Here is a 48,636-nt window from a genome sequence, read left to right as displayed (position 1 = left end):
CGCAACCGAGACGGTGGGTGTCACCACCGTTCTCCCTGATCCGGTGACCATTGCGGCTGCCACGGTCAGCGAGGCCATCGTGACGAACACCTACACCTTCAACCCGGGCACGTTGGTGGTCACCAAGGAGATTGCAGGGGCGGCTGCGGGGCAACAGGGTGAGGTCGTCCTGAATGTGGTCTGCACTGTGGATGGTGAAACCGTGCTGGATGAGACCGTGACGATCCAGGCCGGTGCCACAGGCGAAGTCATGAACACCTACGGCGGCCTCGTCCAGGGATCCGAGTGCGCGGTTACGGAGACAGCCACCGGTGCAACCACCGGGCTGGAAGTCAGCACGACGCTTCCTGACCCGGTGGTCATCACAGCTGCAGCCGCGTCCGAGCTGCGGGTGGTGAACACCTACACCGCCACGGCCGGACCGACCCCTCGGCCGACTCCGGCCCCGTACCAGCCAGCCAAGAAGCGCCTTCCTTCCACAGGCGCCGAAATGGCAGGCGGGTTCCTGGCACTGGGTGCAGGACTGGTCGCCATGGGCGGTATCGGGGTAGCAGCAGCTAACCGCCGCCGCGGCAGCAGGCACTAACAGCAGTTAGGAAGGAGATTGAGCGGCCGGCAAACCCGGCCGCTCAATCTCTTTAATCCTTGCCCGGCTCTTCCGGGTCCTTGTCCTCGGCGCCCGGCACGGCGCCGAATCTGCGGTTCACCCCGGAGCCGTGACCCATGGAATCGGGGTTGGGTTTGCCGGCGATGATCATCAGCAGGAACGTTGCCAGGCACACGATGAACGCGATGCAGCCAGCTGCGAGGCCCAGCTGCCACCGGGATTCGTTGGTTGCGCCGCCCGTGGAGACCACCGCCGTCGTAATGGCCACAAAGCCGGCGATGATTCCGGATGCTATGACGGGGACGTTGCCGTAGTCCGGTCCGCTGTCAGGGGTTCCCTGGGATCCAGCCATGTTGTCAGCTCCTGGACGCGTCGTGCCGCTCTTCCGTCCTGCAGATTCTGCCACCGGGACCAGACACCCAAAAGGGACGCAGGCTGTTTGCCTGCGTCCCTTTTCGCTTTACCGGAAGTTTGTTGCCGTCAGATGCGTGCTGCGGCAGAAACTGCCGACGCGGAGGCCAGTGATGGAGCGGAATCAAAGCTCATCTCAACAGCGGATGCGCCACCTGCCACGAGGGCAGACACGATGGCGACACCCGCCAGGAGGGCAGTTGTCCGGTTACTGGTTCCACGAGTGGACCGTGTCTGGAACATGGGTCCTCCTTTCTATGGCCGTGGTGGAGGATTAGCGCCCAGCACGAACTGCCGGGGTATTTTTCACTCCACTTAAAGGGTAGGAACCTGCACGGGGCCGGTGGCATAACGCGTCTCACAGATGCGGTGATTAGCGCCGTGTTGTTGGCCACGGAGGTGTGTGGCGCTGCGTAAGCCGGATTGCCGGATTGCCGGATTAGCGGCGGCTCCGCAGCGCCTGCCACGCGCCGGTGGACCAGAGGGCCCAGATGACCAGCAGGGGCTGGAAGAACGGCCGGATGAAACGCTTCTGGTCAGTGTCCAGGCCGAAGCCGTCGGTCTGCGTTACGTATTGCGAGATGTTGCCCGGGAAAATCGCGATGAAGAAGGCCGCCGCAGCCAGACCCACGGGTATCCGGCGGCAGGGCAGCGCGGCCAGCGCAGCGCCAAGACCGATCTCTGCGACGCCTGAAAGCAGCACCACCAGGTCCTTGTCCAGCGGAACCCAGCCGGGGACCTGTGCCTGGAACTCGTCCCGGGCAAAGGTGAGATGGCTGGTTCCGGCAAACACCAGGAACACGCCCAGCACGACGGCGGCCACGCGGCGCGGGCGGGTGGACTTCGCTGCGGGCTGGGTGAGGGTTCGCATAAGGGGGCGTCGAGACATGCCCTGACGCTAGCAGTGTGCCCGGTAGGTGGAAAGCGGGCCGCAGGCCGACCTAGTGTCCGAAGGCGTTCGAATCCAGGATTCCGGCTTCACCGGTGTCCAGCGCGGACAGCGCGGCGATCTCCGAATCCTCCAGCACGAAGTCGAAGACGGCCAGGTTCTCCTCCAGATGTGCGCGGGAAGACGCCTTCGGGATCGGCACCAGCCCCTGCTGGACATGCCAGCGCAGCACGATCTGTGCGGGATTCTTCCCATACTTCCGGGCCAGGTCTGTGACGGAAGGATCATGGAGCAGCCCTTCACCGCGTCCCAGGGGACTCCACGATTCCGTGACGATGCCCAGCCGGTTGTTGGCCTGCCGGGAAGCTTCACGGATATGCCGGGGATCCACCTGGATCTGGTTCAGGTCCGGAACCAGGCCCGCTTCGGCGAGGCGCTGCAGATGCTCCGGCTTGAAGTTGGAGACCCCGACGCCGCGCACCATGCCTTCTTCAAGAAGGTCCGCGATGCCCTGGACGGCTTCAACGAACTGGTCCTGGCCGGGGTTGGGCCAGTGCACCAGGAACAGGTCGATGTACTCGGTACCCAGCCGCTGGGCCGACGCGGAAAAGGCTTTCCGGACTCCCTCCCGTGAGTGCCACTGCTTGTTGAACTTGGTGGTGATGACCACCTCGCTGCGGGCAATGCCGCTGCGGCGGATGCCTTCTCCTACACCGGTTTCGTTGCCGTAGTTCTCAGCGGTGTCGAACAGGCGGTATCCAACCTCTACAGCTGTGGCGACGGCGTCGGCCGCCTGCGAGTCATCGAGCGGCCAGGTGCCCATTCCCAGGGCGGGCAGCTCAAGTCCGTTACGGAGGGTGATGGCGGGGGCGGTGGAGATCGGCATGCTGCTTCTTTTCACTGCGGGTTTTGTACGAGCCTAGCCAACCCAGCTCTCCGTGGCGGAAACGTCCAGGACCCGGTTGGCTCCTCCGCGGCTCTTAGTTGGCTTCCGTACGCTCCGGACGCAGCATTCGTGGCGGCTGGAATGCAGAGAAGGAGCCCCCTCTGCCGAGGTTGTCTTCCTCCGAAATCCGGTCAGCCAGACGGTTGAGCGCGGCAGGGTGCGCCAGATTGGACCATCGCCCGGAGTCCAGCCGCTGCTGAAGGCTGGTTACCATCGCGGCGATTTCCGCATCCGCGAAATTGCAATGCCCCGGCCTGTCTACGAAAGCCTGCCGGAGGAGTGCGTTGTCCCCGTTTCGACGCACCCGCTCGGCATATGTCCCGGCCTGCGACACTGTTGGCGCGGTGTCGCCGGTCTCGTGGAGAGAAAGTACAGGTCCGTCGATATCGCCAAGGGGCGTGGCGTAGGCCTGCATGTAGGCAACGGCAGCAGGATTGCCCGTAATCCGCTCTGCGGAGTTGACTGTCCTGAGGTCATCCTCCAGAGAAATCCCTGCCTCCGCGTAGAGGGAACGGACCATTTTTTCCTGACCGGATTGAGTCAGCGAGCGGGCATAATCGACTCCCGTGTTCCAGGAGAAGTTTCCACCGGCGCGCTCTTCCAGCGGCTGCCGCGGCGAGATCACTCCGAACATGAAGGCTGCGTACAGCTGTTCCTGCTGGGCCGCATAGTCACGCGGTGAAGGCTCCGGCGCATTCTGCTGGGTCCAGACTGGAAGCTGGGCAATGGTTGCGGCCAAGGCAATTCGTGCCCGCCCGGCCGGCGTTGCCTGTGCCTCATCCAGCACTTCGCGGAAGGCCGCCTGGCGGGTTGGTTCGTCCTGGATATTGACCAGTTCCAGGCGCTCGTCACCGGGTGCCAGGAGCATCTTCAGCACGAAAGCTCCGTCCAGGCTCCCGTTCAACATGGGAACGGCACCGGCCACGGATCCGCACAGTGGCAGGGCGGCGTCGAACAGCCGGGGGTGAGCCTCCATGTTCGCGACTGCGGTCAGCCCGCCCATGGAGGAGCCCCAGGCGACCACTGAGCTGGGTTCGCCGAGCTCAGACCTGACCACCTCAAGGAGGGCGGGCTGGTTGGCGATCAGCCCTTCGACTCCCCATCCTCCCGCCGCCGCCGCCGTGCTCCCGGCGAGTGCGTATCCCTTCGACAGCAGCCAGCTGCGGAGCGTGGAACTAGGCGCCGCAGCGGCTTCCGGCGAGCCGCCGTACCCCGGATTCCACACCAGCACCGTTCCATTCCAGCGTGTGGGTTCGTGCAGGACGTATTGTCCTCCACCGGGCAGGGTTCCCCGCAGCTCCGTAAGCGGTTGGTCGAGCACCGCGGCCGCCGGACTCTCTGAAACAGGAGCAGCATTGGCCGGGGAAACCGTTAATGGTGACACCGTGAAACAGGCGGCGACAACGGCGGCGGACAAAGCGGCCAGCCGGGCTTGGGTTGCGATTCTCAATGATGAACTGATGTATGGCATGGAAAATCCTTCCCGCGGCGCACCCTTGCGCCTAACGGAGGTGCATGGCGTGGAACTGGAGGGGCACGGCCACCGGTCAGTCCTTGGACCGAAGCAGCGAAGCCGATGCCGCGAAGGTGTGGTGCGTGGCCAAGTCGGCCAATGACTCCTCATGCGCACGCAGGATCCTGCGGAATCCTGATTCGGCTGCCGGGCCCAGGCTGTCATAGAGGGCCGAGCAAACCGCCACTGCGCGGTGCATGGGAAAGTCCGGGCCGAGCAGCTCATGGGGGAGACAGGGATCCTGCCGCCGCAGGGTGCGCCATTCAGCCATAATCGACGTTCGAAGCTGGAGGACTGCGTCCCCCGGGCGGAGCCCGGTGCCGGGCGCAGCGCTCACGACGCTGTCCGTTCCGTGCTTGAGGGCAGAGGCCGCTGGTTCCCACCGATCGATGAACTCCGAATAGCCCGTTGCCAGGGCCTGTAAATCGAAAGCGGACTGGACTGCCTCCAGGCCCGCCGCCGCCGGCAGCCGGGCATCCGTGAACACGGTTAACTGGTCTGGGCCCAGGAGTCCGTCCATGCTCGTCTTCAAGCTGCTCACCGAGCCCAAATGGTTGCCCGGCCGCACCCAGAGAGCATCGTACAGATTCCCGAATCCCAGCTGCCGGAGCTGATCGCGCAGAATCCTCCGCGTCCCCTTCGCGTTCTCCGGGAGGGAATATCCCACCAGGGTCCAGGACCCGTCCCAAACCTGCTGGAGGTGGCTCATAAACAGCGAACGGACGTGCGTGTTGATGCGCTCCCGGCTCATCGGGGACACCGCGTAGGCAGTTTGCCGGCCGGCCTTTGTGCCGACCAGGAAGCCCCGCTGTGCCAGTCTTTGAATCGCGGCGCGCGCCCCGCTGGGAGTCACCTCGAAGACCTGGAGCAAATCCACCAGTGCGGCAGAGGGGATGGGTTCGCTCCGTGCATGCCAGTAGTCGCCCAGCAGAACTGTCAACAACTGCTGGGGACGTGCGCCGTTCTGGAACCGCGGCAGGGTTGGCGTAGGCATGGGTCGATTCTGTCATTGGCTGACAGTGCGCGGTTTGGGCACACGGGCCGCACCTGCTGCTGTCTTCCCGATCAGGCGAAGCGGGACGGCGCGCGGACCATATTCGAGCCAGTTCATCATCACGACGTCGCCGGCGAGATCAAAGCGGTCGGTGTTCTCCAGCAGCACTTCGAGGGCTATGAGCAGCTCCATCCTCCCCAACGTGGCCGCCGGGCACTTGTGGGACCCCCTGCCGAAGGCAAGGTGAGAGTTGTTGGGCCTGCGCAGCACGAACTCGTCCGGATCGGGAAACACCGTTTCATCCCTGTTGCCCGAAGGGAATATCAGGGCAATCGGATCTCCCTCCCGAACCATGCGTCCGTGCACGAGGGCGTCCTGTTTCGCTGTCCGCGCGAAAACCCGGTACGGCGCGTGCAGCCGCAGGAACTCTTCGATGGCGGCCGGAAGGTTCTCGGGATTCGAACGCAGGTGCTGCTGCAGGTCCTGATCCTGGGCCAGATGCACCAGACAGCTGCCAAGGACCGCCTGTGGAGCGCCCATCCCTGCCACGATCATTTGCCGAATAGTGGCAATCGCGGTTTTCTCGGTGATGTGGTTCTCCGGGTTGAGTGCGGCCTCATGCAGGCTGGAGACGAGGTCCTGCGCTGAATCGGCGCCGGCAGCCAGGCGTTCCCGGTAGACCTCTTCGGCTATCCGGTAGAGCTCTGCGCTGCATTCGCCAATGACATCCTCATCCATGTCCTGGATGGCAAAGGAATAGCGCACGCCGATCTCCCTGATATGCCGGGTCAGCGAGGATGGGACGCCCAGGAAGGAAGCGAAGCAGTCCATGACAAAGGGGGCGGCGAAATCGCGCACGCCGTCGGCGTCGTCGTTCTTGGCCAGCAGCCCCTGTACCAGTTCCCCGGCACTCTCGCGGAAGGCTGACTCATGCGCGCGGACAGTCGAGCGGCGCAGCACGGGATCGATGGCCTCACGGTAGGCCGTGTGCTCCGGCGGATCAAAATGCAGCGGAGGGCGGCGCGAGGAGCGGGGCACGTGGGGCACAACGTTCTGGACCGAGGTGATAAAAAGCTCGTCATCCTGAGTAATGCGGACTATGTCCTCGTAGCTTGTTGCAGCCCAAAAACCACCGAAGTCTTCGCTCCAGGGAAAGGGGTTGGTGCGCCGCAGTTCGGCGTAGTCCCGGTGGGCGCTCCCGAAGGTCTCATTGAGCGCGGGAGACCACTCGGAGGGCCGGGGGCCATCCACCGCGCTTTCGAGCCCGGGGTTCTCGTCGGAAGAAGCAAAGCCATAGGGGCACTGGCCCATTTCAGATAACCTTTCTGCGGGCCCAGCGGGCCACGGATTCTAGCGCCACGACCACAACGATCAGGCCGATCAGGATGCCTGCCGTCTGCTGGTAGTTGAGTGTTGCCACTGATTCGTCCAGCAGGAATCCGATCCCGCCGGCTCCCACGATGCCCAGCACTGCTGATTCCCGCAGCGCCAGGTCCGAGGTGAACAGGCTGTTGCCGATGAAGCTCGGCACAAACTGGGGCCAGACGCCGCTGACGAAGACCTGAACGCGGCCGGCTCCGGTGGCCTCCAGGGCCCGGAGTGGAGCGGGGTCCACGTTCTGGAGGGAGTCCGTAAAGAATTTGGAGGCCAGGGCAGTGCACGAAATGGACAACGCCAAAAAACCTGCAAACGGTCCCAGCCCCAGTGCGGCAACAAAAATCAGCGCGTAGACGATGTCCGGGATGCCGCGCATAAAGACCACCACCGCGCGCAGTGTGAGGGAGAGCGGCTCGAAACGGATGAGATGGCGGGTGGAGAGTACAGCGATGATCAGACCCAGAAGAACCCCGAAGAAGGTCGCCGTAAAGGCCATGATGACGCTTTCGAATATCCCGAGCAGGATCTGTTCCGTAAACACCGGCGGCACGAATCCCGAGAGGAGTGCCGCCGCGTTATCCCAGGCCTGGCCGAGACGGGCCGGGTTGAGGGAAAGCTGGCTCAGTGAAAAGAGGAACAGCATCAGTGCCGAAACAGCAGCAGCGGTACGCAGCACCCTGGACCGGTTCCAGCCGGGATCAGCCTGGGCCGCGCCGGCAACATGGAGTTGGGATTGGGTATGTTCATCGGCGTGTTCGGCGACCGCCCGCTGCACCAGATAAGCCACGAGCTCCAGGATGAGGAGCAGGCAGACGATCACCAGGATGATGCCCGCGGCACGGCGGTAGTTGAGTGAGCCGATTGCAGTCTGCAGGGCAACACCAATACCTCCCGCGCCCACCAGCCCGAGGATGGCAGAGGCACGGACATTGATATCCAGCCGGTAGATCACCAGTGACGTGACCGCCGGAAGGGCACGAGTCAGGGTAGTGGACACGAAATTTTGCAGCCGGTTCGCTCCGACCGAGGCAATCGCTTCGCGCGGGGAGGGTGCCTGCTCCTCGAATACGTCCGCCATCATCTTTCCGACCATGCCGATCGAGTGGAAGGCGATTGCGAGTCCGCCGGCAAGAGGGCCAAGGCCGAAAATACGCACGAAAAGGATGGCGAAGATCAGCGACGGGACGGCCCGTGTCACGATGATGATGCCCTGGGCAAGCCACCGGACCACCCGGGGGCCGGTGAAGTGACGGGATGCCGCTGCGGCGAGGAACACCGACGCAATGGTCGCCAAACCGGTACCCGCAACCGCGATCCACAGAGTTTCCAGGGTCAGGGCCAGCAGATCGGGAAACGGCCCCGTGGTGGGCGGAACCATCCGCTCCAGCAGCCGGGCAATGTCTCCGAAACCGGCCGCGACGGCGGCCGGACGAATGTCAATCCACCAGACACCGAAGACGGTTACGGCCAGGTAGGCAAGCGGAATGCCCAGGGTTGCCGCGGAAACACGAGGGCGTTTGGGTACTGCCTGCGTGGCCCCTGGCGGCAGCTGCCCGCTGTTGGAACGCCGGCGTTTCGTGCCGACGCCGTCTGGCCGGGTGTCCGCGGCAGTTTCCTTCATTGTGCCGCTCATGGGCGGGCGCCCTTCGCCTTTTCGTAGATGGCCCGGAGCGCCTCCTCCGAGGTATCTGACGTCCGTGTGTCGAGGATGAGCGAGCCGTTCCGCACCGCCACCACCCTGTCGGAGACCTGCAGGGCCAGGTCAACCTGGTGCAGGGAACAGACCACCGTGAATCCGTCCTCCGCACTTAGTCTCTTCAGGGTGTTCAGTACGGACATGCTCGCGCTGGGATCCAGCGACGCGACGGGCTCGTCGGCCAGGACAATCTCGGCGTCCTGCATCAGGGTCCTTGCGATCGCGACGCGCTGCTGCTGGCCGCCGGACAGAGTGTCACAACGCTGGAACCGCTGATCGACCAGCCCTACCCGCTCCAAATTCGCCACGGCTTTTTCCCGCAGTTGCCTGGGGTAGGTGGAAATCCCGTAGCGCGGCATCCTGAGCGACCCCAGCGTCCCCATGAGTACGTTTTCCATCGCGCTGAGCCGTCCGACCAGCCCGAACTGCTGAAATACGAATCCCACGCGGGTGCGCAGTTTTTGCAGGCTCCTTCGTCCGCAGGTTCCCGGGTTCACACCCAGAACCGAAACCGTCCCGGTGGTGGGGCGGTGGCTGCCGTTGATCAGGCGCAGCAGCGTCGATTTGCCGGCACCGGACGGGCCGACCAGGGCCACAAATTGTCCCGGCTGCACCTGAAGGTTCACATCCCGGAGGACCTCTTTCGAGCCGAAGCTGATGCCAAGATCCCGCAGGACGAGGCTGGGTTGCGTGCTGGCGGCACTGACGCCGCCAGCGGTGGACTGATGAGCCAAAGGATGGGGTCCTGAGTCTTTTAGGCGTTCGGGGATGGTCATTCGGTGCTCCTGGGAATTACTCGTTCCGGCATACTTCGGCCTGCGTGGTCTCGCAGATCTCGCGGATCGATGCAAAGTCCTCCTCAGTGGCCGGTTCAAATGCGAAGGCTCCGGTCCCGCCCCACTGGCAGGCCATCTTGCCTGCATATTCGTTGCCCCACGGGGCGAGTGACTCACGCTGGTTTTCCGGGCAGAGGCCCGCTTCAGCTGCGGTCACAGCGTTGTATTTGAGCACGGCATCAGTGATCTGGGTGCGAAGATCCTCCGGCAGCCAGTTTCCAATCACCATCGGGGTGCCTGGAATATCCGGGGAGGTCCAGATGGTGTCCACATCGCCGTCCTTGATGACCCCGCGTGCCGGGAGCAGATCGGTAATGAAGGTTCCGGCCACGAACGCGACGTCGCAGTCGCCGGCCAGCATCTGGGTGACAGCTACATCATGCGAACCCGCGAAAATCGGATTGATGTCGTTCTTGGGATCGAGGCCGATCGCAATCAAACCAGCTGCCGCGGCCAGATATCCGGTGCTTGAAGCGGGATCCGTGAAGCAGACATCCTTGCCTTCCACGTCCGCCAGTTCTTTGATATCCGCACCTGCGGCCACCACCCCCAGCGACTGGACTGCACCGGAGCCGGCGGCAGGGGTCCGCTGGTCCATTGCAATCGGGGTGACGTCCGCGACGTTCTGGGCAAGGTAATAGGAGAACGCGCCGTAGGTTGCCACATCAACGCGCTCGGCTGCCTGCGCTTCGATTACGCCCGCGTTGCTGCTGACTGCCTCAATCGTGGTGGGGAGGCCCGTTTCCTTTTCGATTGCGGCCACGATGGGCTTGAAGCTTTCCTCGAGTTCCTTGCTGTTGTCAGTGGGCACAACGGCAAAAACCAGCGACTGCGGTGCATCGCTCGAACCGCCTGTCGACGCAGGGCGGGCATTGGGGCTGGCGCCGCAGGCGGTGAGAAGGAGACTGGCAGCGGCCAGCGCGGTGACGGTCTTGAAGCTCTTGTGCATGATCGACTCTGATCCTCTGGTTGCCGGAACGGTGCATGGCCGCCATTGCCCAATCCCCGGGACCTTGAGCAACACTTACGGGGTCGAAAGTCACATGAACTGTGGCCTATTGAGCCGAAGTGAATACGGATCAGGATATGGCGTAGATCACACTGAATCACCAATTGTTGAATTCGTCAACGAAATTTGTGCTGCAAGCAGAGGCTCCTCGAAAGTTACGTTCCGGCCCCGGCAACGTGCACCACACGAGCCTCCCAAGGGCGCAGTCTTCCAGCCTCGCCGGGCTCGGCATAGTTACCCAGGACCAGAGCACCCTCCTCCGCCAAAACAGCGGGCAGTTCCAGCTCCTGATCCGAGACGTTCGCGAGGATGAGCCATTCTGCCTCGTCCAGCCGGCGCCGGTAGGCGAACAGGTGAGGGTGTTCAGGCGCTTCCAAGTGGAAGTCGCCAAGAACAACCACATCGTGGGTGTGCCGCAGCCGGATGAGGTCCTGGTAATACCGGAAGACCGATTTCTCCGCGGAACGGTCGGTATCGGCATTGATGCGCACGTGGTTCGGGTTGACGTCGATCCAGGGCCGGCCCTCAGTGAAGCCCGCGTTCGGGCCCGCAGTCCACTGCATCGGGGTGCGGGGATTGTCCCGGCTCATGGCACGCAGTGCTTCGAGGGCCTCTTCGGCGGGCATGCCCTGCGCCGTGGACTCCGCGTAGAAGTTCAGTGACTCAACATCGCGGTACTGGTCAATCGAGGTGAAGCCGGCATTGGTCATCCCGATTTCTTCACCCTGGTACACATACGGAGTGCCGCGCTGCAGATGCAGCAGCGTGGCCCAGAGCGTGGCTGATTCGTAGCGGAATTCGTCATCCTTCCCGAACCGGGACAGATGACGCGGCTGGTCATGGTTGCTCAGGTAGAGGCTGTTCCAGCCGCGGTCCGCGAGTCCGCGCTGCCACCGGTTCCACGAAGTCTTCAGGTCCGGCAGACTGAGCGGCCGGTAATCCCACTTCCGCCCGCCGATCTGGTCCAGGCTCACATGCTCAAACTGGAACACCATGTCCAGTTCTCCCCGGTACGGGTCGGTATAGAGCAGTGCCTGGTCCACCGTGGCCCCGGGTGTTTCACCGACGGTGAGAAAGTCCCCGTCGCGCCCTGAGAACACCTCCCGGCGCATCTCCTGCAGGAACTCGTGGATCCGCGGGCCGTTGGTGAAGTGCGGGGAACCGTCACCCCAGACACTGCCCGCTCCCACCAAGCCGTCAGGAAGGGCGAGGTCCTTGGAGATGAAGTTGATGACGTCCATCCGGAAACCGTCCACGCCGCGGTCCAGCCACCAGCGCATCGTCTCATAAACGTCATGCCGGACCTTGGGGTTTTCCCAGTTCAGGTCCGGCTGATGCGGCGTGAACAGGTGCAGGTAGTACTGCCCGGTTTCGGGTTCGAAGGTCCACGCCGGACCTCCGAAGTGCGAGCCCCAGTTGTTCGGCTCCGCGCCGGGCTCCCCGGGTTCAAAGCCCGGCCGCGCATCCCGCCACCAGAAATAGTCACGGTACGGATTCTCCCGTGACTTCCGGGCCTCCTTGAACACAGGGTGCTCGCTGGAGGTGTGGTTGACCACCAGATCCATCACCAGCTTCATGCCCCGCACATGAAGCTGTCCCAGCAGCTCGTCGAAGTCCTCTTCGGTGCCGAACAACCGGTCGATCCGGCGGTAGTTGGAGATGTCGTACCCGTTGTCCCGCTGCGGTGACTCGTGCACCGGGGACAACCAGACGACGTCGACCCCCAGGTCCTGCAGGTAGTCCACGTGGGCGAGGATTCCGCGCAGGTCCCCAATTCCGTCCCCGTTGCCGTCCGCGAAACTGCGCGGATAGATCTGATAGACGACGGCGCTGGTCCACCAGGCGGGCTGGTGCGGATCGCTCATGGCTCGCTTCCTCTCGCAGGCAGTGCCTGGGAGTCTACGCGCGGCGGCGGCGCGCCAGAAGGGATCCGGCGCTGCTCCGGGCTAGTCCTCCACCGAATCTCCGCGCACCAGCCGCCGCGCCACCTCGGCAAGGAGTTCGACGCCGCGAACGGCGTCTTCATCACGGGTGAATTCAGCTTCGTTGTGCGAGATGCCCTCCACGCTGGGTACAAACAGCATCACGGTGGGCACATGGTCCTTGAGGTTGGTGGAGTCATGCCCTGCCACGGTCATGATGTCCCTGTGGCTGAAACCAAGCGCAGCTGCCGCGGCCCGGCCCAGCTGGACGCCGGCGGGCTGGTACGGGTTCAGTCCCCACTGGTGCGTGAGCGCCAGGGAGATCTCCGTGCGGGACCGGGCTTCGGCGTCGGCAATCCGCTTGTCCAGCAGGTCCATCGCGCGGGACAGGACGGATTCATCAGGTGAGCGAAGGTCCAGGTTCATGACCACCTGGCGGGCGATCGTCACCGGAGAGTTGGGCAGCACCTGCAGCTGGGAGACCGAGCTGTGCAGCAGGCCTGGTTCGAATTCATCGGTGAGGTCCCGGGCAGCGGCGATGACCAGCGCTGATCCATAGAGGGCATCCCGACGGTCAACCATCCGCGTGGACCCGGTGTGGGACTGGTCTCCGTCAACCGTGACCCGGTACTTCGCGGCCGCCCAGGTCTTGTCCACAATGCCTACCTGGGTCCCGGTCTCCTCCAGGATCCGGCCCTGTTCAATATGGATTTCCGCGTAGCGGGCAACCGAGTCCAAGGTTGGGGCAGTGCCCGGCGCGGACGGGCTGCCCAGCGCCTGGGCCACGGTGGTGCCGGCCAGGTCAGAGGTGGCGTGAGCCGTTTCGAGGGGCAGCTTGCCGGTAAAGACACCGCTGCCCATCATGCTGGGGGTGAAGCGGCTGCCTTCCTCGTTGAACCAGTTCACCACGGCCAGGTTGAAGGCGGGGACCAGCTCGCCTGCTTCCGCAGCGGCAGCTGCACGGACCACTGCATGGGCGGCTGCCAGAACTCCGTAGGCGCCGTCGTACCGTCCAGCCAGCGGCTGCGAGTCCAGGTGCGAGCCGAGCAGGACCCAGGGGGCGCCGGGAACGAGCTCGGCCAGCCCGAACTGGTTGCCCGCCGGGTCCACGGCCTCGGTGAGCCCGTGGTCCGCCAGCCAGGTGCTGAACCAGGCGCGGGTGGCGTGGTCTTCGGCTGTTCCTGCCTGGCGGTCAACACCGCCGCCCTCCGTGGCGCCGAAGCTGGACATGACGGCGAAGTCCGACAGGAAACTGGAGTTGCTGGTGCTCATCGGGAGTCCTCTGCTGTGTTGGGAAAGGAGGGGAAGTCTGGGTGCGCGTAGCGGAGCTCGCCGCCCACCATGGTGCCCAGGACCTGCGTGGCGCCGATCCGGGAGGGGTGAACCGTGGTTGGATCCTGGTCCAGGAAAACCAGGTCCGCGAGGAGGCCGGGGGAGAGGCTTCCCTTCTCACCGGAGGTGCCGGTGGCTGCGGCGGACCCGGTGGTGTAGGCCGCCAGTGCCTGCTCGGCGGTGATCCGCTCTTCCGGACCGTACGTCCTGCCGGAGGGGGTTAGCCGTTCGACGAAGGACTGCATCACATCCAGCGGCCGCCCGTTTGAGACGGGACGGTCGGAGCTGCCCGGCAGGACGGCGCCGCGGCGCAGCAGCCCGGCGGCCGAGTAGGAGAGTTCGGTGCGGGCGGGGCCGAGCAACTCCGCCATGCCGTCGCCGAATTCGGTGATGAAGTGCGGCTGCGGGACCAGGACAATCCCCGCCTCCGCGATCCGGTCCAGCTGCTCGGGCTGCACCACGCCGCCGTGCTCGATGCGGTTGGGGAAGCAGTTCAGGCCGTAAGTCTCCTGCGCCTCGGTGATGATGCTGATGGCATGCTCCACCGCGGCGTCTCCAATGGCATGCATGGCAATCGGCCACCCTGCGCGGTAAGCCGCGAGGGCCTGCTCGCGTAGCTCCCCGGCATCCATCTGCAGGTAGCCGTGGTTATGCGTGCAGCCCACATAGTCCTCGGACATGTATGCCGTGCTGCCCAGCAGCGACCCGTCGCTGAAAATCTTCACCGGACCGATCCGGAGCCATTCATCGCCCAGCCCGGAACGGATGCCGGCGTCCAGCCCCAGGCCGCCGCCGTCGTCCGAGTGCCCGGAAAGCGGGCGAAGGGCATCAAGCACCAGCATGGGCTGCATCCGCACCGAGAGGAGGCCCTTGTCCCGGGCGGACTGGTAGGCGCCGAACTCCCGGGGGGAGTGGCCAATCCAGCCGCCGGCAATTCCGGCGTCGGTGACGCTCGTGATGCCTTCGGTGAGGTAGTGCGCCGTTGCCAGTTCCAGGGCTTTCTCTATGGTCTCCAGCGGATACGGCAGCATGAGTTCCTGGATCAGCCGCATGGCGTTTTCTTCGAGGAGGCCGGTGGGCCGGCCGTCGGCTCCGCGGACCACCACGCCGCCGTCAATCACGGCGGTGAGGTCCTGCGTCGCGGCTACCAGGTCCAGTGCGGCGCTGTTCAGGGTGCAGGCGTGGCCGGAGGAGTGCTTGATCCACACCGGCCGGCCGCCCGAAGCCTCGTCCAGCCGGTCCCGGTCCGGCTGGGCGCCGCCGAGCAGCAGGGGACTGAAACCCGAGGCAACCACCCAGTCATCGGGTGCAAGCTCTGCGGCCGCAGCACCAATTGCGGCATATACGTCCTCCAGCGAACGGGCATCCCCCAGCGCTGCTTCCATCAGGCCAAGGCCGAACCACACACTGTGGCTGTGCACATCGTTGAAGCCGGGCACCACCGTCAGCCCCGCGGCGTCGAACACCGTGCGGGCGGGGATGTCGATGTCCGGATCCACAGCCAGGATCCTGCCGCCGTGAATTACCAGGGTGCCGGCCCGCGGATGTGCGGGATCCTGGGTGAGCACATGGGCATTGGTAATCAACAGGTCTGCAAGCATGGGTTCCTAGCTGTCGTGTTCCGTCCCCGGGCGAGCACGGAAATGCACAGCCTGCTGGGTGTTATTCCCATTGAACTATGGCTAAATGTCTCACTCAATGGACATAAGCCGCCACAATTGGCGGCTAAATTATGCACATCCATAAAGTTGCAGAATGACCGAAATCCCCGTCCCCAACCTGGTGCCTTCCGTCCGGACCTTTCCGCTCGAAGCCTCCGCCGGACACCAGTGGGAAGACCTGATCCGGAGGTTGTGGACCCAGCGTGATTCGCTGGTTTCGGATTTCCTCTCCCGGTTCGAAGCCGTCTCGTATGACGACGCGAAGGTGCCCGCGGAGGACGTCTACCAAACGGCCGTGGACACCATGGACATGTTCCTCTACCAGATGGCCGGATTGGAGCTTCCTCCGGATCTGCGCAACCTGCCCCGCGAAGTGGCTACGCGCCGTGCGTCGCAGGGGGTGCCGCTGCACTCCTTCCTAGAAGCCGTGCGCAACGATTTTCGGGTCCTCTGGAAGGGCCTGGAGCGCGTGGCGCACGGGGACGGCGTCAACGTCCTGGTGTCCAACATGGACCGGGTCATGGACGTGGTGGAGGGCTACGTTTCAAGCATCCAGCAGTCCTTCGTGGAAGCCGAAGCACTGCTGGCGCGGGACAAGCAGCTGTACCGCCAGCGCCTGCTCTCCCGGCTGTTCAGCGCAGAACCAAAGGCCCAGCAGGATGTTGAGGACATAGCAGCAGGGCTTGGGGTCCGGGCTGCGGATACCTTCGAACTGCTGGCGGTAATCGGAGATGCCGTAGCCGAGGCACAGCGTACGTTCCTGAATGACCGCCGGCTGCATTCCTATGAACGGGCCGGAGTCCTGTACATCTTCCGGCAGCAGCGCGCCGGCTCCTGGCAGCAGGAGCCGCCCGGGTTCGCAGCCGGCTACATCCCGGACATTGCGGGACTGTCGGCGGTTCCGGCTGCCGCCTCATCAGCCCTGGTGCTGGCGCGCAGCGGCGGCCCCGGCCTGCAGACCGTCCAGGAAGCCTGGCAGCGGATCGCAGCAGAGCTGCTGGAGCAGACACTGCCCGGATTCTGCTCCGGCGTGCAGGAAGCGCTGCGCAAATGCACGGACCACGAACGTGCCCGGCTGCTCCAGGTGGCCGAAAGCTATGCCCGCACGGGGTCCATCAAGGAAACGTCGGAGGAGCTTTACTGCCACCGCAACACCGTGGTCAACCGGCTGCATTCACTGCAGCAGGTCATTGGACTGGACCTGGCCGTCCCGGGGGAGGCCTCGTGGGCCCTAATTGCCCTCAGCACCCTCCCGGAATATCCCCGCACTGTATAAATGCCCAATCTTTGCGTAAAAGGTGGGTGAAATTTGTCATTGTTTGGTCAATTGCCGCCTGACTACGCTCAGGGAGATACCTCCCACACCGGCCCGCATGCCTCCCACTTATCGCGGTGCGGCCAGCTCGAAAGGCAACATCACTCGTGACTAACACCACCACTCGACCGGGGGAACGCGGTGCGCCCGCGACCATCTCCGGAAAGGACGCAGGCACCATTGCCCGCGCCTCCTTCGTCGGCACCGCGCTGGAATGGTACGACTACTACCTCTTTGGCACTGCCGCAGCCCTGGTCTTCAACCGCCTGTACTTCACCACCATGGATCCCACGGCGGCGCTGCTTGCTTCCTTCGCCACCTTCGGCGTCGGCTTCGCTGCCCGCCCCATCGGTGCCATCCTCTTTGGCTACATCGGTGACAAGTTCGGCCGCCGGCCGGCACTGCTGGCCACCATCGTCATGATTGGCATCGCCACCGGGCTGATCGGCCTGCTGCCCGACTTCGGTTCCATTGGACTCGCTGCGCCGATCCTCCTGGCGGTCCTGCGCCTGGTCCAGGGCCTGGCCGTCGGCGGCGAATGGGGCGGTGCGGTCACCATGGCCATCGAGCACGCGCCGGTCGAGAAGCGCGGCCGGTTCGCGGCCCTGGTCCAGGTCGGCTCTCCCGTCGGTACCCTGCTCTCCTCCGCCGCCTTCTCCCTAGTGCTGCTCTTCCCGTCGGAGACCTTCGACGCCTGGGGCTGGCGCATCCCGTTCCTGATGGCCTTCCCGCTGCTGCTCATTGCACTGTGGATCCGCATCAAGGTTGAGGAATCCCCCATCTTCAAGGACCTCCTGGCCCAGGAGGAAACCTCCAAGGTTCCTGCCCTGGACGTCTTCCGCAACGCCGGCGGACGCCTGGCTGTCGCCGTGATGGCTGCACTGCTGGGTGTGGGCGGCTTCTACATGATCACCACCTTCATTGTCAGCTACGGTTCCAACACCCTCGGCGTGGACCGGCAGATCATGGTCAATGCCACGCTGATCGCGGCCGTTGCCCAGATATTCGTCACCATTGCGATGGGCCGGCTGTCCGAAAAGATCGGCCCGGGCAAGGTCACCATGTGGGGCGGCATCCTCACCGCTGCCGCAGCATTCCCGATCTTTGCCATGGTGGACACCAAGTCCACGCCGATGATCATGCTGGCCATCACCCTGGGCATCGTGCTGATTGCCGTGGCCTACGCCGTCAACGGTGCTCTGCTGACCGAACTGTTCCCGCCGAAGCTGCGGTACTCCGGCGTTGCCCTGGGCTACAACATTGCCGGCGCCACCAGTGGTTTCATGCCGCTGCTGGCCACTGCGATGCTCGGGTTCTCCGGCAACCAGTCCTGGGGCGGCGCGCTCATCCTGGCCATCATTGCCGTGATCACCGCCGTCGGCGGTTTCCTCGGCGAGCGGCTGCGGGTGCAGGACAAGAGGATTGTCTCCGCGGACTGACCCAACCGCCGCCGCCTCATGCGCGGCAGCCACCATAATCCGGCCGGCAGGAAGGACCCGTTCCCCCATGGACTTCCTGCCGGCCTTTCAGGCAAGGCCCCGCCGGTCCCCGCGGCGGGGCCTTTTGCCGCTACCGGGCAGTTGCCTGGTGGCCTACAGCGGGAGCCGCATCAGCACCCGGGGAAAACCGTTAAGGACAGAATCGGTATCCGCGGCCTTGACGAACCCGGCTGCCTCAAACAGGCTACGGGTACCGACATACGCCATGGTCAGATCCACCTTCGCGCCCTGGTTGTCCACCGGATAGGCTTCCACGGCGGGCGCCCCGTGCCCTCGCGCGAAGTCGACGGCGCCGGACACCAGTGCGTGGGAGATTCCCCTGCCGCGGTGGCCGGGACGGACCCGGACGCACCACAGGGACCACACCGGCAGGTCATCGAGAGTGGGAATCTTCCGGTTCTTCGCAAATGAGGTGTCCGCCCGCGGATGAATCGCTGCCCACCCGGCCGGCTCGCCGTCGTCGTACGCCAGGACGCCGGGAGGCGGCACTTCGCCCAGCAGGCCCCGCATCTTCTCTCCACGTGCCTGGCGCTGCAGCGCCTGGTTCTCCTTGGAGCTCAGCAGCCGGTAGCTCAGGCACCAGCAGGCGTTGGATTCAGGATTCTTGGGACCCAGGACGGCGGCAGTATCTGCGAACACCGTTGCGGGCCGGACCTCGACTGGCATGCGCACACCCTACCGCCGAACCGGGCCAAAGCTGAGAACCGCGCGGAAACGGGCTAGACTAGCCGGTTCATCCCGGCGGATCCTCCGCCGGAAGACATAAGCAGCAGGAAAAAAGAAAAGAGAGCGCAATGTTCGCCGCTGGTGCGTCCATTACCGAGATTGAGCAGGACGTCGAGGACATGATCGTGCAGCTGGTGCACCGGCTGGGAGACCTGGCCGATGCGGACCCGGATCCGGTGGGAGCCCAGGAACGGGCCTACATCAAGGCCTTCTCCGACGTCCGGGCCAACAGCTCCATGGACCAGGCCGCACTGCTGGAAACAGCCATCAGCCGCCCCAACCTCGCAGAGTCGCTGCTGTACCTGAACCGCCGGCTGGATGCAGCGAACCTGGGCCCGCGGGACCCGGCGGGAATCATCGGCGTCGTCATCCGCCTGGCCATGGACGGGCTGTGGGTCAGCGACATCCTGGACTCCAGCCGGTTCACCAGGGCGGAGCGCGAGCGGATCACCACGCTGCTCACGGCCTTGTCCCGGCTGAGTGATGAGCGGATGGCGGAGCTGCTCCCGGAGTGCGCCGCCACCCGCTGACCGGTTACTTCTTGTCATCCCCGGTGAGCCGCTGGGACAGGTAGACCGGGATCATCGACGCCACGATCAGCACGGCGGCAATGACGTTCACCACGGGCGCCTGGTTGGGGCGGGCCATGTTGTTGAAGATCCAGATCGGGAGCGTTTCGGTGCCGGGCGGGGCGGTGAAGGTGGTGACCACCACCTCATCGAAGCTCAGCGCAAAGGCGAGCAGCCCGCCCGCAACGAACGCCGAGCGGAACCCGGGGAACGTGACCTGGAAGAAGGTCTTCACCACGTTGGCGCCCATGTCCATGGCCGCTTCCTCCAGCCCGCGGTTCATCCGGCCCAGCCGTGCCTGGACGTTGTTGAAGACCATCACGATGCAGAACGTCGCATGGCCAACAATCACGGAGAACAGCCCCAGGCCGATCCCCAGCGGTTCCAGCACGGTCTTGAACGTGTTGTTCAGGGCGACGCCGGTGACGATGCCGGGCAGCGCGATGGGCAGCACCACCAGCAGGTTGATGGTGTTCTTGCCGAAGAAGTCGTACCGGGACAGGGCAAAGGCCACCATTGAGCCCAGCAGCAGGGCGATCACGGTAGCGACGGACGCAACCTTGAGCGAGGTCCACAGGGCCTCCCGCACGCCCTCGTTGTGCCAGGCGGCGACCCACCAGCGGGTGGTGAATTCCTGAATCGGGAACGCACCCGATGTGGTGGCGTTGAACGAGTTCGCGATGACCAGCAGCAGGGGCAGGTAAATCGCGGCCATAACCAGGCCGGCGAAGACCCGAAGGGTGATTTTGGCAGAAGCCGATAGCCTCATGGGTCTCTCCTACAGTTGCTTCAGGGCGCCGGACTTGCGGGCCAGGAACAGGTAAAGCACGACGACGATGATCGGCACGGTTCCGAAGGCCGCGGCGAGCGGCGGGTTGAGGTTGATGTTCGAGGCGATCACGGTGCCGATCACCTGGGTCTTGCCGCCAACGAACTGCGCGGCAATGTAGTCGCCCAGGCTCAGCGAGAAGGTGAAGATGGACCCGGCGACGAAGGCGGGCTTCAGCAGCGGAACTGCTACCGTCCACACGGTGGCCCAGGCTTTGGCGCCGAGGTCGGAGGAGGCGTCGAACAGGCTGTCGGGGATCTGCCGGAAGGCGTTGTAGACGGGCACTGCCATGTACGGGAACCAAAGGTAGGCCAGGGTCACGATCAGCGCGGCAGTTCCGTAACCGGGGCCGGTCATGCCCAGCGGAGCCAGCAGCCAGTCCAGCGGGCCGCCGGAGGAGAAGGTGATGCGCCAGGAGAAGACCTTCACCAGGTAACCGGCCCAGAGGGGCAGGGTGATGCCGATCGCCAGGGCTGCGCGCATTTTCGGCGAAGCCACTTTTGCCATGTAGAGCCCGAGGGGCAGGGCCAGTGCGGCGCAGAGAACAGTGACCGCCAGGGCAATACCGATGGTCCGCAGGGCGGTCTGCTGGTACGCCGGGACGGTGATGATCTCAATGAAGTTCTCCAGCGTAAACGCAGGAATGACCTTCGAGGTGAAACTGTCCGTGCGCCAGAAGGCGGTGATGAACAGCAGGATCAATGACCCGATATAGAGCACGCCGAGCCAGCCGAGCGGCAGCAGGAGCAGTCCGGTCAGGCGGGCTTTCGGCCGGGCATAGAGCATGCGGGAAATGCGGTCGCCCAGGCTGTTGCGGGGCTGCACCGCCGCTGCGGGCGGGGGCGGGGTTTCGTGGATTACTGCCATGGCGCTTTTCCGGCGGATCTCCGCCGATTCTCCTCTTGGGCCGGGCCTGTGGGACGTGGTGCCGCAGTGCGCGGCTGGGAGGTTGGAAGCCGGTGGGCGGCGGCAGTTCTCTCCGCCGCCCACCGGCGGTCAGTACGGGCTGGAACTAGCCCTTGATCTCAGTCCAGGCCTTGGTCCATTCCTGGTAGTTGGTGCAGGTCACGTCCGTACGGCCGTCAACGCACTGCTCAACGGGAGTGGTCCACATCCAGACCTGCTTGTAGTAGTCCTCATCGGTGGCGTGGAAGGTCTCGCAGTGGGCTGCGTTGGCTTCGGAACCTTCACAGGCCAGGGCGTTGGCCGGGGCCATGCCGAAGTTCTGTGAGATCTGGGCGTTGACCTCGGCGGAGGAGGCGTAATCCATCCACTTGTAGGCGCAGTTCGGGTTCTTCGCCTCGGCGGCGATCATCCAGGTGTCGGACCAGCCGGTGGCGCCTTCCTTGGGCAGCACGGACTCGACCTTGCCGCCGTCGCCCTGGGCCAGGTTCACGATGACCTGCCAGCCGGTGCCCATGTGGGCGGTGCCGAAGGAGATTGAGCTGACGGCCTTCAGGGCGTCGTTCCAGTACTCGCCCACCAGGCCGTTCTGGGTCTTGAGCAGTTCGACGGCAGCAGCGAGCTGCTCCTCGTCGAGGGCATAGGGATTGGTGATGCCCAGGTCCGGCTGGGTGGCCATCAGGTACACGGCGGCGTCGGCGATGTAGATCGGGGAGTCGTACGCCATGGTCTTGCCGGCGTAGTCGGTGTCCTCTTCCCACAGCGGCGCCCAGGAATCCGGGGCTTCGGAGACGTGGTCGGTGTTGTACATCAGCACGTTCGCGCCGCGGCCGATCGGAACGCCGTAGCTCTTGCCGTTGAGCGTGTCGTAGACCTGTCCCTTCAGGCCGTCCACGATGTTGCCGAAGTTGGGGATCAGGTCGGTGTTGATCGGGGCCACGTCGCCGCCGGCGATCAGGCGCAGGGAGGCATCGCCGGAGGCCGAAACCAGGTCGTATTCACCGCTGCGCATCAGCTGGACCATTTCATCCGAGGTGGCACCGACCTTGCGGTTCACCTGGCACTTGGTCTCTTCCTCGAACGCGGAAACCCAGTCGGCGTCCGGGTTGGTGGAGCCGTCTTCCACGAAGCCGGCCCAGGCAATGATGTTGACCTGGCCTTCGCTTTCGCCGATTTCGGTGGCCATGGGCAGGTCAGGGACCTGGATGCCGGAGGTGCCGGAATCGGTGGAGGCATCTCCGCCGCAGCCGGCCAGGACCAGCGAGAGCGAGGCTAGCGCTGCCAGGGGCAGGGCCTTGGTGATCTTCATGGGTGAACCTTTCATAGTGGGGTGCGGAGCGGGTGGTGCAGGGCCGGTGGTGGCTGGCCGGGTGGGATAAAGGTGTTAGGAGACGTGGAAGTTGAACCGGGAGGGCCACTGCAGTTCGACGGCGTCGCCGCGGGCTGCTTCCGTGGCCCGGGAGTCGTTCTGCTCCTGGACGATCAGCCGGTCCCCGGTGTCGGTCAGGGCGACGTAGCGCGTAGTGGGCCCGGTGTACACGATTTCCTCAATGACTGCCGGAACGGAGGAGAAGCCCTCCGGTGCCAGGGCACCGGGGGCAGCAAGGTGGATCCGTTCGGGGCGGATGCTCACCAGACCGTCGGCGCCGGTGAGCCGGCGGGCGAGCCCGCCCTCCACCAGGTTGGTGCTGCCAAGGAAGGTGGCCACGAAGCGGGTGGCGGGCCGCTCGTAAAGGTCTTCCGGGGTTCCCACCTGCTCGATCCCGCCGTCGTTGAACACGGCAATGCGGTCTGAGAGGGTGAGTGCCTCTTCCTGGTCGTGGGTGACGAAGATGAAGGTGATGCCCACTTCACGCTGGATCTGCTTGAGCTCAATCTGCATCTGTTCGCGCAGCTGCTTGTCCAGGGCCCCAAGGGGCTCATCGAGGAGCAGGACCTGCGGGCGCAGGATCAGTGCCCGTGCCAGGGCAATACGCTGCCGCTGCCCGCCGGAGAGCTGGGAGGGCAGCCGCCCGGCGACGTGGGGCAGGCGGACCATCTCCAGTGCCTCGGCAACGCGGCGCTCACGTTCAGCCCTGGGTGTCTTGCGCAGCTTCAGGCCATAGCCCACATTCTGGGCCACCGTGAGGTGAGGGAAGAGGGCATAGTCCTGGAAGACGGTGTTGACGTCGCGTTCAAAGGGGGCCTTGGAGGTGACGTCGGTGCCGTGCAGCTTGATGGTGCCGCTGGTAACGGGCTCGAAGCCGGCAACCATGCGCAGCACCGTTGTCTTGCCGGAGCCGGAGGGACCCAGCAGGGAGAAGAACTCGCCGGAACGGATGTCCAGGTCCAGGTTCTTGACCGCGGTGAAATCACCGAAGCTCTTCGTCACGGCCGAGAGACTGATGGCGTTGCCGGAGGCAGCCCGATCCTCGGCGGAGATGGAGATAGGTGCAGCACTGGCTCGCACGGTGGTTCCTTTCACTTCAGCTGGAAGCGCCGAAGCGCGTCAGGTAGTAAAGCTATGAAACCAGATGTTATATGTAATTCAGGTCACTTCAAGTAAATTTCTTGTTACGGATGCGCGGCCCCGCACTCTGGCGCCAGCCGGACCGTCAAGCTGGAAAGATCGTGAACATGCCCCACAACACCGCTCCCCAGAAACGCCTCCTAACTGCTGTCTTCGCTCCGCTGGGTGACGCCGGCAAGGCCAGCCGCGTCGAAGAGCGCATAGTTCAGGGGATTTCTGCTGGTGCGCTGCTGGACGGAGACCGTCTGCCAACCGAGATGGAACTGGCCGCGTCCATGGGTGTTGCCACAGTGACGGCCCGCGAAGCGCTGGCCGGGCTGCGCTCCCGCGGGCTGGTTGAAACCAGGCGCGGACGCGAAGGCGGCACTTTTGTGACGCTGCCTTCGGGGGACCGGTCAGTGCTGGTGCGGCGCCGGCTGACCTCCATGAGCCGGGTGGAGCTGCGTGACCTCGCCATCCATTACGCCGCCATCGCGGCCACCGCCGCGGAGCTGGCTGCCGAAGCCGCCGAACACGAGGACGTGCAGGCGCTGGAACAGCTGCTGGATGTACCCGCCCGCAGCAGCCGCGCCGTCGGGGATTTCCTGTTGGAACTGGCGGCACTCAGCCAGTCAGCCCGGCTGACCCGAGAATACGTCCGCCTGCATACCGACTACGGGTCGCTCCTGGGCCTGGCGCACGCCGACCCGGTTTTTGACTCCACCATGGTTCGGCTGTGCCGCCGGATCTGCACTGCTGTCTCCGAGGCCGATCCCTCGACGGCGCGCTCACTGGTCCGCCAGTATGTCCAGGCCTCCGTGGCCTGGCTGATCGATGAACATACCCGTCTGCACTCCGCCGCCCTCACTACGGCGGAGCCATCACCCCCCGCACCCGCCAGGAGGAAAGCATGAGCATTTCCCGCAGTGAATCCCAACCGTTTCCGGCAGCGCAGCCGGAAGACGTCGGCATCTTTTTCCAGGAGCTCCTGGAACATCTCGAAGAGTGGAAGCCCCGGCTGGAGGCCCTGTTCAGCGACCCGGCGGCGCCGCCGCTGCGCCGGGAGGTGGATGCCGCCGTCGAGCCCCTAACGACTGCGCTGCTGGGAGGCAGCGACTATCCGGTTGCCGGAGGCGGGTTTGTGGCAGCGCACCAGGCTGTAAGCGATGCGCCCTGGCATATGGCCTGGTGGCAGGGCCGCAGCAAGGAAAACCAGCTGCTCACTTCACTCGAGAGCATGGGGGAGGCCTATGCCAGGCGGGAATGGTTCTCGGTTCCGCTGGAGACGGGTGCCAGCCATGTGACCGGCCCGTATGTGGATTTCATCTGCACTGACGAGTACACCGTTACCCTCACTTCCCCTGTCAGCGTGGGCGGACGGGTTGTGGGCGTGGTGGGCGCGGATGTCTTCGTGGAGTCGCTGGAGGAAGTGCTGCTCCCGGACCTGCGCAGCCTGCACCCCGAGGCGTCCCTGGTCAACCGGGTAGGGCGTGTGGTGGTCTCAGCGGATCCGCAGCTGGCGGCCGGACGGCTTCTGGTGGGGGACTGGCGCAACGCTCCTGATCTGCTGCGGATGGAACTCCGCGGAGCCGAGTACGCCGGGCGCCTGGCGGCAGTTTATCCGTGCGGCAGCCTGCCGCTGGCGGTCGCGGTCCCCGCGTAACGCTTCCTCCCTGCCCCGCCGAAAGGCCAGTTACGGCTCTTCTCAGCCGTCAGAAGAGCCGTAAGTGCCCTCTCGACGGAGGACGGGCGGGCTCAGACAGCGGACGCCGGGCGTGCCGGAATGTGGAAGAACGGCACGGTGCGGTTGACCATGGGACCGATCAGCAGGGCAAAAGCCACAGTGCCCAGTCCGACGGCGCCCCCGAGCGCCCAGCCGATGGCGAGCACAGTAACTTCAATGCCTGTGCGCACCGCCCACAGGGGCCAGCCGAAACGGGCATGGAGTCCGGTCATCAGTCCGTCCCGCGGGCCGGGCCCCATCCGCGCACCGATGTACAGTCCGGTTGCCACCGCCAGCAGTCCCAGTCCGGCGGCGAACATCAGGATCCGGGCCCACAGCTGCGCCGGTTCGGATACCAGGGCCAGCGCCACCTCGGCGCTCGGTCCCACCAGCAGAACGTTCAGGACCGTACCTGCACCGGGTTTCTGCCGCAGCGGAATCCAGAGCAGCAGCACCGCCAGCCCGATCAGGTTGGTGACAAGCCCAAACGCGATCCCCGTCTGGATGCTGGTGCCCTGCCCCAGCACGTCCCACGGCGAGACGCCCAGACCGGCACGGATCATCAATCCGATGGAGAAACCGTAGAAGAAAAGGCCGGCCAGCAGCTGAAGCACCCGGCGGAGGAAGTTCACGGACATGGACTCAACCAAACTCCTCCCGGCCCGGTAATCCAAAAGCGCCCCTCAGAGAGGAGAAATATGGGGTAACCGGTTAAGCACGCAGGCGTATGACGGCGTCGGCGTTGCCTGCGTGGCGGGCAACCAGTTCCGCGTTGGCCTGGTCACTGCCCAGTGCCCACGCCCGGGCGTCAGCGGGGCTCTTTCCAAATGATTCATGCCGTGCTGCCAGCCGTTTCAGCCGTTCACCTTCGTCCAGTTCGAGATACCAGACGGCGTCGAGCTGGGCCCGGGCCCGAGACCAGTCACCGGAGTCCAGCAGCAGGTAATTTCCTTCCGTGATGACCAGCGGGACGCTGCGTTCCACCGGAACGGCAGAACCAATGGGTTCTTCGAGGTCCCGCCGGAATTCCGGGGCGTAGACCACCGGCTCCTGCTGCTCCCGCAGCCGGCCCAGCAGTGCCGCGTACCCGCCGTCGTCGAACGTATCCGGGGCGCCTTTGCGCTCCCGGATGCCCCTTGACTCCAGGACCTGGTTAGCCAGATGGAAGCCATCCATGGAAACCACGACGGCGAGCTGAAGTCCCAGTCCTGCGGCCAGAGCGGAGGCCAGGGTGGATTTGCCTGCGCCGGGCGGGCCGGTGATGCCGAGGATGCGCCGGGGCCCAGCAGCAAGGCGGCGTGCCTCGGCAGTGAGTTCGGAGAATGTGCGGTCCAGGATCTGCATGTGTTCCATCTTTGCGCAGGGGCTGGAATGTTCCGGGGTGCCGGTGGGTTAATGGCTGTGTAACTGAATATGGGGATGATCGGTATCGACGATGTTTGCCGTATCTGGGGAAGCGGGCCGAGGATGCAGGGTTATCTCGCAAACGCCCCCTGTAAACAAATAAGTGCCAAACCTATGCGCACTGACTTCGCTCTCGCCGCCTAGGCCAGAGTGAGTCCGTCAGACCGGAAACGCTTCCGTTCCGGATCCTGGCGTCGTTAAGGAAGCCACTGCCGGACACCGCTGCCGTTCAGGTGTCCGGGACGACTGGAACGGCTGGGCCTGGATCAGCCACCCGCCTGCGGGAGGGCTGGGGCCGAGAAAATCCACAGCAGGCTGCGCCCGGAGAAGCCCAGGCACGTCGGCGTCGGACGGGGGTTCGATTCCCCCCATCTCCACCAGGCTGCGTCCCGTCTCGAAAGGCCGGGGCGCAGTCTTTTCTATGCCTGCAGCCGTGGCCGGCGGGTCCCCGCTGCTAGCGGGCGCCCGAGGACTCCCGAACCACAAGCTCCGGCTGGAATCTCACGTGGCGGTGGCGGTGGTCTTCAGCCAGCTCGTCCTCCAGCAGCTCAACCGCAGTGCGCCCAATCAGCCGGGCCGGCTGGCGGATGGAAGACAGGGGAACGATCGCGGACGGCGCGAAGTCGATGTCGTCATAACCGACCAGGGCGATGTCCTGGGGCACCCGGATGCGGTGGTCGAAGACGAAGGCCTGCAGCAGCCCGATCGCCAGCAGGTCATTGGCGGCGAACACTGCCTCGGGCCGGGACCGGGCCGGACGGCGGAGCAGTTCCTCGCCCACCCGCCTGCCCTCAAGCACCGTCAGGGCCGTGGTGCCTACGACGTCCAGTGAAGATCCGGGCACTGCTTCCACGGCTGCCTGGGCGCCGGCCTGTCGGTCGGTCACCTGGTGCAGGCCTGCAGGGCCGCCCACGAACGTGATGCTGCGCGCGCCTCCGGAGAGCAGGTGGGCGACTGCCAATCGCCCGCCTTCGACGTCGTCCACTGCCAGGGAACAGTACTGGGAGGCGGGAGCCTGTTCATCCACCAGCACCACCGGAGTGCCGCGGGAACTAAGCCGGTCAATGCGGCTGCGGTCCTGGGAGGACTGCGGCGTAATGAGCACCCCGCGCACCCGCTGTTCCTCGAACAGATCCAGGTAGACCTCTTCGCGTGTGCGGGAGAGCCCCGAGTTGCCCACGATTACGGCCTGGCCGAGGGTATCCGCTGCGGCTTCGGCTCCGCGGGCGATCTCGTTGTAGAACGGGTTGCCTGTGTCCTGGACTACCAGTCCGATGGTCCGGGAGCGGCCGGCCTTGAGCTGGCGTGCGACGTCGTTGCGGACATATCCAAGGTCCTCGATCACCTTCAGGACCCGGCGGCGCCGGTCCTCGGAGACGACTTCCGGCCGGTTGATCACGTTGGAAACCGTTCCAATCGAGACCTTGGCTTCCCGGGCGACGTCCTTGATGCTGACCGGGAATCTGTCCATTTCTCTTCTCTTCCGTCCGGACGGGGTCCACTTCTCCTGGCACCGTCACCGGCGGGCCGGGCCCGCGGGACAGGTTCTTATTGTAAGCAGCATGTCCTTTGGGCGCCGGAGCGCCGGCTGATGTTACAGGGCGGCCCGGACCCGCGGCTCGTAGCGGATCGGTTCGAAGGTGCGGGCAACCAGACGGCGCAGTTCCTCCAGCCCGCCCGAAACCAGGCCCGCAGCCCGTGCCTGGACCAGCACGTTGCCAATCGCCGTGGCTTCGACCGGGCCAGCGTAAACCGTGCGCCCGGTCCGGTCTGCTGTGAGCTGGCAGAGCAGGGTGTTCTGCGAGCCGCCGCCCACCACATGCACGGTGCGGATACTGCGTCCGGTGAGGGTTTCCATCTGTTCGATGACATCCGCGTAGGCGGCTGCCAGCGATTCAAGGATCGAGCGGACCATTTCGGCCCGCCCGCGGGGCGGCTGCACTCCGTGCTCTTCGCACCAGCCGGTAATCCGTGCGGGCATATCGCCCGGTGCCGTGAAGCGTTCGTCCTGCACATCGAACACCGGCACCGGAGCGGTGACCGCTGCCGCCTGGCTGATCAGCTCGGCCAGGTTGCTGGTGCGCTGGGAATCGGTGGTGCCGGGTCCGTCCCACGTGCGGATGGACTCGGAGAGCAGCCACAGCCCGGACACGTTCTTCAGGTACCGGATGCGCCCGTCCACGCCGCCTTCATTCGTGAAGTTGGCGGCATGGCTCTCGGGAGTCAGGACCGGGCCGGGCAATTCAACACCCACAAGCGACCAGGTGCCCGAGGAGATGAAGGCTGCATTCTCATCGGCGAACGGAACCGCCACTACGGCGGACGCAGTGTCGTGTGAACCGACTGCGGTGACCGGAACGCCGGCCGGGGCACCGAGCTCTCCGGCCACGAAGGGCAGCAGCCCGCCGATCTGCTTCCCCGGAGCGATGAGCGGAGCGAACAGGTCAGCGGAAAGCCCGAGCCTGTCCATCAGCGCGGTGTCCCACTGCCGGGTCCGGGCATCGAGCAGCCCGGTGGTTGCGGCGTTGGTCTCCTCGGTGACCTGCCTGCCGGTGAGCCAGTAGGCAATGAGGTCCGGGATCATCAGCGCCCGCTCCGCCATGGCCAGGTCCCCGCGCTGCCGGTCCACGGCCAGCTGGAACACGGTATTGAACGGGAGATGCTGCAGCCCGCTGCGGGAATAGAGCTCCTCCGGGGAAACTGCCGCGTGCACGGCCTGGACACCGCCGGCGGTGCGGTGGTCACGGTAGTGGTAGGGCAGGCCGAGCAGCTTCCCGCCGCGCAGCAGCCCGTAATCCACTGCCCAGGAGTCGACGCCGATGGACCGGACGTCAGGTTCCTCCCGGAAGGCCTGGGCCAGCCCGGCGGTCAGTGACCGGTAGAGCTCGGTGATATTCCAGTGCAGGCCGGGCCCGTCCCCCTCGTGCAGCCGGACCGGCTGGTTGGGGAAACGGGCCACGTGCCGCATCCGGATCCGCCCGCCGGACACGCCGCCGAGGATGACCCGGCCGCTGGTCGCCCCGAGGTCGACGGCCGCTACGGATGCCGTTTGCTCCATGGTCACTCTGTCCTTTCCTGCTGCGCCGCTTAGCGCAGGAACGCGGCGGCGACGCCGGCGTCGACCGGGATGTGCAGGCCGGTGGTGTGGGAGAGGTCGGAACTGGTCAGCACTGCGGCTGCGTTGGCCACGTTTTCCGGCAGGACCTCACGCTTGAGCAGGGTGCGCTGGGCGTAGAACTTGCCCAGCTCCTCCTCGGGCACACCGTAAACCGCTGCCCGCTTGGCTCCCCAGCCGCCGGCGAAGATGCCGGAGCCGCGGACCACGCCGTCGGGGTTGATGCCGTTGACCTTGATGCCGTGTTCGCCCAGTTCCGCGGCCAGCAGGCGCACCTGGTGGGCCTGGTCGGCCTTGACGGCGGAGTAGGCAATGTTGTTCGGGCCTGCGAAGACGGAGTTCTTGGAGGAGATGTAGAGGATGTCCCCGCCCATTTCCTGGGCGATCATGGCCTTGGCAGCGGCCTTGGCCACCAGGAAGGAGCCCTTGGCCATCACGTCGTGCTGCAGGTCCCAGTCCTTTTCGGTGGTTTCCAGCAGCGGCTTGGAAATGGACAGGCCGGCGTTGTTCACCACAAGGTCGATTCCGCCGAAGGCCAGCACCGTGGCATCGATGGCGGCGGCAACCTGCCCCGCATCGGTCACGTCGGCGCGGACACCAATAGCCACGTCGGAGCCGCCCAGTTCGGCTGCCACCTGCTCGGCAGCCTCAAGGTTCAGGTCGGCGATGACCACGCAGGCGCCCTCGGCGGCGAGGCGGGTGGCGATGGCCTTTCCAATCCCCGACGCCGCGCCGGTCACCAGAGCGACGCGGGTGGCGTGGCTGCGGGGCTTGGGCATCCGGGCCAGTTTGGCTTCCTCCAGGGCCCAGTATTCGATCCGGAACTTCTCCGACTCATCGATCGGGGCGTAGGTGGAGATGCCTTCGGCACCCCGCATGACGTTGATGGCGTTGAGGTAGAACTCACCGGCCACGCGTGCGGTCTGCTTGTCCTTGCCCCAGGAGAACATGCCCACGCCGGGCACCAGCACGATCGCCGGGTCGGCTCCGCGCATGGCGGGGGAGGCGGCGTCGGCGTGCCGCTCGTAGTAGGCCTGGTAGTCGGCCCGGTAGGCCTCGTGCAGTTCCTTCAGGCGCGCGATGCAGTCTTCGACGGGTGCGTCGGCCGGCAGGTCCAGGACCAGCGGCTTCACCTTGGTGCGCAGGAAGTGGTCAGGGCAGGAGGTGCCCAGCGCAGCCAGCCGGGGATGCTCGGCAGCGGAGAGGAAATCAAGGACCCGCGGATCGTCCATGTAATGGCCCACCTGGGGGCGGTCGTGCGATGCCAGTCCGCGGATCACCGGGGCTAGGGCTGCGGCCTTGGCATGGCGCTCGGCCGCCGGAAGAGCTTCGTAGCCGGCCAGTACCGGACCGAACGGTTCAGCCTTGGAGTGTTCGGCGATGTACGCCTCGGCGGTGTCAATGATCCACCGGGAGTTCGCCTCGGCCTCGTCGCTGGTCTCGCCCCAGGCGGTGATGCCGTGGCCGCCGAGGATGGTCCCAACAGCGCCGGGGTTGGCTTCCTTGATCGCGGCGATGTCCAGGCCCAGCTGGAACCCGGGGCGGCGCCACGGCACCCAGACCACCTTGTCACCGAAGATCTTCGCGGTGAGTTCCTCGCCGTCGGCTGCCGTTGCGATGGCAATGCCGGAGTCCGGGTGCAGGTGGTCAACGTGGGCTGCATCGACCAGCCCGTGCATGGCGGTATCGATCGAAGGCGCTGCTCCGCCCTTGCCGTGCAGGCAGTAGTCGAAGGCCGCAACCATCTCGTCTTCGTGCTCCACACCGCGGTAGACGTTCTTCAGTGCCTGAACCCGGTCCAGGCGCAGCACAGCGAGGCCCTTCTCGGTGAGCGTTCCGAGGTCCCCGCCGGATCCCTTGACCCACAGCAGTTCGATGTCCTCACCGGTAACCGGGTCCGCCGCGGTGCCCTTGGCGGAGGTGTTGCCGCCGGCATAGTTGGTGTTCTTTGGGTCTGATCCGAGCCGGTTGGAACGGGCGATGAGGTCTGCGGCGACGGTCCGACCGGTCGTCGTGTTGCTGGCGTGGGCGTTCATGCGGAAGTCTCCTCGTGGAGTGGGTGGAATTCGTTGGGAGCGGGACGGCGCGGGCGGCTTAGGAGCCCCAGGAAGCCTGGGTTCCGCCAACGCGCTCTTCAGCGATGCGCTGCTGGTACCCGGATGCTGCGTAGGCTGCCATCGGATTGGCCGGCAGGCCGCGGGATTCGCGCCAGGCAGCCAGCTGCGGGCGGACGTCGGTGTAGAACGCGTCCATGAGGACTTCGTGGGCCCCGAGGACATCCCCCGCCGCCTGCGCGGCGGCCAGTGCTTCGCCGTCGATCAGCAGGGCGCGGGCCGTCATTTCCTGGACATTGAGCACCGAGCGGATCTGGCCCGGGATCTTGTCTTCGATGTTGTGGCACTGGTCAAGCATGAAGGCCACGCCGTTTTCCGGGTTGAGCCCGCCGCCGCGCACCACCTCGACCATGATCCGGAAGAGCTGGAACGGGTCTGCGGCTCCGACAATCAGGTCGTCGTCGGCGTAGTTGCGGGAGTTGAAGTCGAAGGAGCCCAGCTTGCCCAGGCGCAGCAGCTGCATCACGATGAACTCAATGTTGGTGCCCGGTGCGTGGTGGCCGGTGTCCAGGCAGACCTTGGCCTGGTCGCCCAGCGCGGCGACCTGGGTGTACGCCGTGCCCCAGTCCGGCACGTCGGTGTGGTAGAAAGCCGGTTCGAAGAACTTGTACTCCAGCACCAGCCGCTGCTCGGAACCCAGGTTGGAGTAGATCTCCGCCAGGGATTCGGCCAGGCGGTCCTGGCGTCCGCGCATGTCCTGCTGCCCGGCGTAGTTGGTGCCGTCTGCAAGCCAGATCTTCAGGTCCCTGGACCCGGTGGCGTTCATGATCTCCAGGCACTCCAGGTGGTGGTCGATCGCTTTGCGGCGTACCCCCGGATCAGCGTGGGTGAGGGAGCCGAACTTGTATTCCTCGTCCTGGAAGGTGTTGGAGTTGATGGTGCCCAGTGATACGCCCTGGTCTGCTGCGTAGCGGGCGAGGGCGGCATAGTCGTCCACCTTGTCCCACGGGATGTGAAGCGCGACGGCCGGTGCCAGCCCGGTGAAGCGGTGAACCTGGGCGGCGTCGGCGATTTTTTCCTGCACCGTACGCGGAGTTCCCGGCGTCGAGAAGACCTTGAAGCGGGTTCCGGAGTTGCCGAAGGCCCAGGACGGGAGTTCGATGGCCTGTGCGGCCAGCTGGGGGGCGATGTCGTCGAATACAGGCATGTGCGTCACTTCTCTGTGGTAGCCGGCGGGCGGCACCGGGTCATGCTGGGCACCGCATTGAATCGTTTCATCAAAGTATGCCGTTCATGCTGGGAAGGTCAAACGTGGTCCCTGTAAAGAACAGTGGCAGCGGGAGTAACGACTTCTTGAAACGTCTCAATTTTTGGGTACTATGAGTCCGGCAGTGCATGAGAGGTCCCTCACAGGATCCGCTCGGCAGGCACATCCTCCCGGGGTGGCCACCCCTGCTGCCGCCACTGGTGCGAAGTCCTCCCGGACCCGCCACATTACGAAGGAGTGATGCATGGGCTCTCCCCTAGCCACGGCCGAGCTGCAGGAGCTGGTTCAGCTTCCTGCCGGGGTCACCAGCACGCGCGGCTGTTTCCTGCTGCACATCCGCCCGGAGCGGCTCGCCGAGTACGTCGAGGTCCACCAGCGGGTCTGGCCGGAAATGCTGGACGCGCTGCGCGAGACCGGATGGCGGAACTACTCGCTGTTCCTTCGCCCGGAAGACGGCCTGGTTGTGGGCTACTTTGAGGCGGAAGACGCCGAAGCCACCCAAAAGCTCATGGACGCGCATCCCGTCAATACCCGGTGGCAGGCCGAGATGGCCCAGTACTTCGTGGAAGGTACCTCGGCGCAGGCGCTGACGCAGTACTTCCACCTCTCCTAACCCAGTTTTATCCGGGGCACAGCCGTGCCCGCTTCACAGCACCTTCTTCACTGTTGCAGAAAGGCTCGCCATGAGCACCACGAAGCTCGGCGGATGGAAAGCCACCATCGCCGTGTCCATGTCCAACTACATCGAGGCCGGTTCGATCATCGCACTGGCCACCAGCCTGTCCCTGTGGCAGGAGTATTTCGGGTTCAGCAACCTGCTGGTGGGACTCGTCGCGGCCCTGAGCGCGAACGCGTTCGGTGCGGCCATTGGCGCACTCATCGGCGGACCGCTGGGTGACCGGTACGGCCGGAAGTTCATCTACACCTATGACCTCATCCTTTACATGCTCGGTACACTGCTGGTCATTTTCGCCGTGGCTCCCTGGATGCTCATTGCCGGCGTCATCCTGACCGGCATCGCCGTGGGCGCCGGTGTACCGGTGGCCTGGACCTACATCGCCGAGGAAGCTCCTGCCGAACACCGCGCAAAGCACGTGGGCACCGCCCAGCTGGCCTGGTCGCTTGGCCCGGCACTGGTGTTCCTGTTCGCCACCATCGTGGTGCCGCTTGGCCTGACGGGCAGCCGAATCATCTTTGCCCACCTCTTTGTGGTCGCCTTTGTCACCTGGTGGATTCGCCGGGGCCTTTCGGAATCTGTCACCTGGAAGAAGTCCGACGAAGAGCGCCGCACGGCCGAAGCCGGCGGAATCAAGCGCCGGAACTACCGTGAACTGCTCACCAACGCCACCAACCTCAAGGCCCTGCTGTTCCTGACCGGCGTCTACGCGCTCTGGAACCTGGTTGCCGGCCAGATGGGCATCTTCATGCCGCGCGTCTACGAGACCGCGGGCGTCGAATCCGCCACCCAGCAGAACCTGCTGCAGGTACTCCTGTGGACCCTCACCGTGGTAGCCACCTACTTCGGCTTCATGAAGTACGGCGACCGGGTTGACCGCCGCAAGCTCTATGGCATCGGAGCCGTGCTGGGCATCATTGCCTGGCTGCTGCTGGTCTTCGCGCACGTCACTATGCCGGTGCTGATCCTGTTCGCCGCCCTCTGGGGTATCTCCGCAGGCATCGGCGCCCAGGCCTTCTACGCTCTCTGGGCCGCAGAAATGTTCCCCACCCGGCTGCGCGCCAGCGCTCAGGGCATGCTGTTCTTCGTTGCACGCATCGTCGTCGGCGTGCTCAGCTACTGGTTCCCCACTCTGCTGGCCGAACAGGGCGTGCCGTTCGTTGGCATGATCATGATCGGTGCACTCGTGGCAGCCATGGTGATCGGCGTCCTGTGGGCCCCGAACACCCGCGGCCGGACCCTGGAAGACATCGAGGCGGAGCGTTACGGCAACGCTCCGGACACCGCCAAGCAGTCAGTCTAGGCACAGAAAAGCTAAGGGCCTCCGGCCCGGTACCGGTTACACGCCGGACCGGGCAGGGGGCCTTTGTGCTGCTGCAGGCAGTTCAGCGGGTTTCCGGGCGGAACCCGAGGCAGCGTCCATCCGGTATCCGGTCCCGGCGCCTGCCGGCTCCATGCGTGCTGTAACAATGGGGCGCATGGCCATGCACAGATTCCCGGTCCGCCGACTGGAGGAAGACCCCGCCCACCCTCTGGAGCGCAGTACCTGGCCGGCAGTGCTGCCGCCTGTGGCCCAGGTCCTGGACCGCGGCCTCGACTTGGGGCCTGCAACCATCCTCGTGGGCGAAAACGGGTCAGGGAAGTCAACACTTGTGGAGGCCATTGCCCTTGCCTACGGACTGTCAGCAGAAGGCGGGTCGACCGGCGCGCGGCACTCCACGCGGGCCACGGAATCTGTCCTGGCGGACCACCTGACGCTGATTCGGAACGTCGGCACCACCCGAAGGGGGTACTTCCTGAGGGCCGAAACGATGCATGGCTTCTATACGTATCTCGAAGAGAATCCCCGCATGGACCGGCCAGACATCCCCTTCCACGAAATGTCCCACGGAGAGTCGTTCCTGGAGCTGGCTGCCGACCGTTTTCGGGGACGCGGGCTGTGGGTACTGGACGAGCCTGAATCGGCGCTCTCCTTCTCCGGCTGCCTCAGGCTTCTCTCGGTGCTGAAGGGGCTGCTTGCCGACGGCCGGTCACAGGTCATCATGTCCACCCACTCACCGCTGCTGGCAGCGCTGCCCGGGGCAGAGATCCTGGAAGTGGGCACCTGGGGGCTGCGGCGGCGGACCTGGGAGGATCTTGACCTGGTGGAGAGCTGGCGGTCCTTCCTGAGTTCACCGGAGAGGTTCCTCCGCCACCTCTGAGCCGGCAGTTTCGTGACTTCCAGGGCACAGGGTAGTTGGATGTGCCATACGGCAGTTGCCAGGGGTACCGACGCCCCTGCGGCCGGAATTCAAGGAGGTTCCATGGGACGGGTCAGCGGCAAGACGGTCTTGGTCAGCGGGGGTTCGCGGGGCATCGGGGCGGCCGTGGTGCGCCGGCTGGTGGAGGAGGGTGCACAGGTGGTCATCGGAGACGTGCTCGACGACGAGGGCCGGGCGCTTGCTGATTCCCTGGGTGCGGCAACGGCTTTCGTCCACCTGGATGTCACCAGCCCCGACGACTGGGCGGCGGCCGTCCGGAAAGCGGAAGAGCGGTTTGGTGGCCTTGACGTTCTGGTGAACAACGCCGGCATAGCGAATTTCGGCAGCATCGAGGACTACACGCTGGAGCAGTGGAACACGATCATCGGAATCAACCTCACCGGCGTATTCCTGGGCATCAAGGCCGTGGTGGAACCAATGAAGCGCTCCGCGGGGGCATCCATCATCAACATTTCCTCCACAGCCGGGCTGCAGGGGTACAAGGACCTGCCGGGATACACAGCCGCCAAATACGGGGTGCGCGGGCTGACTAAGTCTGTTGCGATTGATCTCGGTCCCTACGGAATCCGGGTCAATTCAGTGCACCCGGGTGCCATCCGTACACCCATGACAGAGGGACTGGAAGGCGGGCAGGAACATGTGGCGCTGCACCGCAGGGGCGAGCCGGAAGAAATCGCGAACCTGGTCCTGTTCCTCGCCAGCGATGAATCCAGCTTCTCCACGGGCGCCGAGTTCGTGGCCGACGGCGGAGAGACCGCCGGGCTGGCACGGTACGAGGTGACAGTGCTGAGCTCTGAACCGGGCCAGGCGCCGTCGTCGCCTCCGGGGCCGTCCATGCCAAGCCAGGCCCCGGGGTCGCCGGAACCGCCTGCCATGTGAGGTTAGCGGGGCAGTTCTGCGTCTTCGCGCGCGGGGCTGCCCACGCTGCCCCTCGGCTCCGTGAACACGATGTACCGGTAGGCGAAGTAACGGAAGACGTTGCCGAGCAGGACACCGATGACGTTGCCGGAGATGTTGTCGGCGAACTGGCTGGTGAATCCGAGGACGTAGTGGGAGACGAACAGGCAGCCGGTGGCGATGCCCAGCCCGATCAGGTTCGTCAGCGCGAAGAGGATGGTCTCCGAACGCACGCTCCGGCCGCGGGTCCTGCGGAAGGTGAGGTAGCGGCTGCCCAGCCAGGAGATCGTGGTGGCCACAACGACGGAGACGATCTTGGCGGAAATGGGATTGTCGTCCAGCACCGTGGAGACCAGCAGGTTGAACAGGCCGATGTCCACCAAAAAGGCCACGGTCCCCACAAAGGAGAACGAACCCAGCCTCCGGAGTACCCTCCGGGCAGTAGAGATGCCGTCCATGCTGCTACCAGTTCTCTGTGCGGCCCGGGAGGGGCTGCGTCGCGGTTGCCTGCGCATCGGCGGCAGGCCTAAGAACCACGGAAATTGGCTCTTTCTTCATGTTTTCACATGGACCAAAACGGTACAAAATCGCCGCTCCGCCCCGATTACGCGAGCTTGGGGAGCCGGACGCGGAAAACGGTGCCCTTTCCCGCCTCGCTGCTGAGGGTGATTGTGCCGCCGTGGGCATCAACGATGTTCTTGCTGATGACCAGGCCCAGGCCGACCCCCGGAATGGCTGCCTTGCGGCTGGTGCCCGACCGGAAGAACTTGGTGAAGACCTCGGACTGCTCCGCTTCGGTCATGCCGATCCCGGTGTCGGCGACCTCGAACTCCACGGTGTCGGCGCTGTCCCACGCCCGCACGGTGACCCGGCCGCCGTCGGGGGAGTACTTGACCGCGTTGGACAGCAAATTGTCGATGACCTGCCCTACCCGCTGCGGATCCAGCACCGCGGGCAGGCTCCCGGGGAAGTCCGCAACAAGCTGGACCTTGCTGATCTCTGCCTGGGGTGCCGCAGAGGTGAGGGCACTGCGGAGCAGTTCCGCTAGGTCGGCCGGCGCCCGTTCGATGCTGCTGGGGCCGGCGGCGGCGGACAGCAGGTCGGAGACCAGCTCCAGGAGTTTCTCCGAGTTACGCTGTGCGACGCGCAGGGACGTCGCGACGTAGGCGGGCATCTTGTCTTCTTCTTCCAGCGCCAGGTCCAGGTAACCCATGATGGACGTCAGCGGGGTGCGCAGCTCATGCGAAACATTGGCAACGAAGTCCTCCTTGGCCGCGACTGCGTTTACCAGTCCAGTGACGTCGCTGAAGGCCAGGACGGACCCCTGGAAACCGCCCTGGCGCTGCACGGACCGCGCGGTCACGCTGAACGCCCGCTGCTGCTCTCCGGTTCCAAACCAGACCAGATAGTCGGAGAAGGACTGGCCCAGGACAGTACGGCGGACGGGACGCATCTCCGCAGGAAGGGGCGTCGTTCGGTCCGGGCCGAAAATGAGCAGCTCGCACTCGTTCGCTTCCGTCGTGCCCGGAGGGAGGGCGCGGCGGTGGATGAAACGCTGCCGGGAGTTGGTGAGGATGGTGTTTCCCTCTTCATCCACCACGGAAACGCCAACCTCAACGGTGTCCAGCACCGTCTGCAGGAGCGATTCCTTCCTGCGGCTTTCAGCCAGGCTTTCCTGCAGCACACGGTCCTTCTCCCGCAGGGCACGCTGCTTCTCCAGTACGTCCGCCTCCGCGCTTGCACGGGCCGATTCTGCCCGTTCGGCAGCACGCAGTGCCGTGACAAGTTCACGTTCGTACAGGCGCCGTTCGTGTGCGTTGAAGACGACGACGCGGTCCACCGCAGGCCTGGAGCCTTCGGCAGGGTGGCGGGTGGCGGAGATGAGCGCCGGCAGGCGGGTGCCGTCCGCGCTGACAAAGTCGACCGCAAGCTCGGCGAAGGACCGCCCAACGCCCAACTGGGGCAACGCATGCGTTGAATAGACGATCCGGTCGCCCACCGGAAGCAGGGACAGCAGGCTGGTGCCCACCAGCTCCTCACGTGGGTGGCCGATCCAGTTGGCGAACGTGGCGTTTGCTTCGACGATGGTGCCGTCATCCAGGGTCACCAGATACCCGGAGGGGGAGCCATGGAAAAGCTCCCGGTAATCCAGGTCCATGGCAGGCTGAGGCAGCTCCGTGCCGGTTCCATCCGTCACAGCGGTGTCCCGGCGAGGAAGGCGAGAATCGCTGTCGCGGTTTCTGCGGGTGCGCTGACGTGCGGAAGATGGCCGGTGGCGTGCAGCTGCACCAACGTCGCCTCCGGCATGAGGTCACGGGTGTAGACGCCGATATGAGGCGGCGCCAGCAGATCCTGGGAACACTGCAGGATGAGCGAGCGGACTTTGACTTCCGGCAGCTGTCCGCGGACATCGGAACAGAACGAGACCCGGGCAAAGTCCCGGGCCACCGCGGGGTCAAGGCGGCAGAAGCTGCCTTCAAGCTCATTGTGGAGTTCCGGGCTGCCGGGATTGCCCATGATCATGGGGGCCATGGCAGCGGCCCACACAATATAGTTCGCATCCAGGGAAGTGAGCAGCTCGTCGATGTCCGCTGAGGTGAAGCCTCCCCTGTAACCATCCTCCGGACGGTCCATATAACTCGGTGATGACGCGAGCAGGACCAGGTTTGCGAACCTTGCAGGATCGGCCGCGCCGGCTGCAACGGCCATCATGGCGCTGACGCTGTGCCCAACGAATGTGACTTCCCTCAGATCCAGTTCGGCGCAAATCTCCAGGAGGTCCTCCACATATCCCTCGAGGGAGGAGTACTTGGCCGGGTTGTACGCTCCCTTATCGGAACCGCCGGCCCCCACATGGTCGAAAAGCACCACCCGGTAATCCGCCGTGAAGTAAGGAAGGACCCTGCGCCACATTCCCTGGTCGCAGCCGAAGCCGTGTCCGAACATGACAACCGGTCCTTCGCTGTTGCCAAGGACCTGGACGTTATTGCGGGCGGTAACGTCAGTCGTCATGGAACGGCGGCCTTCGGTTGGGTGCGGAGTGGGGGAGGAGATGCTGGAGTGAACTTTACCGTTCCGCAAGCGCACTCTGGTGAATCCTGAGAAACGACACGGCGCGCTGATCAGGCAGGATGACCGGCAGGTGCATTTGCCGGGAATCTCCGCCCTGAGCGGTGTCTGGCATCCCCGCCGGCCCTCACCCCCGTGCGAACCGGAGCTCCGCGGCGCCGCCGTTGAAGGAGGTGGTGCCCACCAGATGCATTCCGCTGATTGGGTTCCGGACGGGAAGGAGGGGACGCCCGGTTCCCAGCGCCACGGGCATGTAGGTGATCCACAGCTCGTCCAGCAGTCCGGCATCTGCGAACTGCGCTGCTACGTCGCCTCCGCCCACAACCCACACGTTCCTGCCTCCGGCGTGCAGCATGGCCTCCTCCAGGATTGGCTCCGGGTCTCCGCTGACAAACCGGACGCCGGAGCCTGGCGGGGCCTGAAGCTCCCGGTGCGTCAGCACCAGGCAGGGGAGTTCCCCGTAGTCCCAGGTCCCGGGCTGCTCACGGCGGATCCACTCATAGGTTTCGGCACCCATGATGATTGCCCCAATGCCCGCGATAAAGCTGTCGTAGTGGTCCTGGAAAGACGCGAAACCGAAGCTTAGGAGCCAATCCAGGCTGTTGTCTTCGGTGGCGATGAAGCCATCCAGTGACGATGCGACGTAGTAGATGACCTTAGGCATGGATCGAGAATAGCGCCGGGGCGCGCCGGGGGTTAGGCTCCTTCCCCTCCTCCACGCCGTGAGGGCGTAAACTGCCCGTCCAGCGCTCCGGACGGATGCCTGTCATTTATATGCATATGCATATATCATCGGAGAAGCTGCAACACATTGTGTGAGGGGAATGGCATGAGCAACATCGAGACTGCGCCGCTGGAGGTCGAGTGTGCCAGTACGCCCGCCGCCGACGTTGAAATCCATACGCCCCGGGATGTGCCGCTCGGCGGGCCCCGCGCCATGCCGGTGCGCCGTACCCTTCCCCAGCGGAGCCGCAGCCTGATCGGCGCCTGGTGCTTCGTGGACCATTACGGTCCCGACGCCGTCACCCGCACCGGGGGCATGGTGGTCCCGCCCCACCCGCACACCGGCCTGCAGACCGTCAGCTGGCTCTTCGCGGGCGAAATTGAGCACAGGGACAGCTCCGGCGCACACGCCATGGTTCGCCCCGGGGAAGTCAACCTCATGACGGCCGGGCGCGGCATTGCCCACTCCGAGGTCTCCACGCCGCAAACCGCCACCCTGCACGGCGTTCAGCTCTGGCTGGCCCTGCCGGAAACCTCCCGCCACACCGATCCCCGCTTTGAGCACTACGCGCCCGAGCCCGTCCGTGGCGGGGGCTGGGATTTGCGCGTGTTCCTTGGGGAACTGGCGGGCTCGGCGTCCCCGGTGCGCGTCCATTCGCCCATCCTCGGCGCAGAAATCTGTCTGGAACCGGGAGCCGTGCTGGAACTCGACGCCGATCCCCGTTTCGAGTACGGGCTCCTCGCGGACACCGGGGAGCTGCACTTTCAGGGCACCGGTGTTGTGCCCGGCGAGCTGGCGTACGTGCCGACCGGAAATACGACGCTGCGGATTAGTGCGTCTGCAGATGCTGCAGTCCGTGCCGTGCTCATCGGAGGGGAGCCACTGGGCGAAACGATCGTCATGTGGTGGAACTTCATCGGCCGCAGCCACGAGGAAATAGTGCAGTACCGCCGGGATTGGCAGCAGCACATTGGTGCCGAATCCCATCCCGGTGCGGATCCTGCGGACCGTTTCGCAGTGGTGCCCAACGATCCGCTGCCGCCGCTGCCTGCACCTGACCTGCCCAACGCCCGTCTGCGCCCGCGCAGCTAAAGAAAGGCCGCCTGATGAAAATCCAGCACAACCCCGCGAAGCAGCGCTATGAAGCGATTGACGAGGGCGACGGCACGGTAGCCGGATTCGCTGCCTACCGTGACCGCCCGGGGAGCCGGGCGTTTACCCACACAGAGGTCTCCGATGCCTACGCGGGGCAGGGGGTGGCTTCGGAACTTGCCCGCTTCGCCGTCGAAGACGTGCGCGACGCCGACCTGCGGCTGGTCCCGTATTGCCCCTACATCGCCCGCTGGCTCACAAAGCATCCGGAATACACCGGATTCGTGGACTGGCCCCAGACCGCGAAAACCAAGAATGGGGAGTCAGCACGTTGAGTGGCAGGGTCTTTATCGACAAGCAGAACCGGCCGGTTTACCAGGCGCTTGGAGCTACGGCAGCGGCTATCCGCAGCGCTGCGGAGGAAGCGGGGCTGGGCCGGATCATCATGGAACTCGTCAACCTGCGCGTTTCCCAGCTCAACGGCTGTGCCTTCTGCCTCGACCTGCACACCCGCCAGGCCCGGGAGGCCGGCGAGAGCGACCAGCGGCTGTCCGTACTGCCGGCCTGGCGGGACACTGACCTGTTCGACGACACGGAGCGGGCCGCCCTGGGCCTTGCTGAAGCGCTGACCCACCTGCCCTCAGACGAGGTCCGCCAGGAGCTCTTTGCCAAATACCGTGGACAGCTGAGCCCGGAGCAGTTTTCCGTGCTGAGCTGGGCAGCGGTGGCCATGAATGCTTTCAACCGGGTCTCGATCATCAGCGGCCACCCGGTCAAGCCCCGCTGACCTTCGCGGCTGCGGCGCCGGCATCCTGCCCAGTCGACCAGCTTTCCTCCGGACTGCCTGCCATGGAATAGTGGCAGCCATACCGTAAGCATGCTGACGAACGGAGGAACTTCCATGGGAGAACGGCTCGTAGCGGATGTGATCGTGGACAGGCTTCAGGCCTGGGGCGTGGACCGGATTTTTGGTTACAGCGGCGACGGCATCAACACGGTGCTGGGCGCCCTGCGCCGCTCCGGGTCGCCGGAATTTGTCCAGGCCCGGCATGAGGAGAACGCCGCCTTTATGGCTGTGGGGCACGCAAAGTACACCGGACAGCCCGGCGTTATGCTCTCTACCCAGGGTCCCGGCGCGGTGCACCTGCTCAACGGCCTTTACGACGCGAAGATGGACAGCGTCCCGGTGGTGGCGATCATCGGGCAGCAGTCCCGCAGTGTGCTGGGCTCCGCGTACATGCAGGAAATCGACCTGCTGAACCTCACCCGCGACGTCGCATCCTCCTTCCGGCAGCAGGTCAACAGCCCGGAGCAGGTGCCGCTGGTGCTTGACCGCGCGTTCAAGGCTGCGCTCGCGGACCGGGCACCCGCCGTCGTCATCATTCCCCACGATGTCCAGCAGGCGCCCGCCCCGGAACTTGAGCAGGAACACGGGATCGTCACCAGCGCGCCGGTGTGGAGCCCGCCAAACGTGGTGCCCGCACTGGCTGATCTTGAAGCCGCCGCGGAAGTGATCAACGCCGGCGAACGGGTTGCCTTCCTGGTCGGCCAGGGCGCCCGCGGGGCAGGCCGGCAGGTCGAGGCGCTGGCGCAGAAGATCGGTGCGGGAATCACCACCTCGTTGATGGGCAAGCCGTACGTGGATGAATCCCATCCGCTGGCAGCCGGGGTGATGGGCCATCTGGGAACCAGTGCCAGCGGAACGGTGCTGGGGGAGTGCGACACCCTGGTGATCATCGGCTCAAACGACCCGTGGACTGAGTTTTATCCGCCGCCCGGAGCCGCCCGGGCCGTGCAGATCGACGTGGACGCGGCTGCTATTGGCAATCGCTACCCGGTGGACGTGGCCGTCACCGGGGATGCCGCTGCCGCGCTTGAAGCCCTGGACCTGCTGGTGAAGCCGCGCACTGATTCGCCCTGGCGCAGCCGGGTGGAAGAAGCAGTGCAGAACTGGCACCGGCTTGCGGCGGAACGTGCCGCCACCCCGGCCCGTCCGGTCAATCCGGAACTGGCTGTACGTGAACTCAGCGGCCGCCTCCCGGAGAATGCCCAGGTGGCCGTTGACGTCGGCAGCGTTGTCTACTGGTACGCCCGCCAGCTGCGGCTTCCAGCCGGCGTTCCCGCACATCTCTCCAGCACACTGGCGAGCATGGGCTGTTCCATTCCCTACGGGCTGGCCGCGAAGCTGTCCGATCCCGCCCGTGCGGTGGTGGCGCTCTCCGGTGACGGGGCCATGCAAATGGCGGGCCTGTCCGAGCTCATCACCGTCAGCCGGCTCTGGCCGCGCTGGGCGGACCCCCGCTTTGTGCTCATGGTGCTGAATAACGGCGAACTTGCGGAAGTCACATGGGAACAGCGGGAGATGGAGGGCGATCCGCGGTTCGAACAGAGCCAGGCGCTGCCGGACTTCTCCTATGCCCGGTATGCCGAGCTGCTCGGGCTGCAGGGGATCAGGGTCGAAGATCCCTCCCAGATCGCGCCCGCCTGGGATGCCGCACTGGATGCCGACCGGCCCGTGGTGATCGAGGTGATCTCCGATCCGGATGTTCCGCTGCTGCCGCCGTTCGAAGCAGGGCGCCAGAAAGGCAAGGACATGATGGATGCGCTGGTCAAGGAAGGGCCGGATACTGCCCATGCCCGGGAGCTGCTGGAGACGTACCTGCGCCAGGAGGAAAACCTCTCCATCTCCTAGCCTCGTGGCGGTTTAGGCCGGAAGCGTTACGGGGACGAAGCGCACGGCAGTGCCCGGACGCAGCTGGGCAGCCAGATCCAGGTCCGCCTCCAGCACGACACCGATCACCGGATACCCGCCGGTCACAGGCGCGTCGGCGAGGAAGAGGATTGGCTGTCCTGACGGCGGTACCTGCACCGAGCCGGGAAGCACCGCCTCACTGGCCAGCTCCCCGCTGCGCAGGCAGGGCAGGGGGCTGCCTTCGAACCGGATTCCAACCCGGTTGGACTGCCCGCCGACGGTCCAGTCGCGGGACTCGAACGCACTCGTGCCGTCCGGCCCGAACCAGTCCTGCCTGGGCCCCGGGACGTACCGCAGTTCGGCGAACCCGCCCGGCAGCGGCGGCGGCACTTCGGGATGCCCGACGGCGCTTCCCGGTTCAGCGCCAATGGTGAGCGCGGTCCCCGGTGCCACCGGTTCGGGGCCGAGGCCGGCCAATGTGTCCGTGGATCGGCTGCCCAGCACGGCTGGAATCTCCAGTCCGCCGCGGAATGCGATGTACGTCCGCAGTCCGGCTACGGGTATACCCAGTTCCAGTTCGCTGCCGGCACGCAGCAGGAACGGCCGGTCAGGAAGCATGCCGGCGTTTGGTCCACTGGCATCCTGAACTGTCAGCCCAGCGGAAGCGCCGGTCACGGCCAGCACCAGATCCTGTTCCGCCCGCAGGCGCAGCCCACCGAAAAGCACCTCCAAACCCGCGGCGTCCGGGGTGTTGCCTGCCAGCCGGTTGGCCCGGGCCAGTGCTGAACGGTCCGCGGCCCCGGAGCGGCCGACTCCAACATGGCTGTGGCCCGGGCGCCCCAGGTCCTGCACCGTGACCAGCAGCCCAGTCTCCAGAACCACGGCGTCCGGCCGGGCCTGCGGCCCGGGGTCAGGGTCAATCCGGGCCAGGTCGGTGCCCTGCCCCCGGTCGCGGGGAGAACGGGCGGACAGCTCGGCCCGCCCCCGCGCCGGGACAAAGCGCACCCGCATGCCGGGCGCGATCAGTGCGGGGAACTCCCGTTCCAGGTCCCAGAGCGGGGCGGAAGTCCGGCCGATCAGCTGCCAGCCGCCCGGTGAGACCCCTGGATAGGCTGCCGTGTATTCACCGGCGAGTGCTACCGAGCCTGCCGGAACTGCCGTGCGCGGCTCGGACCGGCGGGGAACCTGCAGGCGCGGGTCTCCGCCGGTGAGGTAGGCGAATCCCGGTGCGAATCCGCTGAACGAGGCAGTCCAGTGTGCTGCCGTATGTGCCTCAATGACGGCCTGGACTGAGCCCAGGCCGGAAAGCCGGACGACTTCTTCCAGGTCTTCGCCGTCATATACCGTTTCCAGCTCCACCATCCGGGGCTCCTGAGCTTCGCCAGGAAGGGCTTCCCCTGCCAGCTGCCCGGCCCGGGCAGCTGCTTCGCGGGTCTCGGTGCGGGTTGCAAACCTGACCAGCACCGTCCGGGCAGCCGGGACGGCCTCTATCTGGCCGGGCAGCGGGCTGCTGGTGAGCAGGGAATGCAGGGCTGAGGCCTCCGCGGTCCCGGACGTCTCCAGCAGCAGTGCCCGCTCACCGACGGCGCGGACATGGAGCCCGGTTCCGGAAGCGAACCGGGGCGCGGTGCCGGGATTAGATGAAGCTTGCAACGGTGACGCCGTTGGATTCAAGGGCCCCGCGCACAGCCTGTCCCATTGCCACTGCGCCCGGGGTGTCCCCGTGCACGCAGATGCTCTCCGCCGCAACGTCAATCACGGTGCCGTCAGCGGTCTGGATCTTGCCGTCCACTGCCAGCCGCAGCACGTGCTCGGTGATCTCGGCGAGGTCGGTCAGCACGGCTCCGGGCTGTGTGCGGGAAACCAGCGAACCGTCAGGATTGTAGGCACGGTCCGCGAATACCTCGGCGATGGACCGCAGTCCCGCCTGGGCAGCGAGCCGTTCCACGACAGAGCCGGGCAGCACCACCAGCGGCAGTCCCGGGTCCACTGCGCAGACTGCGTCGACCACTGCCTGCGCCTGAAGGGGATCGACGGCAATCCGGTTGTACAGCGCGCCGTGCGGTTTCACATAGCTCACCCGGGTGCCGGCGGCCTGCGCCAGGGACTGCAGGGCACCAATCTGGTAGATCACCTCGCCGGTAAGCTCATCCGGATCCACGTCCAGGGCCCGCCGGCCAAAACCGGAGAGGTCCCGGTATCCGGGATGGGCGCCCACGGCGGTTCCGGCCTGCGCCGCTGCCAGGCAGGCGGCATACATGGTGCCCGCATCGCCCGCATGAAAACCGCACGCTACGTTGACGCTGGAGACAGCGCCGATCATCGCGGCGTCGTCTCCCAGCGACCAGAGGCCGAACGACTCGCCGACGTCGGCATTGAGGTCGATCGTGGCCATGGCCGTCCTTCCGTCAGATCTCCGGGCTCCCAGCTTCGCGTTTTCGCGCGTCATGTTCAACACATGTCAGCAGGCGGCGCCCCGGACACGGGACGCCGCCTGCCAGGGGGCGGGTACCTACGGGCGGGCAGGTGCCCCGAGCTGCGCGGGCTCCTCATCGTTGAAGTACGCGGACTCCGAATGCGCCGCCAGATCGATGCCCTGGACCTCGTGTTCCTCCGGCACCCGCAGGCCCATCACCAGATCCAGCACCTTGGCAATGGCCCAGGTGAGAACGAAGGAGTACGCGAGCACGGCCACTGTTGCCACGGACTGGATTCCCAGCAGGGACCAGCCGCCGCCGTAGAAGAGTCCGCTGACGCCGTTGGGTGCGGCTTCGGTGGCGAAGAAACCGATGAGCAGGGTGCCGATCACACCGCCCACAAGATGGACGCCGACGACGTCGAGGGAGTCGTCATAGCCCAGGCGGAACTTCCACTCGATCGCCAGGGAGCACACCAGGCCGGCAACCGCGCCAATGGCCACAGCACCCAGGGGGCTGACAGCACCGCAGGCGGGGGTAATGGCAACCAGGCCGGAAATCAGGCCCGACGCCGCTCCCAGGGTGGAGGAGCGGCCCAGCCGCAGCCGCTCCATCAGTGCCCATCCCAGCAGTCCGGCTGCTGCCGCGACTGCCGTATTGAGGAAGACCACCGCGGCGGTGTGCCCGGCGCTGAGGGCAGATCCGGCGTTGAAGCCGTACCAGCCCACCCAGAGCAGGCTGGCCCCGAGAATCACCAGCGGACGGTTGTGCGGCTGGCTGATGACGTGCGGCCAGCCGCGGCTGCGGCCCAGCACCAGTGCGAGTGCCAGGGCAGCGACGCCGGCATTCATGTGGACTGCTGTTCCGCCCGCAAAGTCGATGGCGCCGAGGCTGTTGGCAATCCATCCGCCGGTGACGCTGCCGTCCTCACTGTCGAACGCGAAGACCCAATGCGCGACGGGGAAATACACCAGAGCTGCCCAGAGTCCTGCGAAGACCATCCATGCTCCGAACTTCATCCGGCCTGCCGCGGCCCCGGCGACCAGCGCCGTCGTGACGCAGGCGAACATGAGCTGGAAAGCAGCGAAAAGCGCAACGGGCAGCGCAGCTGCGGGGTCCTCGGTGAGCAGTCCTTCCAGGCCAAGGAACTCCAGCGGGTTGCCTAGAACGCCCAGGGGAGTGAGCGAGTTGCCGAAGGCAGCGGAGTAGCCAAAGAGCACCCACAGGACGGCAACCAGGCTGGCACCGCCGAAACACATCATCATCATGTTGAGGATCCGGCGTGATCCGACCATCCCGCCGTAGAAGAAAGCGATACCGGGAATCATGAGGCAGACCAGTGCTGAGCTGGCCAGCAGCCAGGCCGTGTTTCCAGAATCCATGAGCGGCTCCAATCCGGGTGCGGACCGGCGTGTATAGCCGGTGCGGGATTTGTTGAGACCGAGACTGGGGTGCGGCCGCAGGAAGTGGCCGCACCCCAGAATAGGAACCGCTGTGTTACAGCCGGGAGCGCCGGCAGGTTAGCACTGTGTTAACAGCCGCTGGGAGGCTGCTGGGCAATGGCTGAACACCACGGGAGGAACCGCTGCAGGGACGTTGGCTCCGGTGGGGTGCCCGTGGGGGGGGGGGTGCCTCTATGGTTTTGGTCAAGCGGCTGAGGGCAGATTCTTAGGCGCCGGGTCTTCATAAAGGGTTCCGTCGCGAAGCATCGCGAAGAGAACAT

General features: G+C 65.4%; 45 protein-coding genes and 1 other RNA gene. 15 read left to right on the top strand and 31 right to left on the bottom strand.

Translation table 11 applies throughout. The features are described from left to right. Positions 1–586 (top strand): DUF5979 domain-containing protein (locus AO716_RS00220; RefSeq protein ID WP_200907568.1); only part of this gene is annotated, 586 nt, incomplete at its 5' end. A 52-nt stretch (positions 587–638) separates the two neighbouring features. On the opposite strand, the gene AO716_RS00215 is transcribed toward AO716_RS00220, so the two are convergent. The 13 genes from AO716_RS00215 to AO716_RS00160 form a co-directional block, all read right to left on the bottom strand. Continuing rightward, positions 639–959, bottom strand: coding sequence for a hypothetical protein (locus AO716_RS00215; protein ID WP_055238953.1), 321 nt, complete (start codon positions 957–959; stop codon positions 639–641). A 128-nt stretch (positions 960–1,087) separates the two neighbouring features. Continuing rightward, positions 1,088–1,261: a hypothetical protein gene (locus AO716_RS17395; protein ID WP_160317896.1), complete on the bottom strand. Its 174-nt coding sequence runs from the start codon at positions 1,259–1,261 to the stop codon at positions 1,088–1,090. Between the two features lie 196 nt (positions 1,262–1,457). Continuing rightward, positions 1,458–1,907 (bottom strand): hypothetical protein, encoded by a 450-nt coding sequence (locus tag AO716_RS00210; RefSeq protein WP_082413208.1) that lies wholly within the window; start codon positions 1,905–1,907, stop codon positions 1,458–1,460. A 52-nt stretch (positions 1,908–1,959) separates the two neighbouring features. After that, positions 1,960–2,793 carry an aldo/keto reductase gene (locus tag AO716_RS00205; protein WP_055238951.1) on the bottom strand — a complete coding sequence of 278 codons (834 nt, stop codon included), beginning with the start codon at positions 2,791–2,793 and terminating at the stop codon, positions 1,960–1,962. A gap of 94 nt (positions 2,794–2,887) precedes the next feature. Next, positions 2,888–4,324, bottom strand: coding sequence for a hypothetical protein (locus tag AO716_RS00200; RefSeq protein WP_160317895.1), 1,437 nt, complete (start codon positions 4,322–4,324; stop codon positions 2,888–2,890). Between the two features lie 76 nt (positions 4,325–4,400). Then, positions 4,401–5,360, bottom strand: coding sequence for a PaaX family transcriptional regulator C-terminal domain-containing protein (locus AO716_RS00195; RefSeq protein WP_055238949.1), 960 nt, complete (start codon positions 5,358–5,360; stop codon positions 4,401–4,403). A 12-nt stretch (positions 5,361–5,372) separates the two neighbouring features. Further along, a complete protein-coding gene (locus AO716_RS00190; protein ID WP_055238948.1) occupies positions 5,373–6,671 on the bottom strand; it encodes a cytochrome P450 in 1,299 nt (432 codons plus the stop codon). Position 6,672: 1 nt separating this feature from the next. After that, positions 6,673–8,370, bottom strand: a complete 1,698-nt coding sequence (gene phnE, locus AO716_RS00185) for a phosphonate ABC transporter, permease protein PhnE (protein ID WP_055238947.1) — start codon at positions 8,368–8,370, stop codon at positions 6,673–6,675. After that, the gene (gene phnC, locus AO716_RS00180; protein WP_082413207.1) at positions 8,367–9,209 is read right to left on the bottom strand and encodes a phosphonate ABC transporter ATP-binding protein; all 843 of its coding nucleotides are present in this window, start codon (positions 9,207–9,209) and stop codon (positions 8,367–8,369) included. Before phnC ends, phnE begins: the two co-directional genes overlap by 4 nt. A gap of 16 nt (positions 9,210–9,225) precedes the next feature. Beyond that, complete coding sequence (gene phnD, locus AO716_RS00175; RefSeq protein ID WP_055238946.1) at positions 9,226–10,218, bottom strand: phosphate/phosphite/phosphonate ABC transporter substrate-binding protein; 993 nt, start codon at positions 10,216–10,218, stop codon at positions 9,226–9,228. A 215-nt stretch (positions 10,219–10,433) separates the two neighbouring features. Continuing rightward, on the bottom strand, positions 10,434–12,143 hold the full coding sequence (locus AO716_RS00170) for an alpha-glucosidase (RefSeq protein WP_055238945.1): 1,710 nt from the start codon (positions 12,141–12,143) through the stop codon (positions 10,434–10,436). An 81-nt stretch (positions 12,144–12,224) separates the two neighbouring features. Then, on the bottom strand, positions 12,225–13,472 hold the full coding sequence (locus AO716_RS00165) for a M20 family metallo-hydrolase (protein ID WP_055238944.1): 1,248 nt from the start codon (positions 13,470–13,472) through the stop codon (positions 12,225–12,227). Then, positions 13,469–15,133, bottom strand: a complete 1,665-nt coding sequence (locus AO716_RS00160; RefSeq protein ID WP_055238943.1) for an amidohydrolase — start codon at positions 15,131–15,133, stop codon at positions 13,469–13,471. The genes AO716_RS00165 and AO716_RS00160 overlap by 4 nt, the downstream gene beginning before the upstream one ends. 154 nt (positions 15,134–15,287) lie before the next feature. Here AO716_RS00160 and AO716_RS00155 point away from each other — a divergent pair, with 154 nt between their 5' ends. Further along, positions 15,288–16,469, top strand: a complete 1,182-nt coding sequence (locus tag AO716_RS00155; RefSeq protein ID WP_082413206.1) for a helix-turn-helix domain-containing protein — start codon at positions 15,288–15,290, stop codon at positions 16,467–16,469. Positions 16,470–16,615: 146 nt separating this feature from the next. Beyond that, positions 16,616–17,947: an MFS transporter gene (locus tag AO716_RS00150; RefSeq protein ID WP_055238942.1), complete on the top strand. Its 1,332-nt coding sequence runs from the start codon at positions 16,616–16,618 to the stop codon at positions 17,945–17,947. Between the two features lie 153 nt (positions 17,948–18,100). Here the strand turns inward: AO716_RS00150 and AO716_RS00145 are convergent, their stop codons facing one another. Then, a complete protein-coding gene (locus AO716_RS00145; RefSeq protein ID WP_055238941.1) occupies positions 18,101–18,673 on the bottom strand; it encodes a GNAT family N-acetyltransferase in 573 nt (190 codons plus the stop codon). Between the two features lie 128 nt (positions 18,674–18,801). Here AO716_RS00145 and AO716_RS00140 point away from each other — a divergent pair, with 128 nt between their 5' ends. Beyond that, positions 18,802–19,263 (top strand): hypothetical protein, encoded by a 462-nt coding sequence (locus AO716_RS00140; RefSeq protein WP_055238940.1) that lies wholly within the window; start codon positions 18,802–18,804, stop codon positions 19,261–19,263. A 4-nt stretch (positions 19,264–19,267) separates the two neighbouring features. Here the strand turns inward: AO716_RS00140 and AO716_RS00135 are convergent, their stop codons facing one another. The 4 genes from AO716_RS00135 to AO716_RS00120 all read right to left on the bottom strand — a co-directional run bounded on the left by AO716_RS00135 (position 19,268) and on the right by AO716_RS00120 (position 23,483). Then, positions 19,268–20,071 (bottom strand): ABC transporter permease, encoded by an 804-nt coding sequence (locus AO716_RS00135; RefSeq protein WP_055238939.1) that lies wholly within the window; start codon positions 20,069–20,071, stop codon positions 19,268–19,270. 9 nt (positions 20,072–20,080) lie between these two features. After that, positions 20,081–20,998: an ABC transporter permease gene (locus tag AO716_RS00130; protein WP_082413205.1), complete on the bottom strand. Its 918-nt coding sequence runs from the start codon at positions 20,996–20,998 to the stop codon at positions 20,081–20,083. A gap of 145 nt (positions 20,999–21,143) precedes the next feature. Then, positions 21,144–22,343: an extracellular solute-binding protein gene (locus AO716_RS00125; protein WP_055238938.1), complete on the bottom strand. Its 1,200-nt coding sequence runs from the start codon at positions 22,341–22,343 to the stop codon at positions 21,144–21,146. Positions 22,344–22,418: 75 nt separating this feature from the next. Beyond that, complete coding sequence (locus AO716_RS00120) at positions 22,419–23,483, bottom strand: ABC transporter ATP-binding protein (protein WP_082413204.1); 1,065 nt, start codon at positions 23,481–23,483, stop codon at positions 22,419–22,421. A gap of 167 nt (positions 23,484–23,650) precedes the next feature. Between AO716_RS00120 and AO716_RS00115 the strand changes: the two genes are divergently transcribed. Then, positions 23,651–24,436 (top strand): FadR/GntR family transcriptional regulator, encoded by a 786-nt coding sequence (locus AO716_RS00115; protein WP_152969801.1) that lies wholly within the window; start codon positions 23,651–23,653, stop codon positions 24,434–24,436. Next, the gene (locus AO716_RS00110) at positions 24,433–25,185 is read left to right on the top strand and encodes a hypothetical protein (protein ID WP_055238936.1); all 753 of its coding nucleotides are present in this window, start codon (positions 24,433–24,435) and stop codon (positions 25,183–25,185) included. Before AO716_RS00115 ends, AO716_RS00110 begins: the two co-directional genes overlap by 4 nt. A 92-nt stretch (positions 25,186–25,277) precedes the next feature. Here the strand turns inward: AO716_RS00110 and AO716_RS00105 are convergent, their stop codons facing one another. Then, positions 25,278–25,883 (bottom strand): YczE/YyaS/YitT family protein, encoded by a 606-nt coding sequence (locus tag AO716_RS00105; protein ID WP_055238935.1) that lies wholly within the window; start codon positions 25,881–25,883, stop codon positions 25,278–25,280. A 73-nt stretch (positions 25,884–25,956) separates the two neighbouring features. Further along, positions 25,957–26,589: a nucleoside/nucleotide kinase family protein gene (locus AO716_RS00100; protein WP_200907567.1), complete on the bottom strand. Its 633-nt coding sequence runs from the start codon at positions 26,587–26,589 to the stop codon at positions 25,957–25,959. 71 nt (positions 26,590–26,660) lie between these two features. On the opposite strand from AO716_RS00100, the gene ssrA reads away from it, so the two are divergent. Further along, positions 26,661–27,029: a transfer-messenger RNA gene (gene ssrA / locus AO716_RS16825) on the top strand. 74 nt (positions 27,030–27,103) lie between these two features. Here ssrA and AO716_RS00095 read toward each other — a convergent pair. From AO716_RS00095 to rhaI, 4 genes are all read right to left on the bottom strand, one after another. Beyond that, complete coding sequence (locus AO716_RS00095) at positions 27,104–28,120, bottom strand: LacI family DNA-binding transcriptional regulator (RefSeq protein WP_055238933.1); 1,017 nt, start codon at positions 28,118–28,120, stop codon at positions 27,104–27,106. A gap of 123 nt (positions 28,121–28,243) precedes the next feature. Beyond that, positions 28,244–29,707, bottom strand: coding sequence for a rhamnulokinase (locus AO716_RS00090; RefSeq protein WP_055238985.1), 1,464 nt, complete (start codon positions 29,705–29,707; stop codon positions 28,244–28,246). A 29-nt stretch (positions 29,708–29,736) separates the two neighbouring features. Next, entirely contained in the window at positions 29,737–31,800 is a 2,064-nt protein-coding gene (locus AO716_RS00085; protein ID WP_055238932.1) for a bifunctional rhamnulose-1-phosphate aldolase/short-chain dehydrogenase, read from the bottom strand. A 58-nt stretch (positions 31,801–31,858) separates the two neighbouring features. Continuing rightward, complete coding sequence (gene rhaI / locus AO716_RS00080) at positions 31,859–33,025, bottom strand: L-rhamnose isomerase (protein ID WP_055238931.1); 1,167 nt, start codon at positions 33,023–33,025, stop codon at positions 31,859–31,861. 304 nt (positions 33,026–33,329) lie between these two features. Here rhaI and AO716_RS00075 point away from each other — a divergent pair, with 304 nt between their 5' ends. The 4 genes from AO716_RS00075 to AO716_RS00060 all read left to right on the top strand — a co-directional run bounded on the left by AO716_RS00075 (position 33,330) and on the right by AO716_RS00060 (position 36,901). Then, positions 33,330–33,698 (top strand): L-rhamnose mutarotase, encoded by a 369-nt coding sequence (locus AO716_RS00075; protein ID WP_082413202.1) that lies wholly within the window; start codon positions 33,330–33,332, stop codon positions 33,696–33,698. Positions 33,699–33,768: 70 nt separating this feature from the next. After that, the gene (locus tag AO716_RS00070) at positions 33,769–35,064 is read left to right on the top strand and encodes an MFS transporter (RefSeq protein ID WP_082413201.1); all 1,296 of its coding nucleotides are present in this window, start codon (positions 33,769–33,771) and stop codon (positions 35,062–35,064) included. 175 nt (positions 35,065–35,239) lie between these two features. Beyond that, a complete protein-coding gene (locus tag AO716_RS00065; RefSeq protein ID WP_055238930.1) occupies positions 35,240–35,962 on the top strand; it encodes an AAA family ATPase in 723 nt (240 codons plus the stop codon). A gap of 102 nt (positions 35,963–36,064) precedes the next feature. Further along, positions 36,065–36,901, top strand: coding sequence for an SDR family oxidoreductase (locus AO716_RS00060; protein WP_082413200.1), 837 nt, complete (start codon positions 36,065–36,067; stop codon positions 36,899–36,901). Between the two features lie 2 nt (positions 36,902–36,903). Here the strand turns inward: AO716_RS00060 and AO716_RS00055 are convergent, their stop codons facing one another. The 4 genes from AO716_RS00055 to AO716_RS00040 form a co-directional block, all read right to left on the bottom strand. Next, positions 36,904–37,377 carry a GtrA family protein gene (locus AO716_RS00055; protein WP_055238929.1) on the bottom strand — a complete coding sequence of 158 codons (474 nt, stop codon included), beginning with the start codon at positions 37,375–37,377 and terminating at the stop codon, positions 36,904–36,906. Between the two features lie 146 nt (positions 37,378–37,523). Further along, positions 37,524–39,116, bottom strand: a complete 1,593-nt coding sequence (locus tag AO716_RS00050) for an ATP-binding protein (protein WP_152969800.1) — start codon at positions 39,114–39,116, stop codon at positions 37,524–37,526. After that, positions 39,113–39,931 carry an alpha/beta fold hydrolase gene (locus AO716_RS00045; RefSeq protein ID WP_055238927.1) on the bottom strand — a complete coding sequence of 273 codons (819 nt, stop codon included), beginning with the start codon at positions 39,929–39,931 and terminating at the stop codon, positions 39,113–39,115. The genes AO716_RS00050 and AO716_RS00045 overlap by 4 nt, the downstream gene beginning before the upstream one ends. A 184-nt stretch (positions 39,932–40,115) precedes the next feature. Continuing rightward, positions 40,116–40,652 carry a dihydrofolate reductase family protein gene (locus AO716_RS00040; RefSeq protein WP_055238926.1) on the bottom strand — a complete coding sequence of 179 codons (537 nt, stop codon included), beginning with the start codon at positions 40,650–40,652 and terminating at the stop codon, positions 40,116–40,118. A gap of 165 nt (positions 40,653–40,817) precedes the next feature. Between AO716_RS00040 and AO716_RS00035 the strand changes: the two genes are divergently transcribed. The 4 genes from AO716_RS00035 to AO716_RS00020 all read left to right on the top strand — a co-directional run bounded on the left by AO716_RS00035 (position 40,818) and on the right by AO716_RS00020 (position 44,496). Continuing rightward, positions 40,818–41,804, top strand: a complete 987-nt coding sequence (locus AO716_RS00035; RefSeq protein ID WP_055238925.1) for a pirin family protein — start codon at positions 40,818–40,820, stop codon at positions 41,802–41,804. A gap of 14 nt (positions 41,805–41,818) precedes the next feature. Then, positions 41,819–42,139, top strand: coding sequence for a GNAT family N-acetyltransferase (locus AO716_RS00030; RefSeq protein WP_082413199.1), 321 nt, complete (start codon positions 41,819–41,821; stop codon positions 42,137–42,139). Continuing rightward, positions 42,136–42,591, top strand: coding sequence for a carboxymuconolactone decarboxylase family protein (locus AO716_RS00025; protein WP_152969799.1), 456 nt, complete (start codon positions 42,136–42,138; stop codon positions 42,589–42,591). The genes AO716_RS00030 and AO716_RS00025 overlap by 4 nt, the downstream gene beginning before the upstream one ends. Positions 42,592–42,705: 114 nt before the next feature. After that, positions 42,706–44,496: a thiamine pyrophosphate-requiring protein gene (locus tag AO716_RS00020; protein ID WP_055238980.1), complete on the top strand. Its 1,791-nt coding sequence runs from the start codon at positions 42,706–42,708 to the stop codon at positions 44,494–44,496. 12 nt (positions 44,497–44,508) lie between these two features. Here the strand turns inward: AO716_RS00020 and AO716_RS00015 are convergent, their stop codons facing one another. From AO716_RS00015 to AO716_RS00005, 3 genes are all read right to left on the bottom strand, one after another. Continuing rightward, positions 44,509–46,149, bottom strand: coding sequence for a 5-oxoprolinase/urea amidolyase family protein (locus AO716_RS00015; RefSeq protein ID WP_055238924.1), 1,641 nt, complete (start codon positions 46,147–46,149; stop codon positions 44,509–44,511). Then, the gene (locus tag AO716_RS00010) at positions 46,133–46,891 is read right to left on the bottom strand and encodes a LamB/YcsF family protein (RefSeq protein ID WP_055238923.1); all 759 of its coding nucleotides are present in this window, start codon (positions 46,889–46,891) and stop codon (positions 46,133–46,135) included. Before AO716_RS00010 ends, AO716_RS00015 begins: the two co-directional genes overlap by 17 nt. 117 nt (positions 46,892–47,008) lie before the next feature. Then, positions 47,009–48,295, bottom strand: a complete 1,287-nt coding sequence (locus tag AO716_RS00005; RefSeq protein ID WP_055238922.1) for an ammonium transporter — start codon at positions 48,293–48,295, stop codon at positions 47,009–47,011. Positions 48,296–48,636 lie beyond the last annotated feature (341 nt).

This window comes from Arthrobacter sp. Edens01 (assembly GCF_001307035.1).
Lineage (GTDB): Bacteria > Actinomycetota > Actinomycetes > Actinomycetales > Micrococcaceae > Arthrobacter_B.
The sequence above is the reverse complement of the archived record's forward strand: the minus strand, read 5'-3'. Positions and strand labels throughout refer to the sequence as shown.

Bases quoted from the DNA above. Each gene is read 5' to 3' on its own strand.
- AO716_RS00215 (WP_055238953.1), bottom strand. From the start codon at position 959: ATGGCTGGATCCCAGGGAACCCCTGACAGCGGACCGGACTACGGCAAC.
- AO716_RS17395 (WP_160317896.1), bottom strand. From the start codon at position 1,261: ATGTTCCAGACACGGTCCACTCGTGGAACCAGTAACCGGACAACTGCC.
- AO716_RS00210 (WP_082413208.1), bottom strand. From the start codon at position 1,907: ATGTCTCGACGCCCCCTTATGCGAACCCTCACCCAGCCCGCAGCGAAG.
- AO716_RS00205 (WP_055238951.1), bottom strand. From the start codon at position 2,793: ATGCCGATCTCCACCGCCCCCGCCATCACCCTCCGTAACGGACTTGAG.
- AO716_RS00200 (WP_160317895.1), bottom strand. From the start codon at position 4,324: ATGCCATACATCAGTTCATCATTGAGAATCGCAACCCAAGCCCGGCTG.
- AO716_RS00195 (WP_055238949.1), bottom strand. From the start codon at position 5,360: ATGCCTACGCCAACCCTGCCGCGGTTCCAGAACGGCGCACGTCCCCAG.
- AO716_RS00190 (WP_055238948.1), bottom strand. From the start codon at position 6,671: ATGGGCCAGTGCCCCTATGGCTTTGCTTCTTCCGACGAGAACCCCGGG.
- phnE (WP_055238947.1), bottom strand. From the start codon at position 8,370: ATGAGCGGCACAATGAAGGAAACTGCCGCGGACACCCGGCCAGACGGC.
- phnC (WP_082413207.1), bottom strand. From the start codon at position 9,209: ATGACCATCCCCGAACGCCTAAAAGACTCAGGACCCCATCCTTTGGCT.
- phnD (WP_055238946.1), bottom strand. From the start codon at position 10,218: ATGCACAAGAGCTTCAAGACCGTCACCGCGCTGGCCGCTGCCAGTCTC.
- AO716_RS00170 (WP_055238945.1), bottom strand. From the start codon at position 12,143: ATGAGCGATCCGCACCAGCCCGCCTGGTGGACCAGCGCCGTCGTCTAT.
- AO716_RS00165 (WP_055238944.1), bottom strand. From the start codon at position 13,472: ATGAGCACCAGCAACTCCAGTTTCCTGTCGGACTTCGCCGTCATGTCC.
- AO716_RS00160 (WP_055238943.1), bottom strand. From the start codon at position 15,133: ATGCTTGCAGACCTGTTGATTACCAATGCCCATGTGCTCACCCAGGAT.
- AO716_RS00155 (WP_082413206.1), top strand. From the start codon at position 15,288: ATGACCGAAATCCCCGTCCCCAACCTGGTGCCTTCCGTCCGGACCTTT.
- AO716_RS00145 (WP_055238941.1), bottom strand. From the start codon at position 18,673: ATGCCAGTCGAGGTCCGGCCCGCAACGGTGTTCGCAGATACTGCCGCC.
- AO716_RS00140 (WP_055238940.1), top strand. From the start codon at position 18,802: ATGTTCGCCGCTGGTGCGTCCATTACCGAGATTGAGCAGGACGTCGAG.
- AO716_RS00135 (WP_055238939.1), bottom strand. From the start codon at position 20,071: ATGAGGCTATCGGCTTCTGCCAAAATCACCCTTCGGGTCTTCGCCGGC.
- AO716_RS00130 (WP_082413205.1), bottom strand. From the start codon at position 20,998: ATGGCAGTAATCCACGAAACCCCGCCCCCGCCCGCAGCGGCGGTGCAG.
- AO716_RS00125 (WP_055238938.1), bottom strand. From the start codon at position 22,343: ATGAAGATCACCAAGGCCCTGCCCCTGGCAGCGCTAGCCTCGCTCTCG.
- AO716_RS00115 (WP_152969801.1), top strand. From the start codon at position 23,651: ATGCCCCACAACACCGCTCCCCAGAAACGCCTCCTAACTGCTGTCTTC.
- AO716_RS00110 (WP_055238936.1), top strand. From the start codon at position 24,433: ATGAGCATTTCCCGCAGTGAATCCCAACCGTTTCCGGCAGCGCAGCCG.
- AO716_RS00105 (WP_055238935.1), bottom strand. From the start codon at position 25,883: ATGTCCGTGAACTTCCTCCGCCGGGTGCTTCAGCTGCTGGCCGGCCTT.
- AO716_RS00100 (WP_200907567.1), bottom strand. From the start codon at position 26,589: ATGCAGATCCTGGACCGCACATTCTCCGAACTCACTGCCGAGGCACGC.
- AO716_RS00095 (WP_055238933.1), bottom strand. From the start codon at position 28,120: ATGGACAGATTCCCGGTCAGCATCAAGGACGTCGCCCGGGAAGCCAAG.
- AO716_RS00090 (WP_055238985.1), bottom strand. From the start codon at position 29,707: ATGGAGCAAACGGCATCCGTAGCGGCCGTCGACCTCGGGGCGACCAGC.
- AO716_RS00085 (WP_055238932.1), bottom strand. From the start codon at position 31,800: ATGAACGCCCACGCCAGCAACACGACGACCGGTCGGACCGTCGCCGCA.
- rhaI (WP_055238931.1), bottom strand. From the start codon at position 33,025: ATGCCTGTATTCGACGACATCGCCCCCCAGCTGGCCGCACAGGCCATC.
- AO716_RS00075 (WP_082413202.1), top strand. From the start codon at position 33,330: ATGGGCTCTCCCCTAGCCACGGCCGAGCTGCAGGAGCTGGTTCAGCTT.
- AO716_RS00070 (WP_082413201.1), top strand. From the start codon at position 33,769: ATGAGCACCACGAAGCTCGGCGGATGGAAAGCCACCATCGCCGTGTCC.
- AO716_RS00065 (WP_055238930.1), top strand. From the start codon at position 35,240: ATGGCCATGCACAGATTCCCGGTCCGCCGACTGGAGGAAGACCCCGCC.
- AO716_RS00060 (WP_082413200.1), top strand. From the start codon at position 36,065: ATGGGACGGGTCAGCGGCAAGACGGTCTTGGTCAGCGGGGGTTCGCGG.
- AO716_RS00055 (WP_055238929.1), bottom strand. From the start codon at position 37,377: ATGGACGGCATCTCTACTGCCCGGAGGGTACTCCGGAGGCTGGGTTCG.
- AO716_RS00045 (WP_055238927.1), bottom strand. From the start codon at position 39,931: ATGACGACTGACGTTACCGCCCGCAATAACGTCCAGGTCCTTGGCAAC.
- AO716_RS00040 (WP_055238926.1), bottom strand. From the start codon at position 40,652: ATGCCTAAGGTCATCTACTACGTCGCATCGTCACTGGATGGCTTCATC.
- AO716_RS00035 (WP_055238925.1), top strand. From the start codon at position 40,818: ATGAGCAACATCGAGACTGCGCCGCTGGAGGTCGAGTGTGCCAGTACG.
- AO716_RS00030 (WP_082413199.1), top strand. From the start codon at position 41,819: ATGAAAATCCAGCACAACCCCGCGAAGCAGCGCTATGAAGCGATTGAC.
- AO716_RS00020 (WP_055238980.1), top strand. From the start codon at position 42,706: ATGGGAGAACGGCTCGTAGCGGATGTGATCGTGGACAGGCTTCAGGCC.
- AO716_RS00010 (WP_055238923.1), bottom strand. From the start codon at position 46,891: ATGGCCACGATCGACCTCAATGCCGACGTCGGCGAGTCGTTCGGCCTC.
- AO716_RS00005 (WP_055238922.1), bottom strand. From the start codon at position 48,295: ATGGATTCTGGAAACACGGCCTGGCTGCTGGCCAGCTCAGCACTGGTC.